General features: G+C 64.3%; 57 protein-coding genes (2 of these 57 cut by a window edge). 35 read left to right on the forward strand and 22 right to left on the reverse strand.

All coding sequences use genetic code 11. The features are described 5' to 3' along the window. From E7681_RS16080 to E7681_RS16140, 13 genes are all read left to right on the forward strand, one after another. On the forward strand, positions 1-126 hold the end of the coding sequence (locus tag E7681_RS16080; protein WP_136340285.1) for a DUF2062 domain-containing protein. The gene continues 537 nt to the left of window position 1, outside the view; 126 of the gene's 663 nt are visible here — the last part of the coding sequence; the start codon falls outside the window, past its left edge; the stop codon is at positions 124-126. A 50-nt stretch (positions 127-176) separates the two neighbouring features. After that, positions 177-926 carry a pyridoxine 5'-phosphate synthase gene (locus E7681_RS16085; protein WP_136340286.1) on the forward strand — a complete coding sequence of 250 codons (750 nt, stop codon included), beginning with the start codon at positions 177-179 and terminating at the stop codon, positions 924-926. Then, on the forward strand, positions 926-1,210 hold the full coding sequence (locus E7681_RS16090; protein WP_136340287.1) for an RNA 2'-phosphotransferase: 285 nt from the start codon (positions 926-928) through the stop codon (positions 1,208-1,210). The genes E7681_RS16085 and E7681_RS16090 overlap by 1 nt, the downstream gene beginning before the upstream one ends. After that, the gene (acpS, locus tag E7681_RS16095; RefSeq protein ID WP_136340288.1) at positions 1,207-1,608 is read left to right on the forward strand and encodes a holo-ACP synthase; all 402 of its coding nucleotides are present in this window, start codon (positions 1,207-1,209) and stop codon (positions 1,606-1,608) included. Before E7681_RS16090 ends, acpS begins: the two co-directional genes overlap by 4 nt. Positions 1,609-1,660: 52 nt before the next feature. Further along, entirely contained in the window at positions 1,661-2,491 is an 831-nt protein-coding gene (gene lepB, locus E7681_RS16100) for a signal peptidase I (protein ID WP_136340289.1), read from the forward strand. Then, positions 2,488-3,177 carry a ribonuclease III gene (gene rnc / locus E7681_RS16105; protein ID WP_136340290.1) on the forward strand — a complete coding sequence of 230 codons (690 nt, stop codon included), beginning with the start codon at positions 2,488-2,490 and terminating at the stop codon, positions 3,175-3,177. Before lepB ends, rnc begins: the two co-directional genes overlap by 4 nt. A gap of 4 nt (positions 3,178-3,181) precedes the next feature. Beyond that, positions 3,182-4,048 (forward strand): DMT family transporter, encoded by an 867-nt coding sequence (locus E7681_RS16110; RefSeq protein ID WP_246032513.1) that lies wholly within the window; start codon positions 3,182-3,184, stop codon positions 4,046-4,048. Between the two features lie 51 nt (positions 4,049-4,099). Next, positions 4,100-5,008, forward strand: coding sequence for a GTPase Era (gene era / locus E7681_RS16115; protein ID WP_136340291.1), 909 nt, complete (start codon positions 4,100-4,102; stop codon positions 5,006-5,008). A gap of 347 nt (positions 5,009-5,355) precedes the next feature. Beyond that, the gene (locus E7681_RS16120) at positions 5,356-6,327 is read left to right on the forward strand and encodes an ABC transporter permease (RefSeq protein ID WP_136340292.1); all 972 of its coding nucleotides are present in this window, start codon (positions 5,356-5,358) and stop codon (positions 6,325-6,327) included. 44 nt (positions 6,328-6,371) lie between these two features. Next, positions 6,372-7,361, forward strand: a complete 990-nt coding sequence (locus E7681_RS16125; protein ID WP_136340293.1) for a sugar ABC transporter substrate-binding protein — start codon at positions 6,372-6,374, stop codon at positions 7,359-7,361. A gap of 61 nt (positions 7,362-7,422) precedes the next feature. Next, on the forward strand, positions 7,423-9,555 hold the full coding sequence (locus E7681_RS16130) for an ABC transporter permease (RefSeq protein WP_136340294.1): 2,133 nt from the start codon (positions 7,423-7,425) through the stop codon (positions 9,553-9,555). Next, positions 9,552-10,643 (forward strand): SMP-30/gluconolactonase/LRE family protein, encoded by a 1,092-nt coding sequence (locus E7681_RS16135; RefSeq protein ID WP_136340295.1) that lies wholly within the window; start codon positions 9,552-9,554, stop codon positions 10,641-10,643. The genes E7681_RS16130 and E7681_RS16135 overlap by 4 nt, the downstream gene beginning before the upstream one ends. Beyond that, positions 10,640-12,148, forward strand: a complete 1,509-nt coding sequence (locus E7681_RS16140; protein ID WP_136340296.1) for a sugar ABC transporter ATP-binding protein — start codon at positions 10,640-10,642, stop codon at positions 12,146-12,148. The genes E7681_RS16135 and E7681_RS16140 overlap by 4 nt, the downstream gene beginning before the upstream one ends. Positions 12,149-12,151: 3 nt before the next feature. On the opposite strand, the gene E7681_RS16145 is transcribed toward E7681_RS16140, so the two are convergent. Further along, complete coding sequence (locus E7681_RS16145; RefSeq protein WP_136340297.1) at positions 12,152-13,051, reverse strand: endonuclease/exonuclease/phosphatase family protein; 900 nt, start codon at positions 13,049-13,051, stop codon at positions 12,152-12,154. 22 nt (positions 13,052-13,073) lie between these two features. Next, on the reverse strand, positions 13,074-14,429 hold the full coding sequence (gene hemN / locus E7681_RS16150) for an oxygen-independent coproporphyrinogen III oxidase (RefSeq protein ID WP_136340298.1): 1,356 nt from the start codon (positions 14,427-14,429) through the stop codon (positions 13,074-13,076). Positions 14,430-14,496: 67 nt separating this feature from the next. Between hemN and fnrL the strand changes: the two genes are divergently transcribed. Further along, positions 14,497-15,243, forward strand: a complete 747-nt coding sequence (fnrL, locus tag E7681_RS16155) for a transcriptional regulator FnrL (RefSeq protein WP_136340299.1) — start codon at positions 14,497-14,499, stop codon at positions 15,241-15,243. A 212-nt stretch (positions 15,244-15,455) separates the two neighbouring features. Here the strand turns inward: fnrL and E7681_RS16160 are convergent, their stop codons facing one another. Continuing rightward, entirely contained in the window at positions 15,456-16,295 is an 840-nt protein-coding gene (locus E7681_RS16160; protein ID WP_136340300.1) for a universal stress protein, read from the reverse strand. A gap of 203 nt (positions 16,296-16,498) precedes the next feature. On the opposite strand from E7681_RS16160, the gene ccoN reads away from it, so the two are divergent. From ccoN to ccoP, 4 genes are read left to right on the forward strand one after another with little or no spacing between them, the layout of a single operon-like run. Continuing rightward, positions 16,499-18,100, forward strand: coding sequence for a cytochrome-c oxidase, cbb3-type subunit I (gene ccoN / locus E7681_RS16165; protein ID WP_136340301.1), 1,602 nt, complete (start codon positions 16,499-16,501; stop codon positions 18,098-18,100). 13 nt (positions 18,101-18,113) lie between these two features. After that, complete coding sequence (gene ccoO, locus E7681_RS16170) at positions 18,114-18,842, forward strand: cytochrome-c oxidase, cbb3-type subunit II (RefSeq protein ID WP_136340302.1); 729 nt, start codon at positions 18,114-18,116, stop codon at positions 18,840-18,842. A gap of 15 nt (positions 18,843-18,857) precedes the next feature. Continuing rightward, positions 18,858-19,049, forward strand: a complete 192-nt coding sequence (locus E7681_RS16175) for a cbb3-type cytochrome c oxidase subunit 3 (protein WP_136340303.1) — start codon at positions 18,858-18,860, stop codon at positions 19,047-19,049. Between the two features lie 3 nt (positions 19,050-19,052). Next, positions 19,053-19,919, forward strand: a complete 867-nt coding sequence (gene ccoP / locus E7681_RS16180) for a cytochrome-c oxidase, cbb3-type subunit III (protein WP_136340304.1) — start codon at positions 19,053-19,055, stop codon at positions 19,917-19,919. A 132-nt stretch (positions 19,920-20,051) separates the two neighbouring features. Here the strand turns inward: ccoP and E7681_RS16185 are convergent, their stop codons facing one another. Further along, a complete protein-coding gene (locus E7681_RS16185) occupies positions 20,052-20,741 on the reverse strand; it encodes a DUF2270 domain-containing protein (protein WP_246032514.1) in 690 nt (229 codons plus the stop codon). Positions 20,742-20,963: 222 nt separating this feature from the next. Here E7681_RS16185 and ccoG point away from each other — a divergent pair, with 222 nt between their 5' ends. The 4 genes from ccoG to ccoS are packed head-to-tail and all read left to right on the forward strand — an operon-like array spanning position 20,964 to position 25,255. Further along, entirely contained in the window at positions 20,964-22,403 is a 1,440-nt protein-coding gene (gene ccoG, locus E7681_RS16190; protein ID WP_136340305.1) for a cytochrome c oxidase accessory protein CcoG, read from the forward strand. Beyond that, positions 22,403-22,861: a FixH family protein gene (locus E7681_RS16195; protein ID WP_211089811.1), complete on the forward strand. Its 459-nt coding sequence runs from the start codon at positions 22,403-22,405 to the stop codon at positions 22,859-22,861. Before ccoG ends, E7681_RS16195 begins: the two co-directional genes overlap by 1 nt. A 41-nt stretch (positions 22,862-22,902) precedes the next feature. Further along, positions 22,903-25,089 (forward strand): heavy metal translocating P-type ATPase, encoded by a 2,187-nt coding sequence (locus E7681_RS16200; RefSeq protein WP_136340307.1) that lies wholly within the window; start codon positions 22,903-22,905, stop codon positions 25,087-25,089. Between the two features lie 7 nt (positions 25,090-25,096). Then, positions 25,097-25,255, forward strand: coding sequence for a cbb3-type cytochrome oxidase assembly protein CcoS (ccoS, locus tag E7681_RS16205; protein ID WP_136340308.1), 159 nt, complete (start codon positions 25,097-25,099; stop codon positions 25,253-25,255). 94 nt (positions 25,256-25,349) lie between these two features. On the opposite strand, the gene E7681_RS16210 is transcribed toward ccoS, so the two are convergent. From E7681_RS16210 to E7681_RS16225, 4 genes are all read right to left on the reverse strand, one after another. Then, entirely contained in the window at positions 25,350-26,843 is a 1,494-nt protein-coding gene (locus E7681_RS16210; protein ID WP_246032515.1) for a D-alanyl-D-alanine carboxypeptidase family protein, read from the reverse strand. Positions 26,844-27,103: 260 nt separating this feature from the next. Continuing rightward, the gene (locus E7681_RS16215; RefSeq protein WP_136340309.1) at positions 27,104-27,622 is read right to left on the reverse strand and encodes a GNAT family N-acetyltransferase; all 519 of its coding nucleotides are present in this window, start codon (positions 27,620-27,622) and stop codon (positions 27,104-27,106) included. Positions 27,623-27,630: 8 nt separating this feature from the next. Next, entirely contained in the window at positions 27,631-28,173 is a 543-nt protein-coding gene (locus E7681_RS16220; protein ID WP_136340310.1) for a helix-turn-helix domain-containing protein, read from the reverse strand. Positions 28,174-28,227: 54 nt separating this feature from the next. Then, positions 28,228-28,938 carry an HAD family hydrolase gene (locus tag E7681_RS16225; protein WP_136340311.1) on the reverse strand — a complete coding sequence of 237 codons (711 nt, stop codon included), beginning with the start codon at positions 28,936-28,938 and terminating at the stop codon, positions 28,228-28,230. Between the two features lie 121 nt (positions 28,939-29,059). On the opposite strand from E7681_RS16225, the gene clpS reads away from it, so the two are divergent. The 4 genes from clpS to hemF all read left to right on the forward strand — a co-directional run bounded on the left by clpS (position 29,060) and on the right by hemF (position 32,178). Next, the gene (gene clpS, locus E7681_RS16230) at positions 29,060-29,377 is read left to right on the forward strand and encodes an ATP-dependent Clp protease adapter ClpS (RefSeq protein ID WP_246032517.1); all 318 of its coding nucleotides are present in this window, start codon (positions 29,060-29,062) and stop codon (positions 29,375-29,377) included. Between the two features lie 21 nt (positions 29,378-29,398). Continuing rightward, positions 29,399-30,373, forward strand: coding sequence for a class I SAM-dependent methyltransferase (locus E7681_RS16235; RefSeq protein ID WP_136340313.1), 975 nt, complete (start codon positions 29,399-29,401; stop codon positions 30,371-30,373). A gap of 39 nt (positions 30,374-30,412) precedes the next feature. Then, entirely contained in the window at positions 30,413-31,213 is an 801-nt protein-coding gene (locus E7681_RS16240) for an SDR family NAD(P)-dependent oxidoreductase (protein WP_136340314.1), read from the forward strand. Between the two features lie 71 nt (positions 31,214-31,284). Next, positions 31,285-32,178 (forward strand): oxygen-dependent coproporphyrinogen oxidase, encoded by an 894-nt coding sequence (gene hemF, locus E7681_RS16245; protein ID WP_136340315.1) that lies wholly within the window; start codon positions 31,285-31,287, stop codon positions 32,176-32,178. A gap of 122 nt (positions 32,179-32,300) precedes the next feature. On the opposite strand, the gene hemE is transcribed toward hemF, so the two are convergent. Then, entirely contained in the window at positions 32,301-33,338 is a 1,038-nt protein-coding gene (gene hemE / locus E7681_RS16250; protein WP_136340316.1) for a uroporphyrinogen decarboxylase, read from the reverse strand. 101 nt (positions 33,339-33,439) lie between these two features. Here hemE and hemC point away from each other — a divergent pair, with 101 nt between their 5' ends. After that, positions 33,440-34,396: a hydroxymethylbilane synthase gene (hemC, locus tag E7681_RS16255; protein ID WP_136340317.1), complete on the forward strand. Its 957-nt coding sequence runs from the start codon at positions 33,440-33,442 to the stop codon at positions 34,394-34,396. 56 nt (positions 34,397-34,452) lie between these two features. Here hemC and E7681_RS16260 read toward each other — a convergent pair whose 3' ends face one another. Further along, entirely contained in the window at positions 34,453-35,739 is a 1,287-nt protein-coding gene (locus E7681_RS16260) for a flavin-dependent oxidoreductase (RefSeq protein ID WP_136340318.1), read from the reverse strand. 59 nt (positions 35,740-35,798) lie between these two features. Beyond that, positions 35,799-37,199, reverse strand: a complete 1,401-nt coding sequence (locus E7681_RS16265; protein ID WP_136340319.1) for an FAD-binding oxidoreductase — start codon at positions 37,197-37,199, stop codon at positions 35,799-35,801. 124 nt (positions 37,200-37,323) lie between these two features. Between E7681_RS16265 and E7681_RS16270 the strand changes: the two genes are divergently transcribed. Next, on the forward strand, positions 37,324-38,289 hold the full coding sequence (locus tag E7681_RS16270) for an acyltransferase family protein (RefSeq protein ID WP_136340320.1): 966 nt from the start codon (positions 37,324-37,326) through the stop codon (positions 38,287-38,289). Positions 38,290-38,292: 3 nt separating this feature from the next. On the opposite strand, the gene hpaH is transcribed toward E7681_RS16270, so the two are convergent. The 6 genes from hpaH to E7681_RS16300 all read right to left on the reverse strand — a co-directional run bounded on the left by hpaH (position 38,293) and on the right by E7681_RS16300 (position 43,820). Then, positions 38,293-39,093, reverse strand: a complete 801-nt coding sequence (gene hpaH / locus E7681_RS16275; protein ID WP_136340321.1) for a 2-oxo-hept-4-ene-1,7-dioate hydratase — start codon at positions 39,091-39,093, stop codon at positions 38,293-38,295. Beyond that, positions 39,090-39,947 (reverse strand): fumarylacetoacetate hydrolase family protein, encoded by an 858-nt coding sequence (locus tag E7681_RS16280; RefSeq protein ID WP_136340322.1) that lies wholly within the window; start codon positions 39,945-39,947, stop codon positions 39,090-39,092. The genes hpaH and E7681_RS16280 overlap by 4 nt, the downstream gene beginning before the upstream one ends. 103 nt (positions 39,948-40,050) lie before the next feature. Then, a complete protein-coding gene (hpaD, locus tag E7681_RS16285) occupies positions 40,051-41,031 on the reverse strand; it encodes a 3,4-dihydroxyphenylacetate 2,3-dioxygenase (protein WP_136340323.1) in 981 nt (326 codons plus the stop codon). Between the two features lie 18 nt (positions 41,032-41,049). Then, a complete protein-coding gene (gene hpaD, locus E7681_RS16290) occupies positions 41,050-41,901 on the reverse strand; it encodes a 3,4-dihydroxyphenylacetate 2,3-dioxygenase (RefSeq protein WP_136340324.1) in 852 nt (283 codons plus the stop codon). Positions 41,902-41,922: 21 nt separating this feature from the next. Next, positions 41,923-43,434 (reverse strand): 5-carboxymethyl-2-hydroxymuconate semialdehyde dehydrogenase, encoded by a 1,512-nt coding sequence (gene hpaE / locus E7681_RS16295; protein WP_136340325.1) that lies wholly within the window; start codon positions 43,432-43,434, stop codon positions 41,923-41,925. Positions 43,435-43,436: 2 nt separating this feature from the next. After that, positions 43,437-43,820, reverse strand: a complete 384-nt coding sequence (locus E7681_RS16300; RefSeq protein WP_136340326.1) for a 5-carboxymethyl-2-hydroxymuconate Delta-isomerase — start codon at positions 43,818-43,820, stop codon at positions 43,437-43,439. 101 nt (positions 43,821-43,921) lie between these two features. Between E7681_RS16300 and hpaR the strand changes: the two genes are divergently transcribed. Next, entirely contained in the window at positions 43,922-44,368 is a 447-nt protein-coding gene (hpaR, locus tag E7681_RS16305; RefSeq protein ID WP_136340327.1) for a homoprotocatechuate degradation operon regulator HpaR, read from the forward strand. Positions 44,369-44,549: 181 nt separating this feature from the next. On the opposite strand, the gene cynS is transcribed toward hpaR, so the two are convergent. The 5 genes from cynS to nirB are packed head-to-tail and all read right to left on the reverse strand — an operon-like array spanning position 44,550 to position 50,424. Further along, a complete protein-coding gene (gene cynS, locus E7681_RS16310) occupies positions 44,550-44,993 on the reverse strand; it encodes a cyanase (protein ID WP_136340328.1) in 444 nt (147 codons plus the stop codon). A gap of 29 nt (positions 44,994-45,022) precedes the next feature. Next, positions 45,023-46,747 carry a bifunctional protein-serine/threonine kinase/phosphatase gene (locus E7681_RS16315; protein ID WP_136340329.1) on the reverse strand — a complete coding sequence of 575 codons (1,725 nt, stop codon included), beginning with the start codon at positions 46,745-46,747 and terminating at the stop codon, positions 45,023-45,025. A 56-nt stretch (positions 46,748-46,803) separates the two neighbouring features. Next, complete coding sequence (locus E7681_RS16320; protein ID WP_136340330.1) at positions 46,804-47,634, reverse strand: formate/nitrite transporter family protein; 831 nt, start codon at positions 47,632-47,634, stop codon at positions 46,804-46,806. A 25-nt stretch (positions 47,635-47,659) separates the two neighbouring features. Then, positions 47,660-47,980: a nitrite reductase small subunit NirD gene (nirD, locus tag E7681_RS16325; protein ID WP_136340331.1), complete on the reverse strand. Its 321-nt coding sequence runs from the start codon at positions 47,978-47,980 to the stop codon at positions 47,660-47,662. After that, positions 47,977-50,424, reverse strand: coding sequence for a nitrite reductase large subunit NirB (nirB, locus tag E7681_RS16330; protein WP_136340332.1), 2,448 nt, complete (start codon positions 50,422-50,424; stop codon positions 47,977-47,979). Before nirB ends, nirD begins: the two co-directional genes overlap by 4 nt. A 467-nt stretch (positions 50,425-50,891) precedes the next feature. Between nirB and E7681_RS16335 the strand changes: the two genes are divergently transcribed. From E7681_RS16335 to E7681_RS16360, 6 genes are all read left to right on the forward strand, one after another. Beyond that, positions 50,892-51,950, forward strand: a complete 1,059-nt coding sequence (locus E7681_RS16335; RefSeq protein ID WP_136340333.1) for a Hint domain-containing protein — start codon at positions 50,892-50,894, stop codon at positions 51,948-51,950. A gap of 151 nt (positions 51,951-52,101) precedes the next feature. Next, positions 52,102-52,722 carry a 30S ribosomal protein S4 gene (gene rpsD / locus E7681_RS16340; RefSeq protein ID WP_136340334.1) on the forward strand — a complete coding sequence of 207 codons (621 nt, stop codon included), beginning with the start codon at positions 52,102-52,104 and terminating at the stop codon, positions 52,720-52,722. Between the two features lie 117 nt (positions 52,723-52,839). Next, a complete protein-coding gene (locus tag E7681_RS16345; RefSeq protein ID WP_136340335.1) occupies positions 52,840-53,370 on the forward strand; it encodes a TIGR00645 family protein in 531 nt (176 codons plus the stop codon). Positions 53,371-53,466: 96 nt separating this feature from the next. After that, on the forward strand, positions 53,467-54,552 hold the full coding sequence (gene hisC / locus E7681_RS16350) for a histidinol-phosphate transaminase (protein ID WP_136340336.1): 1,086 nt from the start codon (positions 53,467-53,469) through the stop codon (positions 54,550-54,552). Beyond that, positions 54,549-55,472, forward strand: a complete 924-nt coding sequence (locus tag E7681_RS16355; RefSeq protein ID WP_136340337.1) for a prephenate/arogenate dehydrogenase family protein — start codon at positions 54,549-54,551, stop codon at positions 55,470-55,472. The genes hisC and E7681_RS16355 overlap by 4 nt, the downstream gene beginning before the upstream one ends. Continuing rightward, positions 55,469-55,945: the 5' portion of an extensin-like domain-containing protein gene (locus E7681_RS16360; protein WP_136340338.1), read on the forward strand. It continues 309 nt past the right edge of the window; only the first 477 of its 786 coding nucleotides appear in the window; the start codon lies at positions 55,469-55,471; its stop codon lies beyond the right edge, outside the window. Before E7681_RS16355 ends, E7681_RS16360 begins: the two co-directional genes overlap by 4 nt.

Here is a 55,945-nt window from a genome sequence, read left to right on the forward strand (position 1 = left end):
TATGTCAGCGTTCCGCTGATCCGCGCCTACCAGCACCGCCGCAAGGGCGTGCTGAAGGCCAAACTGGCGGCGTTGAAAAAGAAAAAAGCCCACAGACAGGCTGACGAAATCAGGAAAGCGGATTAGGGTCGGGCCAAATCGGGGTCACGACGCAAACGAATGCGAAGGAGAAGGCGATGAAGCCTTTGGGAAATCTGCGCCTTGGCGTGAATATCGACCACGTGGCGACGGTGCGCAACGCACGCGGCGGGGCCTATCCTGACCCGCTGCGCGCCGCGAAACTGGCCGAAGAGGCGGGCGCTGACGGCATCACCGCGCACCTGCGCGAAGATCGCCGGCATATCTCGGACGCGGATATCGAAGGGCTGATGGAGGTGCTGTCGGTGCCGCTGAACTTCGAGATGGCGGCCACCTCGGAAATGCAGCAGATCGCGCTGCGCCATCGCCCCCATGCGGTGTGCATCGTGCCGGAAAAGCGCGAGGAACGCACCACCGAAGGCGGGCTGGAAGTCGCGCGCGAGGAAAACCGGCTGGCGCATTTCATCGCGCCGCTGCGCGAGGCGGGCTGCCGGGTGTCGATCTTCATCGCGGCGGACAAAAAGCAGATCGAAGCGGCAGCGCGGATCGGGGCCCAGGTGATCGAGCTGCACACCGGCGCCTATTGCGACGCCCATGCCGAGGGCCATTTCGACGTCCGCGACCGCGAGCTGGAAAGCCTGCGCGAGATGTCGGCCTTTGCCCACTCGCTGGGGCTGGAGGTGCACGCGGGCCACGGGCTGACCTATGACACCGTGAAACCCGTCGCGGCCTTTCCCGAGGTGATGGAGCTGAACATCGGCCATTTCATCATCGGCGAGGCGATTTTCCGTGGCCTGACGCCGGCCATCCACGAGATGCGCCGCCTGATGGACGAGGCGCGCGCGTGATGCAGCCGGCGACTCCGCCCGAGACGCTGTACCACGCCACCACCCGCGAGGGCGCGACGGCGGTGCTGGCCTTGGGCCTGGTGCCCGAGGCCGGGGCGCATGTGCGGTTGGCGGTCAATCCGGGTGTTGCACGGCAGACCGGGGGCACGGCGGTATTCACCGTCTACGCCCGCACCGCCCATGACGAGGGGCAGGCGTTCTGGCAGGCCGAAGATGGCAGCTGGCTGACCGAGGCGGTCGATCCCGGTTTCCTGTACTTGCCACCGATCCGGGGCGCGGAATGATCCTGGGCATCGGCACCGATCTGGCGAATATCGAGCGTATCGCCGCCACGCTGGACCGTTTCGGCGACCGTTTCCGCAACCGCGTTTTCACCGAGACCGAGCAACGCAAGGCCGAACGCCGCAAGGACGTGGCGGGCACCTATGCCAAGCGGTGGGCGGCGAAAGAGGCGTGCTCGAAAGCATTGGGGACGGGGCTGCGCATGGGCATCAGCTGGAAGGACATGGCCGTGTCCAACCTGCGCACCGGCCAACCGGTGATGGAGGTGACGGGCTGGGCCAAGGAACGGCTGGACCAGATGACCCCGCCGGGGCACGAGGCGATCATTCACGTAACCTTGACCGACGATCACCCTTGGGCGCAGGCCTTTGTGGTGATCGAGGCCCGGCCGCTGGCTTGACACCTTGCCGCCCACCCCGCATGTAGCGGGCAACAGATTCAGGAGCATCCGAATGGCCAAGAAAGACAAGAAAGACGGCGGTGTGGTCGAAACCATCAAGACCGTCGTCTATGCCCTGCTGATCGCGGGCGTCTTCCGTACCCTGTTCTTTCAACCGTTCTGGATCCCGTCCGGCTCGATGAAGGACACGCTGCTGATCGGGGATTTCCTGTTCGTCAACAAGATGGCCTACGGCTATTCCTACGCGTCCTGCCCGACGATCCGGCTGGGCGGCTTCGTAATCGACGCCAAGGATATCTGCGGCGTGATCGACGGTGACAACACCCGTATCCTGGCCGATGAGCCCGAGCGCGGCGATGTCATCGTGTTCCGCCACCCGGTCACCGGCATGGACTATGTCAAACGCCTGATCGGCCTGCCCGGCGACACCATCCAGGTGATCAACGGCGTGGTGCAGATCAACGGCGCGGCCGTGCAACTGGCCGATGCCGGCGTGTTCGAGGAACTGGCCGAGCCGCAAGGCCCGCAGGGCCTGCGCCCGCGCTGTGAAAACGGCCCGGTGGGCACCGGCGGCACCTGCCAGAAATCGCGCAAGTTGGAGACGCTGCCGAACGGTGTCAGCCACCACATCCTGAACATCGGCGACCAGCAGTCGGACCACACGCAGGTCTACACGGTTCCGGCCGGTCACTACTTCTTCATGGGGGATAACCGCGACAACTCGACCGACAGCCGCGTGCCGCAGACCGTGGGCGGCGTTGGTTTCGTTCCCTTCGAAAACCTGATCGGCCGCGCGGACCGGATCATGTTCTCGTCCGCTGGCCGTTCGCTGTTCGCGTTCTGGACCTGGCGCGGCGACCGTTTCTTCAAGGGCATCGAGTGAAGCTGTCGGCGGACCTTCAGGCCTTCGAGGCGCGGATCGGGCACACCTTCCAACGGCCCGAGCTGTTGCTGCGCGCGGTGACGCACAGCTCGGTTTCGTCGCCGACGCGCAAGGATAACCAGCGGCTGGAATTCCTGGGCGACCGGGTGCTGGGGCTGGTGATGGCGCAGGCGTTGCTGAGCAAGGACAAAGGCGCGTCCGAGGGGCAGCTGGCGCCGCGCTTCAACGCGCTGGTGCGCAAGGAAACCTGCGCCGACGTGGCCCGCCAGATCGGGCTGGGCGAGGTGCTGAAGCTGGGCCGCTCGGAAATGGTGTCGGGCGGTCGGCGCAAACAGGCGCTGCTGGGCGACGCTATGGAGGCGGTGATCGCCGCCGTCTATCTGGACGGTGGGCTGGAGGCCGCGCGTGACCTGATCCTGACGCATTGGGGCAAGCGGGTCGACAAGGTGGAAACCGACGCCCGCGACGCCAAGACCAGTCTTCAGGAATGGGCGCAGGCACGCGGACAGCAGCCTCCGACCTATTCCGAGGTTGCGCGGTCCGGCCCCGACCATGCGCCGGTCTTTACCATCGCGGTGACGCTGGAATCCGGCGAAAGCGCGCAAGCCACCGCAGGTGCGAAACGCCAGGCCGAACAATCCGCCGCCAAGGCGTTGCTGGCGCGTCTGGCCCCCGAAAAAGACTGATCCCTTGGATAAGGCGAACCTGCGCGGCGCGGCGTTCATGGTCTTGGCCATGGCCGCCTTTGCCATCGAGGACATGCTGTACAAGGCCGCCAGCCAAAGCTTTCCGGCGGGGCTGGCGCTGATCCTGTTCGGCGCGCAGGGGACGGTGCTGTTCGCCGCGCTGTCGGTGCTGCGGCGCGAACGCATCCTGCACCCCGCGATCCTGACCCGACCCCTGCTGATCCGAACCGGGTTCGAGCTGGGCGGGCGGCTGTTCTACGCATTGGCGCTGGCGCTGACGCCGCTGGCCAGCACGTCCTCGATCCTGCAGGCGACGCCGCTGGTGGTGGCGCTGGGGGCGGTGGTCGTCTTTGGCGAAACGGTGGGCTGGCGGCGCTGGTTGGCGATGTCGGTCGGCTTTGCCGGGGTGCTGCTGATCCTGCGCCCGACGCCGGACAGTTTCGAGCCCTACTCTCTGTTCGCCGTGCTGGGCATGATCGGTTTTGCCGGGCGCGATCTGGCCACCCGTGCCAGCCCGGCAAGCATGTCGATGGCGCAACTGGGGACGCTGGGCTTTGGGGTGGTGACGCTGGCAGGGATCGTGCTGGCCGTCTATGCGCAAGAGGCGCCGGTGCTGCCGCCGCTGCCCGTGGCGCTGAAGCTGGCCGGTGCTGCTGGGGTTGGCGTTCTGGCCTACGGCGCGCTGACGCAAGCGATGCGGACCGGCCAGATCGGATTCGTCGCCCCGTTCCGCTACACCAGGCTGGTTTTTGCGCTGATCCTGGCCGTTCTTGTCTTCGGCGAGCGACCGGACCAGTTGACGCTGATCGGCGGGGCTGTGATCGTGGGAAGCGGGCTGTACTCGTTGCTGCGCCAGCGCAAAGCGGGCTAGCAGTCGGCCCGGATTTCCGATATGGCCCATGGCCTACAAAGGAGAATATCGATGACCACGCGCGCGGGCTTTGTTGCCTTGATCGGAGAGCCGAACGCCGGCAAATCCACGCTGACCAACCGCATGGTGGGGGCGAAGGTCTCGATCGTGACGCATAAGGTGCAGACCACGCGCGCCCGCATCCGTGGGGTGGCGCTGCAGGGCGAGGCGCAGATCGTCTTTGTCGACACGCCCGGCCTGTTCACCCCACGCCGCCGTCTGGACCGCGCCATGGTCGCCGCCGCATGGGGCGGGGCCGCGGATGCCGATGTCGTCGTGCTGCTGGTCGAGGCGCACCGGGGCATCACCGAAGGGGTCGAGCACATCCTTGAGGGGCTGGCCGATCTGGGCAAGGGACGCCGCATCGCGCTGGCCATCAACAAGATCGACCGCGTCAAGGCCGAGGTGCTGCTGGCGCTGTCGCAGAAGCTGAACGAGCGATTCCCGTTCGAGAAGACCTTCATGATCTCGGCCGAGCGTGGGCACGGCGTCGAGGATATGAAGGAGTGGCTGGGCCGCGAAATGCCCGAAGGGCCGTGGCTGTACCCCGAAGACCAGATCGCCGACTTGCCGATGCGCATGATCGCGGCCGAGATCACCCGCGAAAAACTGACCCTGCGCCTGCATCAGGAACTGCCCTATCAGCTGACCGTCGAGACCGAGCACTGGGAAGAGCGCAAGGACGGCTCGGCCCGGATCGACCAGGTGGTTTACGTCAGCCGCGACGGGCACAAGGGCATCGTGCTGGGCAACAAGGGCGCCACGATCAAAGCCGTCAGCCAGGCCGCGCGGCAAGAGCTTGAGGAGTTCCTGGGTCGCCGTATCCACTTGTTCCTGCAGGTAAAAGTCCGCGAAAACTGGCAGGAAGAGGCCGAGCGCTATTCCGAAATGGGGCTGGAGTTCCGCGACGGGAATTCCTGATCCGGCGCTCTCCGCCCGACGCAAATTTCTTTCAAAGAAATTTGTCCGGAAAACGGATCGTTTTCCGCGCCCCTTGGCATTTGTACCGCCAAAGGGTTGGGTATTATTGTTGCGTCGCATCGCATTCCTGATTGCGAATATTAGCGTCACGCATTGCCTGCATTGAAATTGTTCATGTGATTTTCCCTTCGCCATAGGCAATCTTTTGTCCACATGGAGGAAACCCAGCCGCGCAATTCGTGAGGTGAACCCGCTACCACCCCCGTCAGACGGGGCGTGACGCCGGAGCACCCCTGTCAGCTTTGTGGCTGAACCCCTGATCCTTTGGGTCAGGGAAAGGAGGACGTGTGCCTAAAATCGAGTTTTCGCAGCAGCTGATCGTCGCGGTCGTTTTCGTTCTGCTGTTTGGCGGGCTTTCGTTGTTCCTGCCGGGGTTCTTTCACCTGGAGAACATGATCGCCCTGCTGCAGAGCGTGGCGATTCTGGGGATTTTGGGGCTGGGCATGGCGGTGATCGTCATTGGCCGGGGTGTCGATCTGTCGATGATTGCGGCGCTGGCCATCCCTTCGGCGCTGACCTTGCAGCTGGCGACCAGCGGCGTGTCGCCTGTTCTGGCGGTTGCGGCGGGCTTTGCCTTGGCGGCGGCGTTCGGGGCGGTGAATGGCTGGCTGATCGCCTATGCCGAGGTGCCGCCGCTGTTCGCGACCTTGGCCTCGGGGCTGTTTCTGGCGGGGATGGGGCAGGCGTGGTTCTTCTCGATCGAGTCGGTGCCGCTGCCGGATGCCCTCGAGGGGCTGCGGGTGCTGGGGCGCGGGCAGACGGCGGGGCTGCCGAATTCGGTGCTGTTGCTGCTGATCATGAGCGTTCTGGTCTGGATCTACCTGCGCAAGCTCAAACTGGGCGCGTTCACCTATGCGATGGGCGACAACCCCCGTGGCGCACGTATGGCTGGGCTGCCGGTGCGGCCGATGGTGGTGCTGCAATACATGATGTCGGCGATGATCGCGGCCTTTGCGGGGCTGATCATGGCCAGCTCGGTCGGCTCGATGTCGACGCGGATTTTCAACTCGACCTGGATTTACGACGTGATCCTGGTGGTCGTGCTGGGCGGGATCGGCCTGTCGGGCGGGCGCGGCGGCGTCACCAACGTGCTGATCGGCACGGCGCTGATCGGGACGCTGCTGAACGGGCTGACGATCATGGATGTCAGTTTCCCGGTGCAAAACCTGGTCAAGGGCTTCGTGCTGCTGGCAGCCATCGTGATCGATTCCATCGCCAACCCGCGCAACGAGGAAACCGCGCAACAGGGCGATATCTGACGCTTTTCTGGGTGCCGCAGAGCACCGCCAATGGGAGGAAGACCATGAAAAACCTGATGAAATCCCTGCTTTTGGGCGCAACCTTGCTGGCCGCGCCCCATGCCATGGCCAAGGAAATCACCGAGCCGTTCCGCGAAGGCTATATCGCCTCGCTGAAGGGCAAGACGGTGGCGTTCCTGCCGGGCGCGATGGCGATGGACCTGGCGATTGGCTGGCTGGGCGCGCTGAAGTCCGAGCTGGAGCCGCAGGGCGTCAACATCATCGTGCGCGACCCGAACTTCTCGGTTCAGGCGGGCGCGCAGGCGTTCACCCAGCTGCTGGCCGAAAAGCCCGACGTGATCGTCGTGCATAACCCGGACGTGACCACCTATGCCAAGCTGATCAAGCAGGCCGAGGCGCAGGGCATCTTGATCGTGCAGGTCAACATGTCGTCGCTGACCCCCTCGACCGCCTATGTCGGCGTGGACTGGGTGGAAATGGGCGCGATCCAGGCGCAGCACGTGGTGGATGCGTGCGGCGGCAAGGGCAAGATCGCCATCGTGCAGGGCGACCTGACCGCGGCGGCTTCGGCCTATACCATGTCGGGGATCAACGCGGTTCTGGCCAACAATGCGGGCATCGAGGTGGTGTCGAACCAGTCGGCCGGCTGGCAGTCGGACAAGGCCAAGTCGATCACCCAGACCGTACTGAAACAGCACCCCGACCTGTGCGGCGTCATCGGTTTCTGGGACAACATGGACACCGGCACCGCGGCTGCGGTCGATGAGGCGGGCCTGCGCGATCAGGTCTACGTGGCGACCTCGGGCGGCGGTGAAACCCGTGCTGCCTGCGATATGGTCAGCTCGGGCGCTTATGATCTGAACGTGGTCTACAACGTGCCGAACCAGGGCGCGAACCTGGCCTCGACCATCAAGTACTTGCTGTCGGCGGGGATCAAGCCGGGCCAGATCAGCGGCCAGATGTACACCACGCTGACGCCTGTCACCTCGGCTAATGCCGGTGACGAAGGCGTTTGCTGGACGATGAAGCAATAACCACTCCCAGGGGGCGGGGCGGCCTGCGTGCCGCCCTGGCCACAATCAAGAAGAGACCCTGATGACCCTGCCAAACGAGTCCCTCGTTCGTTTGCGGTATCGCCTATGGCCCGATCACGTCATTGGCGAGCTGCTGTCCAAACCCTGGATGGAGACCGCGATCCCCGTTCTGGTGATGATCCTGGTGTTCTGGGGGATGGCCTGGATGGTGCCCAGCCTGACGGACACCGGGCAACTGGCCGTGATTGCCCGCGATCTGGGCGAGACGGGTTTCGTGGTGCTGGGTCTGGCCATCGTCATCATGGCGGGCGGGGTGGATTTGTCCGTCGGCTCGATCTTTGCGCTGACCAACCTTGTGGCGCTGCTGCTGATGCACAAGCTGGAATGGTCGGCCCCGCCGGCGATTGCGGTGACGATCCTGTCGGGCATGGCGCTGGGGGCGGTCAACGGGGTGCTGATCGGCTATGTGCGGCTGCGGGCGTTTCTGACGACGCTGATCACGCTGATCATTTTCCGCGCGGTCTATTCGCTGGCGATTGCCGAGTATTCGATGGATATCGCCATGTCGCTGCCCGACAGCACGACTTGGGATTTTCTGGGCATGGGGCTGGTCTGGGGCGTGCCGGTCAACGTGTGGCTGTTCGCGGTCGTGGCCCTGTTCCTGCACATCCTGCTGACGCGCCTGCGCCCCGGCTGGCACCTGATCGCCATCGGCGGGTCGCGCCGGGCGGCCTATAACGCGGGCATCGCGGTGCCGTTCACGATCATGCTGACCTATGTTGCCTCGGGCGGGTTCACGGCGATTGCGGCGGTGTTTTTCTCGTCCAAGCTGGCCTCGACCGGGTCCGATATCGGGCTGGGGCTGGAGGTGACGGCCCTGACCGCCGCCGTGCTGGGCGGTATCTCGCTGGGCGGGGGGCGCGGGTCGGTGACCAAGGCGGTCGTCGGTCTGGCCATCGTGCTGGTGGTGACGAACGGGATGACGGCCTCGGGCGCGTCGGGCGGGGCGATCCGTATGGCGCTGGCGGGCATTCTGGTGCTGGCCGCCGTGTTCGACATCCGCTGGGTCAAGAACCGCCACCGGATCATCGCGTCGGTCTATGTCTCGCCGGATTACCTGTACCTGCCCAAGCCGCCCTCGTGCGAGCCGGCGCCGGGCAATGTCTGGAGCGTCAACGACAAGCTGCGCGCGGTCGAGGTGATCGGCCTGGGCGAGGTCGAAGGCCCCGAGGACGTCATTCTGGATCGCAACGACAACCTGTATTCCGGATCGCGCCACGGTGATATCGTGCGGTTCCTGGCGCCCGACTACACCAAGTGGGAGATTTTCGCCCATATCGGCGGCCAGCCCTTGGGCATGGCTTTTGACAAGGACGACAACCTGTGCGTCTGCGTCGGCGGGATGGGCCTGTACATGGTGCGCCCCGATGGCGAGGTGGTGAAGCTGACGGACGAGACCAACCGCTCGCTCACCTCGGTGAACGATGACAGCCGGTTGCGGCTGGCGGACGATCTGGACATCGCGCATGACGGGCGGATCTATTTTTCCGAGGCGACGCGGCGCTACGAGATGAGCGAATACGCCGTGGACGCGCTGGAAAGCCGCCATTCGGGCCGGATCATCTGCTACGATCCGCGCGATGGGTCCACCAAGACCGAGATCGACAACCTGTTGTTCCCCAACGGGATTTCGATGTGCGACGACAACCAGAGCTTTTTGTTCGCGCAGACCTCGGCGGCGTCGATCAGCCGGTATTGGTTCGACGGGCCCAAGAAGGGCACGATCGAGGTGCTGCTGGATAACCTGCCGGGCTATCCGGACAACATCAACAAGGCGTCCGACGGGAATTACTGGGTGGCGCTGGTGGGGATGCGCGGCCCGGCGCTGGACCTGGCGATGCGGATGCCCGGTTTCCGCAAGCGGATGACGCGCCGCCTGCCGTTCGACGAATGGATGTTCCCCAACATCAACAACGGCTGCGTGTTCAAGATCGACCTGACCGGCAAGGTGCTGGAAACGCTGTGGGATCCACAGGGGGTGAACCACCCGATGATCACCTCGATGCGGGAACACAAGGGCTGGCTGTACCTGGGCGGGCTGTCGAACAACCGGATCGGGCGCTACCGGCTGCCCGAGGGCGAAGGCGCACCGGACTATGTGCATTACGAACGCCGCTGGGGGAAAAAGGCATGATCGCGTTCTTCAAGGGACTGAGCGACCGTTTCCTGGGGCGCGGAGATGCGGCCGTCACCGTGCCGGTGTTCGACGGGGTGCTGCGGCCGAACCGTCTGCTGGATGATGGTGTGCTGTGGGCGCGGCTGGAGGCGCCGGGTGATCTGGCCTGTGACGACACGGGCCTGTGGGCCAGCGACGGCAACCGCGTGCTGCGGATTGATCCGGCGCAACAGGGCACGACCGAAGAACTGGTGCTGGACGGCACCATCACTGCGCTGGCCCGGTTCAAGGGCGGCTTCGCGGTGGCGCTGGACGGCAACCGGGTCGAGGTGCATGGCGGCGCACTGGACGGGCACAGCTGGAAGGCGGCGGACAAACGCGCCTTTGTTGCGATCAACAGCCTGACGGCGGATGGCGACACGCTGTTGGCCACGGATGCCAGCGCCCATAACGCCCCCGCGAATTGGCAGCGTGATCTGCTGGAGCGGCGCAGCTCGGGCCGGGTGTTGCGGCTGGGCGTTGACGGCGTTCAGATGCTGGCAAGCGGACTGAGCCATGCCTTTGGCGCGGTGCCCGTCGGCGATGCCGTCTGGGTGTCCGAAAGCTGGCGGCACCGCGTTGTCTCGGTCCTTGGGGCGGGGCATGTGCAGCCGGTGTTGAACCGGTTGCCCGGCTATCCCTCGCGTCTGGCCCCGGCGGACGGGGGCGGGATCTGGCTGTCGGTCTTTGCCTGCCGCACGCAGTTGGTCGAGTTCGTGCTGCGCGAAAAGGGCTACCGCGAGGCGATGATGGCCTCGATGCCGCCGAACCTGTGGGTCGCGCCGCAACTGGTGCCGCCGCAATCGTTTCTGGAACCGTTGCAGGGCGGGGCGATCAAGCAGATGGGCGTTCTGAAACCCTGGGCACCGCCGCGCAGCTATGGGCTGGTGCTGCGGCTGAACGAGGCGGGCAAGGTGCTGTACTCGCTGCACAGCCGGGTGGACGGCACGCATCACGGCATCACCGCGATCCACGACCACGGCGGCGCGCTGTGGGTGGTGTCGCACGGGGCGGGCGGCGTGTTGCGCCTGGACCCCTCGGAAATCGCCAGGAGGGCGGGGGAATGAGCCAGCAGCCAATCATCGAGATGCGTGACATCACCGTCCGCTACGGCAGTGCGGTGGCCATCGACGGGGTCAGCTTTGACCTGCGCGCCGGCGAAATCCATGCCCTGCTGGGCGAGAACGGTGCTGGCAAATCGACCCTGACGAAATCCATGGCGGGCGTGGTGCATCCGGCCGAGGGGCAGATCCTGCTGGACGGCCAGCCGATCGCGCCCGGCTCTCCGAAAGAGGCGCTGCATCTGGGCATCGCGATGGTGTTCCAGGAAACCAGCCTGGTGCCGACGATGACCGTGGGCCAGAACCTGTTTCTGGGGCAGGAAAAGATGTTCAACCGCCTGCGCGGGGTCAATATCGCGGCGCAGCAGTTCCTGCAGTCGCTGAACTTCGACGTGAATCCGACGGCAACGGTGGACATGCTGGGCGCGGCCAAGCGGCAGATGGTGGAAATTGCCCGGGCCGTGCTGCACAAGGTGCGCGTCATCGTCTTTGACGAACCCACCGCGACGCTGACGCCCGAGGAAAAGCAGCACTTTTTCGCGCTGGTGAAGGATCTGAAAAAGCGCGGCGTCTCGGTCGTGTTCATCTCGCACGCGCTGGAGGAGGCGCTGGCCATCGCCGACCGCATCACCGTGCTGCGCGACGCCAAACACGTGCTGACCAAACCCGCGCAAGAGCTGGACCGCGAGGCGATCGTCAAGGCGATGATCGGGCGCGACCTGTCGAACACGTTCTACGGCCACAAGCGCGGCGACGAGGACTCCGTTCGCCACGAAGGCAAGCGCGTGCTGTCGGTGCAGAACCTGCGGATGGCGGGGATCGTGCAGAACACCTCGTTCTCGATCTTCGCGGGGCAGGTGACGGGCGTGTTCGGGCTGGTGGGCGCGGGGCGGACCGAGACGTTCAAGATCGTCTCGGGGGCGCTGAAACGCAATTGGCTGCACGGCGGCGAGATCGAGCTGAACGGCCACAAGGTGCGCTATCGCACGCCGGCCCCGGCGATCCGCGACGGCATCGCCTATGTCACCGAGGACCGCAAGGTCGAGGGGTTCTTTGAAACCATGAGCCCGGCGCGGAACATCCATGTCGGCCAACTGGCGAAAGAGCCGTTCTGGAAGATGTGGGTCAGCCGCAAGGCCGAGCGCATTCTGGGCCAGAAATGGAGCGAGGCGCTGAACATCAAGGCGGTGTCGCGCGACGTGAAGGTGATCGAGCTGTCAGGCGGCAACCAGCAGAAGGTGGTGATCGCCAAATCGCTGGTGCAGGAACCCGAGCTGATCATCTTCGACGAACCGACACGCGGCGTGGACGTGGGCGCGATTGCGGAAATCCACCAGCTTATCAATCGCTTGGCGGACGAGGGGAACGCGGTTGTCGTGATCTCCTCTTACCTGCCCGAAGTGCTGGCCCTGTCCGACCGCATTCTGGTCGCGCGTCAGGGCAAGGTGGTCGAGGAGTTCACCGCACGCGAGGCGGACGAGAAAAAGATCATGTACGCGGCGATCCACTAGCGGCTAGAGGCCCGGAAACTCGATCACCACGGCGGCGTGGTCGCTGGCGTGGGGGCGGTGATGTCCGACCTGCGGCAGATGCGGACCGGGGTTGCGGTGGGTCTCGAGGCTCATGCCTTCGCGGACGATTTCGGGGCGCGCGTCGGGAAAGCGGCGGGCCAGCGCGGGGCTGGCCAGCATCGCGTCGGGGCGGCCATACAGATGCGTGTGCGGGTTGTGCCAGGACCAACGTTCGGGCTGCGGAAGGCGCGCGATCAGGTCGACCGCGATTTCCTCGAGCAGGGCGACGACGCGGGGGCGGTCGGGGCTGCGGACGGGCTCGTTCAGGTCGCCGATGATCAGCCACAGATCGTTCGGGTCTTGCGAGCGGGTGACGAGGTGGCGCAGCGCCGTCGCCTCGGACCGGCGAATGTCCCAGGTGCGCTGGGTTTCGGGGTAGGGGGCCTTCAGGTGGCAGACGAACAGCGTCAGCGGCCCGATGCCCAGCCGCAACACGTCGCGGCGAAAGACCGGCTGGTCCGGCTCGGGCAGGGGCAGGCCCAGCGAGGCGGGGGTTTCCTGTGCGTGGCTTTGCGGGGCATGCAGGGGGACGCGCGACATCACGGCGACGTCCAGCCCGCGCCCGTCATTGCCCGGCAGGCACAGCCGATGGGGGTAGGACACGCCAAGCGGGGCCAGATAGGCGTCGTGGAAATGGTCCAGCGTGGCCTGATCGAACACTTCTTGCAGGGCGATCACATCGGCATTGGTGTCGCGGATCACCTGTGCGCTTAGGCGTCGGTCGTCGGGGTCCAGTGAGCGGGCGGCGTCGCCCAGATCCTCGGGCACGTCGCTGTCGCGGGCCCCGTCCAGATGGGACCCGCGCAAGCGCATGTTCTGCAGGTTGAAGGTGGCGATCCGCATTGTCCGCCCCCCTTTGTTCGCCTCAGATGGCCGAGGAATGCCCGGCCTTGCTGAGATCGTAGGCGTCGAACGCCCGTGCGATCATCCGCGTCAGTGGCCGCGCCTCGGGCGGGATGTAAAGCCCCTCTGCCGTCCGTTCCAGCACCCCCTCAAAGGTGGTTTCGGCCCCTTTGTACATGTCGTTCAGCTGGGGCTGGGACAGCTTGAAGGTCTCGCGCAGCTCGGCATCAGTGGTGGCGAAATCGCACATCAGCATCTCGATGATCCGCGAGCGCAGCTTGTCCTCGGCCGTGAAGGTGTGGCCCCGGTGTGTCGAGAACCGACCGTCGCGGATGGCGGCGGTGTGGGCGCCGGTGCTGGCGTGGTTCTGGGCATAGCCCTGCGGGAACCGCGAAATCGCCGAGGCACCGATGCCGACCAGCACCTCGGAGGTGTCGTCGGTATAGCCCTGGAAATTGCGGCGCAGACGGCCGGTTTTCTGGGCGATGGACAGCCCGTCGGACTGGGTGGCGAAGTGGTCGATGCCGATCTCGGCGTAACCGTCCCAGACGAACAGGCGGCGGGCGGTTTCGAACAGGTCCAGACGTTCCTGCGGGGTGGGCAGCGCGTCTGAGGGGATCATCTGCTGGCGCTTGGCCATCCACGGCACGTGCGCGTAACCATAAAGCGCAACGCGATCCGGGTTCAGCGACAACAGTTTCTGCACGCTTTCTGTTATGCGTTCGCGCGACTGGTGCGGCAGGCCGTACAGGATGTCGGCGTTCAGGCTGTAGACGCCATGCGCGCGGATCGCCTCGATCGCGTCGCGGGTCACGTCATAGCCTTGCAGACGGCCGATGGTTTTCTGGATTTCCTCGTCGAAATCCTGAACTCCGATCGAGGCGCGGTTCATGCCGCCCGCCGCCAGCGCCGAAAGGCGGGCGTCGTCGATCTCGTTCGGGTCGATTTCAACCGAAAATTCGTAATTCTGGGCGAAGGGCGCAACGTCCGAAATCGCCTCGATCAGGTCCGTCATCATGCCCGCGGACAGCAAAGTCGGCGTTCCACCGCCCCAATGCAGGCGGTTCAGCGTCACGCCTTCGGGCAAATCGCGCTTCAGCAGGGCCAGTTCGGCCTTCAGCGTCTCGACATAGGCGCGGACGGGAGATTCGCTTTGCGTGCCTTGGGTGCGGCAGGCACAGAACCAGCACAACCGGCGACAAAAGGGCACATGCAAATAAAGAGATATGTCCGAGCCGGGGGTTATACCCTTGATCCAGCTAGAGAAATCATCGCCAGTGACATTATTTGAGAAGTGCGGCGCCGTTGGGTAACTCGTGTAGCGAGGTACCTTGGCGTCGAACAGACCCAGTTTTGCGAGTTGCGTTTTCGTTTCCATGCGCTTAGCCTTTAGGGGAAACAGGATGGGTCCTCCTTGACCCAGATCAAGCGCGCGACGGACCACTATGCTTCAGGACGAGACTCTGGCTCACAACCACCATTGTGGGGACTGCCCTATTCGCCACAGGGCTGTATGTGCACGCTGTGAAAGCACGGAACTGGAGCGGCTGGAAGAGATCAAGTACTACCGCAGCTTCGAGGCCGGGCAGACCGTGATCTGGTCGGGTGACAAGATGGATTTCGTCGGCTCGGTCGTGTCCGGCATCGCCACGCTGACCCAGACGATGGAGGACGGGCGCACCCAGATGGTGGGGCTTTTGCTGCCGTCCGATTTCGTGGGCCGGCCGGGTCGCGAAGGGTCCGCCTATGATGTCGTGGCGACGACTGACCTGGTAATGTGTTGTTTTCGCAAGAAACCTTTCGAGCAGATGATGGAGCGCACCCCGCATATCGCGCAACGCCTGCTGGAAATGACGCTGGACGAACTGGACGCCGCGCGCGAATGGATGCTGGTGCTGGGCCGCAAGACCGCCCGCGAAAAGATCGCGTCGCTGCTGTCGATCATCGCGCGGCGCGATGCGACGCTGAACCTGCAACCGGCCCGCGGCGCGCTGGTGTTCGACCTGCCGCTGACCCGCGAGGCGATGGCGGATTACCTGGGCCTGACGCTGGAAACGGTCAGCCGCCAGATCTCGGCGCTGAAACGCGACGGGGTGATCCAGCTGGAAGGCAAGCGTCACGTGACCGTGCCCGACTTCAGCCGTCTGATGGAAGAGGCCGGGGACGACGCCGACGGCGGGATGTTCGCCTAAGTCCAATTCGTCGGCGGGCATGAGTCCAGCCGGCATTTGGGACGGTGGTGTAACGATCCGTTCACCTGGAGAATTGTAAGAAAACGGCCGGAAATCGTACAATGATTCCCGGCCGTTTTTCATGCCCAACCCAAAGGAAGGCCCGCCGCGGGGGGGGGCGGGCCTTGATCCGGACCGGGAAGCCTACACAGAACGCTCCGGTCTGGACGCGATCAGTGCGCCATCAGCACGGGGATCTGGGCTTGCTCCAGCATGTAGCGGGTGGCACCGCCCAGGATCGCCTCGCGGAACCGCGAGTGACCATAAGCGCCCATGACGATCAGCTCGGCCTCGGTGTCGGTGGCGTGGCGCAGCAGCACGTCCGAGACGCGCGGCAGGGTTTTCGACAGAACGTCGATCTCGGCGCGGACACCCTGACGGGCCAGGTATTGCGACAGCAGGCCGCCCGGATCCGAGCGGTTCGGCCCATGCGCCGGCGGGTCGATCACGACGACGCGGACATTGTCGGCGGATTGCAGCAGCGGCATGGCGGCGCGGACGGCGGCCAGCGCCTCGTTGCTTTCGTTCCAGGCGACGGTGATGTTCTTGGGTGCGGCAGGCATCTGGGTGCCGTCGGGCAGAATCAACGCGGGCACCTTGCCTTCGAACAGGGCCGATTCCATCACCGGCTCCATCTCGGCGCCGTGGCCCTTGCCGTAGGGCTGCGGCATCACGACCAGATCCGAGAACCGCGCGTGGGCGGCCACGTGGCGGCCGATGTCGGCCAGCTGCGACACACCCATGTCGGCGCCCCAGCGAATCTCGGACTTACCAAGGCTGTCCTTGACGGTTTTCTCGATCTCCTGCGCCTCTTCCTGGGCGCGGGTGATGGTTTCCTGCAGCACCATCGCGTTGGCGCCAGCGTAGTAATAGCCCGTCTGGGTCCGGTCGACGCCCATGCACAGAACGTCGAAATGGGCATCCCAGGCAGAAGCGAGGGCAACGCCCTGCTGCAGCACGGGCGAAACGAACTTGGTGTCAGTCAACACCGTGAAAATGCTCTTGTAAGCCATGGATATCTCCCATCCGCATATGACCGCTCTGAGATCACACTAAACTGCGGTTTTTCGCAGCACTTTGACCCGTGTCAAAAAATCGAAAAGGGGGGTTTGATACAGATCAATGCAGCGCCGGCTATCCGAAAGCATTAAACGGCCAGTCTGGAACCGCTCGCGCGGCATTCGAATCGTGCGGGAACAAGACGAAGGGACGCAAAATGGTAAATTACATCAAGCTGATCGCGCTTGGTCTGGTCACGCTTCTGGCGTTGATCGCGGCCAACTATGCGCGTGACGTGGCATATTTGGTGAACGCGGTAACGGTGGCCCTGGCCGCCGCGGTCGCGTTCCTGTTCGTGCTGCGCGGCACTGGCGAAGCCAGCAAGACCGCGCCGCAAAATGAATATCTCGACGGCGTCGTGCGCGCTGGCGTGATCGCAACCGCCCTGTGGGGCGTTGTCGGCTTCCTGGCCGGGACCTTTATCGCATTCCAGCTCGCCTTCCCCGAGCTGAACTTCGATTGGGCCTTTGGCTACATGAACTTCGGCAAGCTGCGGCCGCTGCACACCTCGGCCGTGATTTTCGCATTCGGCGGCAACGCGCTGATCGCCACCTCGTTCTACGTCGTGCAGCGGACCTCGGCTGCGCGCCTGTGGGGCGGCAACCTGGCGTGGTTCGTGTTCTGGGGCTACCAGCTGTTCATCGTGCTGGCGGCGACCGGGTACATCCTGGGCGCAACCCAGTCGAAAGAATACGCCGAGCCGGAATGGTACGTTGACCTGTGGCTGACCATCGTTTGGGTCGCTTACCTTGCTGTCTTCGTCGGAACCATCGTCAAGCGTAAAGAGCCGCACATCTACGTGGCAAACTGGTTCTACCTGTCGTTCATCATCACCGTGGCCATGCTGCACCTGATGAACAACCTGTCGATCCCGGTCTCGGTCTTTGGGTCGAAGTCGGTTCAGGTGTTCGCAGGCGTGCAGGACGCGATGACCCAGTGGTGGTACGGCCACAACGCCGTGGGCTTCTTCCTGACCGCGGGCTTCCTGGGCATGATGTACTACTTCGTGCCGAAACAGGCCGAGCGCCCCGTCTACTCGTACAAGCTGTCGATCATCCACTTCTGGGCGCTGATCTTCATCTACATCTGGGCCGGTCCGCACCACCTGCACTACACCGCGCTGCCTGACTGGGCCTCGACCCTGGGCATGGTGTTCTCGGTCGTGCTGTGGATGCCGTCGTGGGGTGGTATGATCAACGGTCTGATGACCCTGTCGGGTGCATGGGACAAGCTGCGCACCGACCCGATCATCCGTATGATGGTGATCTCGATCGGCTTCTACGGCATGTCGACCTTCGAAGGTCCGATGATGTCGATCCGCGCCGTGAACTCGCTGTCGCACTACACTGACTGGACCATCGGTCACGTGCACTCGGGTGCGCTGGGCTGGAACGGCATGATCACCTTCGGCGCGCTGTACTTCCTGGTGCCCAAACTGTGGAACCGTGAGCGTATCTACTCGCTGTCGCTGGTTTCCTGGCACTTCTGGTTGGCCACCATCGGCATCATCCTGTACGCGGCATCCATGTGGGTGACCGGCATCATGGAAGGCCTGATGTGGCGCGAAGTCGATGCAAACGGTTTCCTTGTGAACTCGTTCGCTGACACCGTGGCAGCCAAGTTCCCGATGTATGTGGTGCGCGGCACCGGCGGTATCATGTTCCTGCTGGGTGCAATCATCATGTGCTACAACCTGTTCATGACCGTGAAGAAGTCGCCGGCTGTGGAAGCCAAGAACCACCTGGTTCCGGCTGAGTAAGGAGACCACGACAATGGCAATTCTTGATAAACACGCGATCCTCGAGAAGAACGTTACCCTTCTCACGATCTTTGCCTTCCTTGTGGTCACCATCGGCGGCATCGTGCAGATCGCACCGCTGTTCTGGCTGGAAAACACCATCGAGGACGTAGAGGGCATGCGCCCCTACACCCCGCTGGAGCTGGCCGGGCGCGATGTCTACCTGCGCGAAGGCTGCTATGTCTGCCACAGCCAGATGATCCGCCCGATGCGCGACGAAGTCGAGCGTTACGGCCACTACTCGCTGGCAGCGGAGTCGCAATACGACCACCCGTTCCAGTGGGGTTCGAAGCGTACCGGGCCTGACCTGGCACGCGTCGGCGGCCGCTACTCGGACGCATGGCACGTTGACCACCTGCGTGACCCGCAGTCGGTTGTGCCCGAATCCGTGATGCCGAAATACGGCCATCTGGAGAAGCGTCTGATCGACGGCAAGTACATCCAGGACGAACTGAAGACGAACCGTCTGGTTGGTGTCCCGTACACCGACGAGATGATCGAGAACGCTCAGGCCGACTTTGCGGCCCAGATCGATCCCGATGGCGACTTCGACGGTCTGGTGGAACGCTATGGTGACAAGGTGCAGGTGCGCAACTTCGACGGCCAGCCGGGTATCTCGGAAGCCGACGCTCTGGTCGCATATCTGCAGATGCTGGGCACGCTGGTTGATTTCTCGACCTTCACCCCGGACGCGAGCCGGTAAGGGGAGGGGACCATTATGGAAACCTACTCGATCCTCAGAGAGTTCGCGGACAGCTGGATGCTGATTGCTCTGTTTGCCTTCTTTATCGGGGTGGTGGTCTTCGCCTTCCGTCCCGGTTCCTCGAAGGTCTACAGCGACGTCGCAAACATCCCGTTCCGGCATGAAGACAAACCCGCCGTTCGCGGTGGCGACGCCAAGGAGGCGTGAGAAATGGCTAAAAAACCAAACCAAACCAAAGACGTGGGCACGACCGGCCACGAGTGGGATGGCATCGAAGAGCTGAACACCCCTCTGCCGCGTTGGTGGCTGTGGACCTTCTATGCCTGTATCGTGTGGGGCGTGATCTACACGATCGCCTATCCCGCATGGCCGCTGGTCAATGGCGCAACCGCCGGCTTCCTGGGCTGGTCCACCCGTGGTGACGTGGCAGCGGAAATCTCTGCCAACGAAGCCAAGCTGGGCCCGATCAACGCGAAGCTGGCCGCGGCCGAGCTGACCGAGATCTCGGCTGACGCAGAGCTGCAAGGCTATGCCGTGTCGGCAGGTGCCGCCGTGTTCAAAACCTGGTGCGCACAGTGCCACGGTTCGGGCGCTGCCGGTGCAGCCGGCTATCCGAACCTGCTGGACGATGACTGGCTGTGGGGTGGCGATATCGAAACCATCCACACCACCATCACCCACGGTATCCGCAGCGCGGATGACGAGGACACCCGGATTTCGGACATGCCCGCCTTCGGCAAGGACGAACTGCTGGAAAAAGAGCAGATCGAACAGGTCGTGAACTACGTCATGTCGCTGTCGGGCACCGCTCAGGACGCAGCCCTGGTTGAAGAAGGCGCTGTCGTCTTCGCCGACAACTGCGCCTCCTGCCACGGTGACGATGCGACCGGCGGTCGTGATCTGGGCGCGCCCAACCTGAGCGATGCGATCTGGCTGTTCGGCGGCTCGTACGACGCGATCAAGGAGACGGTCGTCAATTCCCGTAAAGGCGTGATGCCGAACTGGAACACCCGTCTGTCCGAAGCGCAGATCCGCGCTGTGTCGGCTTACGTCCACCAGCTGGGTGGCGGCGAGTAATTCGCCAAAAGAATACCCTGGGGCGTTTCCCGCGCCCCAGGGTGGCACCGGCCCTTCCGTCCTGTTCGCGCGTTTCCTGGAAGGCCGGTGCCAATTATTTTACAAGTTCACGAATAATCAACCCCTCAACGGTTATCCCATCGAGCTGTCCGTGCGCCGTCCAAGCGCGCGGTTTTTGTCATTCTGGCCGCTCCAGATCGCGATCCCGGCCCAGGTGATCATGTAAACCACCCCGACGGTAACGATTGCCTCGCCGGGCAGGGGGCCGACATCGGCGCGGCGGAACGCTTGTTCCAGATTTTCGACCGGGGTGGGGTGGACGGCCAGTTTTCCGGCAAAGGCCAGCGACTGAATCATCAATATCCACAGATAGTTACGCCGGATGCGTCGCCCGATCGCCGTCATCATCGAGACGTGGTAGCGCGGGCGCATGTAGTCGTCGGCCAAGGTTTTTTGCCAGTTGTCCTCCATGTGGAGGTTCCCGTCGTGCAGCATGGGCGCGTAGAAATGCGTCTCCATCCAGCGGGCGCGGGCGCGCCAGACGTTGAAATAGCGATAGCGGCGCGCCTCTTGCATCAGGAAAAAGATGATCAGCACCCCGACCAGTACCAATGGCAGCGGCGAGGCATCGGGCGAGGCAAAGGAAATCGACAGCGCCACGCCCAGCGTGACCACGGCCCAGTTGGTGGTGGTGTCCAACCGCGTGCGCCAGATGGTCGAGCGGTAGACCTCGCCGCGGTAGAGGTGCGCGATGGCGGTGATTTCGGATGAATTGAGTGTTGTACGCTCTTCGGTGGCGGTTTGTGCCGCGTTTTGGGCCACGATGTTCCCCCGTGCCTTATGTTTCTCCTGCTCCGCTGAAAACTATGGCACGGTCCGGGGCCAGCGGTCAAAACTTACGCAATCGCGGGATGTTGCGTCTGCTGCGGGCGCTGCGGTGCCGAATAGATGCGTTAAAAATACAGATTTGATGCAGGTCAAAGCCCACCCCCCCAATCCCTGAAAAAAGGGCGGCAACCCGTATCAATTTTCCGGAGTGATTCCGTGTCGCAAACCGAACCCGAAGCCCCCCAGAGCCTGTACGCCGCCCGCGAGCCGATTTTTCCGCGCCGCGTGAAGGGCAAGTTCCGCAATCTGAAGTGGCTGATCATGATCGTGACGCTGGGCATCTATTACCTGACGCCCTGGATCCGCTGGGACCGTGGCCCGGCGCTGCCCGATCAGGCCGTTCTGGTGGACCTGGGCAACCGGCGCTTTTTCTTCTTCATGATCGAAATCTGGCCGCACGAGTTCTATTTCGTCGCCGGCCTGCTGGTGATGGCGGGCCTGGGGCTGTTCCTGTTCACCTCGGCCCTGGGGCGCGTGTGGTGCGGTTATGCCTGCCCGCAAACGGTGTGGACGGACCTGTTCATCCTGGTTGAACGCTGGATCGAGGGCGACCGCAACGCGCGCCTGCGTCTGCACCGCCAAAAGAAGATGGATTTCCGCAAGGCCCGGCTGCGGCTGGAGAAATGGTCGGCCTGGTTGCTGATCTCGGTCGCGACGGGCGGGGCCTGGGTATTCTATTTCACCGACGCGCCGACGCTGCTGGTGGACCTGTTCACGCTGAACGCCCACCCGATCGCCTATTCGACGATCGTGGTGATGACGCTGACCACCTTTATCTTTGGCGGTTTCGCCCGCGAACAGATCTGCATCTACGCCTGCCCGTGGCCGCGGATTCAGGCCGCCATGCTGGACGAAGACTCTCTGGTGGTGGGCTATCGCAGCTGGCGCGGTGAACCGCGTGGCAAGGCCCGCAAGCAAGAGGAAAACGCCGAGCAGGGCGATTGCATCGACTGCATGGCCTGCGTGAACGTCTGCCCGGTGGGGATCGACATCCGCAACGGCCAGCAGCTGGAATGCATCACCTGCGCGCTGTGCATCGACGCCTGTGACGAGATCATGGACAAGATCGGCAAGCCGCGCGGCCTGATCGACTATATGGCGCTGACCGACGAAGCGGCCGAGCGTGCGGGCAACCCGCCCAAGTCGATCTGGAAGCACATCTTCCGCCCGCGCACGATCCTGTATACCAGCCTGTGGACGCTGGTCGGCGTCGGCCTGGTCGTGGCGCTGTTCATGCGAACGGAAATCGACCTGACGGTCGCCCCCGTGCGCAACCCGGTGTTCGTGACGCTGTCGGATGGCTCGATCCGCAACACCTATGACGTGCGCCTGCGCAACAAGCATGGCGAGGACCGCCCGTTCCGGATCTCGGTCAAGGGTGATCCGGCGCTGCGCGTCCAGCTGGAAGGCACGCCTTATGCCACCACCGACGTGCCCGCCGACACAATGAAGCTGCAACGCGTCTACGTGATCGCGCCCAAGGGATCGAACCCGGCGACGCATGAGCGTACCGATATCCGCATCTGGGTCGAGGACAACTCGACCGGGGATCGCGCCTACAAGGACACCGTGTTCCACGGAAAGGAAAACAACTGATGGCACAGCGCCAGATCACCGGGCGGCAGGTCTTTATCGGATTTGCCGCCGCCTTTGGACTGATCATCGCGGTAAACGTCTTCATGGCCGTCAAGGCCGTGAAGACTTTCCCCGGTCTGGAGGTCGCGAATTCCTACGTCGCCAGCCAGGAGTTCGACAAACGCAAGGCCGCGCAAGAGGCCCTGGGCTGGAGCATCAACGCCGAGCATAAGGACGGCCTGCTGCGTCTGGCCATCACCGACCCCGCCGGCCAGCCCGTCCGCCCCAAGGAGCTGCGCGCCATCGTCGGCCGCACCACCGAGGCCAGCGATGACGTGGAACCCGCTTTTGCCTATAATGGCACCGCCTTCGAAGCCCCGATGGAGCTGGGCGGCGGCCGCTGGATCATCCGACTGGAGGCGATTGCCGAGGACGGAACCGAGTTCATCCAGCGCCTGAACCTGCACGTCGTCAAGTAACCCACCCCCTCAACCCGGCATCAACTGGAAAGACCCCATCCATGACCGCCACCATGCGTCCCACCCCCTCGGCCTGTCCTGCCTGTTCCGCGGCCCCCGCCGCCGAGGCAATGGCCCAGATGGACGCCCCCAAGGAGGCGCGGATCGCGCTGTCCGTGCCTGCCGTGCACTGCGCGGCCTGTATCTCGACCGTCGAAAGTGAACTGGCCAAGGTGCCCGGCGTGCAATCCGCCCGGGTGAACCTGACGCTGAAGCGCGCCCAGATCGAGGCCGATCCCAGCGTGATGCCGGACGACCTGATCGGCGCGCTGGAGCGCGTCGGCTATGAAGCGTTCGAGCTGGACGCGGGCGCGCTGGCGGCGACGCAGACCGACAAGGCGGGCCGCGACCTGCTGATGCGGCTGGCGGTGGCGGGGTTCGCCTCGATGAACGTGATGCTGCTGTCGGTGTCGGTCTGGGCCGGCGCCGAGGACGCAACGCGCGACATGTTCCACTGGATCTCGGCGGCGATCACGCTGCCGACCATCGCGTTTTCCGGCGTGCCCTTCTTCAAAAGCGCCTGGGGCGCACTGAAGCACAAGCGCCTGAACATGGATGTGCCGATCGTGCTGGCGATCTCGCTGGCGCTGGTCACCTCGCTTTGGGAAACCAGCCTGTCGGGGCACCACGCCTATTTCGACGCCGCGCTGACGCTGACGTTCTTTCTGCTGGCGGGGCGTTATCTGGACTACCGGACCCGCGCGATTGCGCGATCCGCAGCCGAGGAACTGGCCGCGCTGGAAGTGCCGCGCGCCATCCTGATCCGCAACGGCGAGGAAAAACAGGTGCCAGTGGCCGAGGTTTCGGTCGGCGACATGATCCTTGTGCGCCCCGGCGGACGGATGCCGGTGGACGGTGAAATCGTCGAAGGCATGAGCGAGATCGACCGCTCGCTGCTGACCGGGGAAACCGTGCCGGTGGTGGCGCAGCCGGGGCAGGGTGTGTCCGCCGGGGAGGTCAACCTGACCGGCCCGCTGGTGATCCGGGCAACGGCGGTGGGCAAGGATACCTCGCTTCATCGCATGGCCGATCTGGTGGCCATCGCGGAATCCGGGCGCTCGCGCTATACCTCGCTGGCGGATAGCGCGGCGAAACTCTATGCGCCGGGGGTACATATCCTGTCGGCGCTCAGCTTTGTCGGCTGGTGGCTCTATACCTACGACACCCGCACCGCGCTGAACATCGCGGCGGCGGTGCTGATCATCACCTGCCCCTGCGCGCTGGGTCTGGCGGTTCCGGCGGTGACGACGGCGGCCTCGGGGCGGCTGTTCCGCAAGGGGATGCTGATCAAACACGCCACGGCGCTGGAACGTCTGGCACAGGTCGACACGGTGGTCTTTGACAAGACCGGCACGCTGACGGCGGGCACGCCCGAGCTGACCAACCTGGGCGATCACACCACCCGCGACATGGAGATCGCGCTGGCGCTGGCCGAGGGCTCCTCTCACCCGCTGTCGATGTCCCTGAGCAAGGCCGCGCGCGAGGCCGGCGTGAAACCGGCGCGCGTCGATGACATCCGCGAAGTGCCCGGCTATGGCACCGAGGGCAGCTGGAAAGGCACCCGCGTGCGCCTGGGCCGTGCGGCCTGGGTCGGCGCCGAATCCCGTGCCGAAACCGCGGCATGGCTGGCCGTGGGCGGTGATGCCCCGGTCGCCTTCACCTTCACCGACCGGCTGCGCGCTGGCGCCGAAGAGGCGGTGAAATCGCTGCTCGACGCGGGCAAGGACGTGATCCTGATCTCGGGCGACGCCACCCGCGCGGTCGAAGCATTGGCCAACCGCCTGGGCATCCGCCAATGGATGGCCGAGGCACTGCCCACCGACAAGGCCGCCCGCATCAAGGCGCTGTCGGATCAGGGCAAACATGTGCTGATGGTGGGGGACGGGCTGAACGACACCGCCGCGCTGGCCGCAGCGCATGTCTCGATCTCTCCGGCCTCGGCGCTGGACGCCGCGCGCGTGGCCTCGGACATCGTGCTGCTGGGTAGCGACCTGAGCCCGATCAACGAGGCACTGGACACCGCGAAATCTGCCACCCGCCGCATCCGCGAAAACTTCCAGATCGCCACGGCCTATAACGTGATCGCCGTGCCGATCGCGGTGATCGGTCTGGCAACCCCGCTGGTGGCGGCCTTGGCTATGTCCACGAGTTCCATTATCGTGTCCCTGAACGCATTGCGCCTGAGGTAAGCCCGAAATGGAAGTCCTGTCCTACTTGATCCCGATTTCGCTGGTCCTGGGCGGCGTTGGCCTGCTGGCCTTCATCTACACGGTGCGCAGCAACCAGTACGACGACCCGGACGGCAACAGCCAACGCATACTGTCGGGGGAATGGGACGATCATCCCAAACCCTGACCCTTGGCTTCTTTCTGACTGAAAATACTCCCGCCGGAGGCCCGGAAAATCAGCGATTTTCCGGTCAAAATTCTTTGAAAGAATTTTGCAGCCCTCAGCTCGGGCCGATCATGAAACAGCTGACCTGGCGCGCCTGAAGACGGCGGCAGGCGAGGTCGGCCTTCTCGCGCGTCAGCCCCACGAAATTCGCGTCGAACCCGCCCTTGCGGTTGACCACCTTGCGCAGGCTGCCGTCCAGGGTGGCCATCTCGGCCAGCGCGGTTTTCACCAGCACCTTTTCGGCGGCATAGCGGCTGGGATAGCGGCCGACGTTGATGCCCCAGTGGCGTCCGCCCGAGGTGGACAGACGGGTGACGACCTCGCGCGGCTGATCGGCCTGCGCGTCGGCTGCGACGGCTTCGGCCAGAACCTGCTCGACGGCCTGTTTCTGTGCGCCGGCCGAGGCCAGCACCAGATCGCCCGGGCGCATCCGGGGCGAGGGCAGTTCCTCTTGCGCCAGACGGGTGGGCAGGTTTTCCTTGGGTAGGGCGGCGGGCGCTGCGGGTTTGGTTTCTTCGGCCATGACCTGTTTCAGCGCGTCGTGGATGTCATCCTTGACCGCGACCAGAACGGGGGCCTGCGTGCTGCCCGGGCGGGCCTGCGGGCGCAGGCTTTTGGGGACGGCGGTCAGCAGGCGGATCGTTTTACCCGCGGCACCGCTGGCTGCGGCCACTTCGGTGTCGCCGCCGGTGCTGGGACGGGCCGAGCCCGAACCGACATAGGCCGGGCGCGAGGGTTTGCGCAGTGCGACCTGGCTGGGCGCACGGCGGAAGCCGAGGTCCAGCAGCTCGGCCACCTTGGCATTGCGCGCGGCGGTCGAGCGGCCGCCGAACACGGTGGCGATGATGCGTTCCTGTCCACGCTCTGCCGAGGCGACCAGATTGAACCCGGCGGCGCGAGTGTAGCCGGTCTTGATACCGTCTGCGCCGCGATATGCCGCAAGGAAGCGGCGGTTGGTGTTGTTCACCGTTCGCATCCCCGCATCGGTCGAGATGCGGCTGAACAGGTTGTAATAGTCGGAATAATCATAGAGCAGGTGCCGCCCCAGGATCGACATGTCGCGCGCCGTGGACAGGTGTCCGTCGCGGGTCAGGCCGTTGGCGTTCTTGAAGGTCGTCCGGGTCATGCCCATCGCCTTGGCGGTGCGGTTCATGCGGCGGGCAAAGGCGGCCTCGGACCCTTCGATCGCTTCACCGATGGCGGTGGCGGCGTCATTGGCCGATTTCACGGCGGCGGCACGGATCAGGTAGCGCAGCTTGATCCGCTGACCGGCCTGCAAGCCCAGTTTCGAGGGCGGTTCAGCCGCGGCATTGCGCGAGATGCGGACCATCGTGTCGAGGGAAATCTCGCCGCGCTCGATCGCCTCGAACGCGATGTAAAGCGTCATCATCTTGGTCAGAGAGGCCGGGTGCAGTCGGGTATCGGCGTTGGTGGAGTGCAGAACTTCGCCGGTGCGGGCATCCATCACGAACGCAGCATAAGGTGCCGCCAGCACGGACACTGGCAACACAACCATCAGCCACAGAAATGCGATTGTCAGCAGGCCCATATGGGCCGGCTTTTTGTGCCGATCTTTCACGACCTCTGCCTTCTCTGCCTCATGCCGCTGATTTTTCAGTCGGCTTATTTATTTGATTGAGAAAAGGCTAACACACGAAAGGCGCTGAATAAAGCATTGAATATTAACCAATTGGGTGGGGTCTACGTTCGAATGACAATATTTTGTGGGCGATTTGCAACCTTACACCAGAACGTGGAAGGGGTGCTGTGCGGGCTACGCGGGTTTGTGCCGGGCGCATTGCTGAAAGATCAGGCAAGCGATTTGTACATGTAGGTGGTGGCGTCCAGCGTGCGGTGATCGGGCGACAGGCAGTAGCCCGGAATCACCCCGGCGGTCTGGAATCCGAGCGCGGTGTAGAGCGGCTCGGCCACGTCACCGGTGCGGGTGTCTAGGGTCAGCAGCGTCTTGCCGTGGGCGCGGGCATGGGTTTCCAGCGTCTGCATCAGTGCGCGGGCGATGCCCTGGCGTCGGGCGTCGGGGTGGACTAGCACCTTTGAGACCTCGGCCCGGTGGGGCTGGTTGGCGGGTGTGGCCATCACCAGCTGCGCGGTGCCGACGGGGCGGTTGTCTTGCGTGGCGACGAAAAGCGCGCGTTCACCCGCCTTGATGGGCTGTTTCAAGTTGTCCCAGAAGGCGCGGGCCTCGGTCATGGGGTGGGGCAGGACGAAGCCGACGCTGGCCCCGGCATGGACGCAGGCATGCAGGATCTCGGCCAGTGCGTCGCGGTGGGCGGTCAGGTCGTCGGCGGTCCATCGGGTGATCTGCATGGCGGGCCTCAGGTCAGGAACAGAAGGTAGGTGGCGCCCCCGGCGCTGTGGAATTCCGTGGCGCCCCAAAGCTGGTAGCGCAGGCAATCGCCGGGGTGGAGGGCGTGGGCGTTGCCCTCGACCGTGACGGTCAGATCGCCAGAGCCGAGCAGCAAGTGGTGTTCGAGGCCGGGCCGCGGGGGGCGGTCGTAACTGCGGGTGGTGTCGGCGGGCAGGGTGCAAAGCAGCCATTCACCGCGCAAAGGCGGGGCGGCGGGGGAAATGACGGTGCGGGTAAAGCCTGTGTCGGGGTCGGTCCAGCTGGCACGCTGATCAAGGGGGATCACGGGGCGGAAATCGGATTCCACCATCGCCAGCAGTTGCGACATCGACAGGCCGAAGGCGGCGCAAAGCTGGCCAAGGGCGGCGGCGGTGGGGCTGACCTCGGCGTTCTCAATGCGTGAGAGGGTGGCGCGGCTGAGGCCGGAGCGGTCGGCCAGATCGGCCAGCGTCCAGCCCTGCGCGGCACGGAGCGCGGCCAGATGGGCCGCAAGGCGGGTGTCGTCCAGCATGGTGATTCCCGTATGTGAAACTTGGTTCCAGATTTGGGAATTGCTGTTAGCCCGTCAAGTGGGATCGTCTTCGATGCGCGCAATCAGATCGGGCAGCGCGCCCAGATCGGGCAGGGTGATGAAACGCGGGGCATCGGCGGGGGGATCGGCGCGCTCGATCGCCCACTCCAGCCCGTGGGGGACGTGGACGCCCCAGCCGCCGGCCTGCACCATCGGCACCACGTCGGACTTCATCGAATTGCCGATCATCATGCCGCGCGGGGCCCCGTCGCCGTGGCGGGCAAAGATGTCCTCGTACGTGGTGCGGGTCTTGTGCGAGACGATTTCGACGCCGTGGAACAGCTCGCCCAGCCCGGATTGGGCCAGTTTGCGTTCCTGGTCGATCAGGTCGCCCTTGGTGATCAGCAAGACGCGGTGGGTGGAGGCGGCGGCCGAAACGGCCTCGGCGGCGTGGGGCAGCAGTTCGATTGGGTGGCGCAACATGTCTTGCCCAGCGTCGATCAGCGCGCGGATCACCGAGGGGGGCACGCGGTCCTCGGTCACGTCCAGCGCGGTTTCGATCATCGACAGCACGAAACCTTTGATGCCAAAGCCATAGTGCCGGATGTTTCGGGTCTCGGCGGCCAGCAGACGCTCCATCAGGTGGTCGGGCTCGGTGTAGTCGCGCAACAGGTCGGCGAATCGGTCCTGGGTGAGGCGAAAGAACCGCTCGTTGTGCCAGAGCGTGTCGTCGGCATCGAAACCGATGGTGCTGAGTTTAGGCATTCTTGGCCCTTTCCGCCGGGTTCGCCCTCTTTCCTAATCGGGCACAGAGGTTATATAGACCGTTCAAGCGGCTTTGGGTCAAACCATGCAAGGCGAGGGAATGACGGAATTCGTGTGGCGAATGTCGAACGAGGATGACGAGGGCGGGTCTCCGTCGCTTGCCCTGAAGACGCGCCCGAAAACCAAGCGCCCGCCGATGTACAAGGTGCTGCTGTTGAATGACGATTACACGCCGATGGAATTCGTCGTGCATGTGCTGGAACGGTTTTTCCACATGTCGCACGCGCAGGCGTTTGAAATCATGCTGACCGTGCACAAGAAGGGGCTGGCGGTCGTCGGCGTGTTCAGCCACGAGATCGCCGAGACGAAGGTGACTCAGGTGATGGATTTCGCCCGCCGCCATCAGCACCCCCTGCAATGCACCATGGAGAAGGAGTGACCCTGAGGGTCGCCGCAGCCGATGAGTGATAGCCGAATCGCACAGGCCCTTGAGGCCGGGTTGAGCCTGCCTGCCGAAGGGCGCATTGCCGTGTTCGGGCCGCGCGCCGGGATGGATCTGTCGGCGCTGCCGCAGGACCGGGCGGTGATGATCACCGGGAACAAGCCGGATAGCGACGCGTTTGCCGCACGGGGATACGCGGTGGCGGTGCAGGCCGAGGGCGCGTTTGCCGCAGCACTGGTGGTGCTGCCGCGCGCCAAGGCGCAGGCCCGCGCGATGCTGGCCGAGGCCGCGCGCACCGGGCTGGTCATCGTGGACGGGCAAAAGACCGACGGGGTGGAGTCGATCCTGAAGGACCTGCGCAAGCGCGAGGATGTGCTGGGCGTCATCTCGAAATCGCATGGAAAGCTGTTCTGGTTCGTGCCGGTCGGTGATTACGCCGAGTGGGTCGGCCGACCCGCAACGGTGGACGGTTTCGTGACGCGGCCCGGCGTGTTCTCGGCGGACGGGGTGGATGCGGCCTCGCGCCTTTTGGCGGATGCGCTGCCAAAGCTGACCGGCAAGATCGCCGATCTGGGCGCGGGCTGGGGCTATCTGTCGGCGCGGATGCTGGCGGATCATCCGGGTATCAAGGCGCTGCACCTGGTCGAGGCCGATCACGACGCGCTGACCTGCGCACGGGAAAACGTCTCGGATGCGCGGGCGCAATTCCATTGGTCGGATGCCACGACCTGGCGGCCCGCAACGAAACTGGACGTGGTGGTGATGAACCCGCCCTTCCACACCGGCCGCGCGGCAGAGCCTGACCTGGGTCGCGCCTTTATCGCGACGGCTGCGGCCAGCCTGGCCCCCAGTGGGCAGCTGTACATGGTGGCCAACCGCCATCTGCCCTATGAGGCGGCGCTGGCCGCCTGTTTCGCCCAGATCGAGGAGATCGGCGGCGACAATCGGTTCAAAATCCTGCACGCGGCCCGGCCCTCTCGCCAGATGCGCTGAGCGCGGCTAGGCTTTCGCAACAGAATCACGGAGACCCGCATGAGTTTCGCAATCGCCGGCAAGACTGCCATCGTCACGGGTGGGGCCAACGGGATCGGCCTGGCCATCGGTCGCCATTTCGTCGACAAGGGCGCGAATGTCGTGTTCGTGGACCGCGACGAGGACGGGCTGGTCAAGGAATTCGGCGAGAATGACGAGGCCAACCCCTATCGCTATTTCGCGGGCGACCTGCGGGAAAAGCTGACGCAAGCCAACCTGCTGTCGGCCACGATCGACGCGTTCGACAAGGTGGATATCCTGGTCAACGCCTCGCGCCAGATGATCGCGGTGGACCCGCTGAACGCCGATGACGACGCGGTGGAAACGCTGCTGCAACAGAACCTGCTGAACGCCCTGCGGCTAAGCCAGATGGTGGCCAAACGCATGATCAAGCAGGCCAACGGCCAGACCGAGGGCAGCGCGGGCACCATCGTCAACCTGTCCTGCATCGCCGCACGGCGGACCAATCCCGACCTGCTGGCCTACTCGGTCAGCACGGCGGCGCTGGACCAGATGACGCGCTCTCTGGCCGTGGCGCTGGCACCGCATCGCATCCGGGTGAACGGGTTGGCCTTTGGTTCGGTCATGTCGAACCGGCTGAAGGATGTGCTGAAGGACCACGCCGAATACCGCTCGGATATCGAGGCGCACACGCCGATGCACCGCATCGCCAGCCCGACCGAACTGGCCCATACCGCGCAATACCTGGCCTCGGACGCGTCGTGCTTCATGACGGGGCAGGTGCTGACGCTGGACGGTGGCCGCACGCTGATCGACCCGGTGGCCGCCCCCGCCCACTAAGCCTGCGCATTGATGTCGCAGGTGCGCTCGCACCCCGGGCTGCTAGGGCTGGGCCGCAAGAGGAGGACCCCATGACCGACCAGATGACCGACGAAAAAGCCCGCGCCAGCGCGTGGTTCCGAGAGTTGCGCGACCAGATCGTCGCCGCCTTCGAGGCGCTAGAGGACAGCCAGACGACGGGCCCGACCGCCCACCTGCCCGCGGGCCGGTTCGAGGTGAGCGAGACCAAGCGCGCCTCGGCCGATGGCTCGGACGCGGGTGGCGGGCTGATGAGCGTGATGCGCGGCGGGCGCGTGTTCGAAAAGGTCGGCGTGAATATTTCCACCGTCTACGGAGAGCTGGGCGAACGCGCCCAGGCCGCGATGGCCGCGCGCAAGGGCATCCCGGGCATGAAAAGCGACCCGCGCTTCTGGGCGTCGGGGATTTCGCTGGTTGCCCACATGCAGAACCCGCACAGCCCGGCAGTGCACATGAACACGCGGATGTTCTGGACGCCCCACGCCTGGTGGTTCGGCGGCGGATCGGACCTGAACCCCTGCATCGAATACGACGAGGACACCGCGCATTTCCACGCCGTGCAGAAAACGCATTGCGACCGCCACGACGCGGGCTTCTACCCGCGCTTCAAGGCCTGGGCGGACGAGTATTTCTACGTCCCCCACCGCGGCCGCGCGCGCGGTGTGGGCGGGATCTTCCTGGACGATCACAACTCGGGCAACTGGGAGGCAGACTTCGCCTTCATCCAGGACGTCGGCCGCGCCTTCCTGCCCGCTTTCGTCCCGGTCACCGAAAAACGCCGCAACACGCCCTGGGATGAAGCCGACAAGGATACCCAACTGGTGCATCGCGGCCTCTATGCCGAATACAACCTGGTCTATGACCGCGGCACCAAGTTCGGTCTGGAAACCGGCCACGACGCCAATGCCGTGCTGATGAGTCTGCCGCCTCTGGCCAAGTGGATCTGACCCTCGGGCCGCGCGCCTGGATATGTTGTTGCAATTGAGTATTTGGATCAGAAAGAAGCCGATATTGTTTCTTTCTGATCCGAAATACTCCGGGGGTTTGGGGGCTGGCCCCCAATCCGTCCTCAGGCGCTCGCGCGCACCGTGTCGATCATCAGCTTCACGTTTTCAGGGTCTGCATCCGGGGTGATGCCGTGGCCCAGGTTGAAGATGTGCGGGCCGTTCGACAGTGCTTTGACGATGCGGCGGGTCTCATCCACCAAGGCCTGGCCGCCGGTCACCATGTGGTGCGAGGCGAGGTTGCCCTGCACGCAGCCGTCGATTTGCACGTTTTCCGCGACCCATTCGGCCGTCACCGAGTTGTCCACGGCCACGCAATCGGCGCCGGTGGCTTTGGCGAATCCAACGTAGCGCTCGCCTGCTTCGCGCGGGAAGGCGATGACGGGGATGCCAGGGTGGCGCTCTTTCAGGGCGGCGATGATCTTTTTTGCCGGTTCCAGTGCGAAATCGTCGAAGTCCTGACCCTTGAGCGATCCGGCCCAGCTGTCGAAGAGTTTGACCACTTCGGCGCCGGCCTCGATCTGTTTGGAGAGGTATTCGACGGTGGCGTCGGTCAGCAGGTCAATGATGCCCTGGAAGGTGGCGCGGTCGGCGGCCTTCAGCGCGTGGGCGGGGCCCTGGTCCTTGGTGCCGCGGCCGGCGATCATGTAGGTGGCCACGGTCCACGGAGCACCGGCAAAGCCGATCAGCGTGGTTTCCAGCGGCAGTTCGCGCGACAGGATTCGAACGGTTTCGTAGACCGGGTTCAACACCTCGTGGATGGCGTCCTTGTCTTTCAGCGCGGCCAGTTCGGCGGGCGTGGTCGTCGTGGACATCCGCGGGCCTTCGCCGGTTTCGAACCACAGGTCCACCCCCAGCGCCTGCGGCAGCAGCAGGATGTCGGCGAACAGAATCGCCGCGTCAAAGCCGTAGCGGCGGATCGGTTGCAGGGTCACCTCGGCGGCCAGTTCGCTGTTGTAGCACAGCGACAGGAAATCACCGGCCTGCGCGCGGGTGGCGCGGTATTCGGGCAGGTAGCGGCCCGCCTGACGCATCATCCAGATCGGAGGAGTGGGCAGGGTTTCGCCAGCCAGGGCACGCAGGATCTTTTTCTGTTCGGTCATCGCGGATTTCCTTTCATTCCCGTGGTTCGTCCCCCTATGGCGACAAGATGTCAAGCATCGGGTGCTTGTCAGGACAACACGCCGCGACTACAGCTTGGCGCATGACACTGACCCTTCCCACCCCCGCTTCGCCGCTGAAGATCGGCACCCGTGGTTCTCCGCTTGCTTTGGCGCAGGCGCATGAGACCCGCGACCGGCTGGCTTCGGCATTCGATCTGCCGCCTGAGGCGTTCGAGATCGTGGTCATCCACACCACCGGTGACAACCAGCGCCTGATCGACGCCGACCAGCCGTTGAAGACGCTGGGCGGCAAGGGCCTGTTCACGCGTGAGATCGAGGCTGCCATGCTGGCGGGTGAGATCCATATCGCCGTGCACTCGATGAAGGACATGCCGGTGCTGCAGCCCGAGGGGCTGGTGCTGGATTGCTTCCTGCCGCGCGAGGACGTGCGCGATGCGTTCGTGTCGCTGAAGGTCGACAGCTTGGGCGATCTGGCCGAGGGCGCGCTGATTGGCAGCTCGTCGCTGCGGCGGCGCTCGCAGTTGCTGAACCGATTCCCGCATCTGAAGGTGGTGGAGTTCCGCGGCAACGTGCAGACGCGGATGCGCAAGCTGCACGAGGGGATTGCGGATGCGACCTTCCTCGCGATGGCGGGGCTGAACCGGTTGGGGCTGGCGGACGTGGTGCGCTCGGCGATTTCGCCGGACGAGATGCTGCCGGCGGTGGCGCAGGGCGCCATCGGGATCGAGCGGCGGATGGACGACACCAACACGGCGGGCCTGCTGGAGGCCATCCATGACGGTGTGACCGGGCAGCGTCTGGCGGCGGAACGGTCGTTCCTGGCGGCGCTGGACGGGTCGTGCGAGACCCCGATCGCGGGTCTGGCCGAGCTGGACGGCGGCACGCTGCGCCTGCGCGGCGAGGTGCTGCGCCCGGACGGGTCCGAGGTGATCGCCGACGACCGGACCTGCGCCATCGAGGACGGTGCCAAGCTGGGCCACGACATGGCCAAGGATATGCTGGCAAAGGCCGGGCCGAACTTCTTCAGCTGGCGCTGAGGCACAGAGACATACGAAAAAGCGCCCGGGGCAGATGCCGCCGGGCGTTTTGCGTTTCAGAGGGTGACCTTGGCGCCCTCGGGGATGGTGCGGGGGCTGGTGTTCAGCTTCTCGATGGCAAAGCCGGCGGCGGCTTTGTACTTGGCCATGAACTCGGCCCGTTCGGCGGCGGGGATCACGTCGTCGATATTGTCGAACTCACCGCCGCAGCGTTCGTCCACCATGTTCAGCAGGCCGAAGGGGCCAGCGCCTCGGTTGCGCAGGATCAGCTCGGACACGGGGCCGCAAAGGGCCTGATCATAGGCGGCCAGCGCCTGCGGGGTCACGCCGTGATCCAGCATGGCCTTGCCCAATGTGCGCGCGTCGATCACCGCCTGGCTGGCCCCGTTGGAGCCGGTGGGATACATCGCGTGGGCCGCGTCGCCCATCAGCACGACGTTGCCATCGCGCCACGTGGGGATCGGGTCGCGGTCGATCATCGGGTTCTCATAGGCCACGTCCGCGCCGCGGATCAGCGCGGGGACGTCCAGCCAGTCATAGGTCCAGCCGTCGAAATGGTGGGCGAAATCGTCGATCTGGACCTGACGGAACCAGCCGGTGTTTTCGCGGGCCGAGGGGTCGTCATAGGTGACCTCGGCGATCCAGTTGATCAGGGCCATGCCGGTGTCGGGATCGGGGTGCGAGATCGGGTAGATCACCATGCGGTGCTTGTGCGTGCCCAGCCCAAGGAAGGACGAGCCGGTGCGCGTCGGTTTGGCCAGCGTGGTGCCGCGCCACATCACGGCGCCGCCCCAGTGAATCGGGGGCTGATCGGGATGCATCTGCGCGCGGATCGCGGAATGGATGCCGTCGGCGCCGATCAGGACCGTGCCGGTTTCGCTGCTGGTGCTGCCGTCGCTGTGCCGGATCAGCGCGGTGACGGTGCCGTCGGCGTTCTGTTCGTAGCCCGTGACCTGACAGCCCAGACGAACAGCATCCACACCCGCACGACCCACGAAGGTGCTGTAGAGCAGCATGTGGAACATGCCCCGGTGCACCGCGTATTGCGGCCAGTTGTAGCCGGCCAGCGTGCCGCGCGGCTCGGCGTAGATGTCGTTGCCGTTCAGGCCGACCAGCGCCCATTCCTGAGCGGGGACGCCGACCGTGTCGAGCAATCCAGCGTCAAAGCCCATGTCGAAAAGTTCGCGCACGGCGTTGGGTTGCAGGTTGATGCCGACGCCCAGCGGCTTCAGCTCGGCCACTGATTCGAACACAACACAAGGCACGCCGATTTCGTGCAGGGTCAGCGCCATCGACAGGCCGCCGATGCCGCCACCGGCAATCATTACTAGGGGTCGCGACATCTGTTCCTCCCATCAGTCGTGCGAGATGGTTATCAGAGGTAACGATTTTCGCCAAGCCCTCAGGGCAGCAGTTTGCCCGGGTTCAGGATGCCGTTCGGGTCCAGCGCCGCCTTGATCGCACGCATCGCGGCCAGCGCGACCGGGTTCTTGCGCCGCCGCATCGAGGGCAGCTTGGACACGCCGATCCCGTGTTCCGCCGAGAAACTGCCGCCGAGTTTGCGGACCTCCTCCTCGACGGCTTCGATGATGGCGTCGTGCACCTGTTCGTCCTGCGAGGCGGGCCAGACCGAGTAGTGGATGTTGCCGTCGCCCAGATGCGAAACGATGACCGGGCGCGCGCCGGGATCGACCTGCGGCAGGCGGGTTTCCATGATGGTCAGGAAGGTGTCGACCTTGTCCAGCGGCACGGCGATGTCACTGACGATGGCCGGCTTGCGGGACAGAGAGATTTCGGCGGCGGCTTCGCGGCGTTCCCACATCTCGCGGCGCTGGGCCTCGTTCTGGGCGACGACGGCATCCAGAACCGCGCCTTCCTCGAACATGTCGGCCAGCACCTGTTCCAGATAGGCCGCCACGGGGGCCTGGCCGTCGGGGCCGGGGATGGCGTCGCGGGGGGCGGTGACGCCGACCTCGACCAGGATGTTGATCTCGTGGGGTTCGTCAAAGGGCTCGCGCGCGCCGGGTTTGATTTCCTTATGCACCTCGATGTGCAGACGGGGCATGTATTCGAACGCCTCGACGCAGCCGCCCGTCACCTCTTGCAGGCGGTTGAGCAGGTCCAGCGCGGCGGGCAGCGACGGTGCTGCGACCATCGCGGTGGCATAGGCGCGGGGCTTGGGGTGCAGTTTCAGGACGGCGGCGGTGATGATGCCCAGCGTCCCCTCGGCGCCGATCAGCAGGTGGCGCAGGTTGTAGCCCGAGTTGTCTTTGTGCAGCTCGGACATGATGTCCATGACCTCGCCTGTGGGCAGGACGGCCTCGATCCCCAGCACCAGATCGCGGGTGTTGCCGTAGCGCAGAACGTTCGAGCCGCCCGCGTTGGTGGACAGAACCCCGCCGATCATGGCCGAGCCCTTGGCCCCGAAGGTCAGCGGAAAGATCAGGCCCTGCGCCTCGACGGCATTGTGGACGTCGGACAGGATCACGCCGGCCTCGACGATGGCCATGCGGGCCTGCGGGCGGATGTCGCGGATCGCTTTCAGCCGTTCGAGCGAGATCATCAGCGCGCCGTCAGCCTTGGTGCCGCCCGCCAGACCCGAGTTGCCCGAGACCGGAACAACCGGCGTGCCGGTGCGGTTGGCCCATTTCACCAGCGCGGACACCTCGGCGGTATTCGCCGGACGGGCCACGGCCAGCGGCTGGCTGACATATTTGCCGGTCCAGTCGCTGGCATAGCGGGCCATGTCGGCGCCGGTCAGGACGTTGGCCGCACCCACAATCTGTTTAAGCTCGTCGATCATCTGTTCGGTCTCCCCCCGTTTGCAATCTTTGTGACGGCGGGGGCGGCGTTTGTCCAGACAAAGGGTTGACCGAGTCAATTACATGACAGACTCTGCCGCTTAGCGAACAGTGTGGTGGGCAGAAATGCGCGAGTTGCAGTACGACGCCGTCAAGGGCGGCGCGATTTTGTTGGTTGTTTTCGGGCATGTATGGCTTGGGCTGGCGGATGCGGGGCTGATCGGCAGCGCGCGGCTTGCGCAGACGGTCGAGCACGCGATCTACCTGTTCCACATGCCGGTGTTTTTCTTTGTCTCGGGGCTGTTCTTTGCTCCAAAGCAGGGGCCGCTGGCCTTTTTGCGGGGCAAGGCGCTGACGCTGCTGTGGCCGCTGCTGCTGTGGAGCTGGGTCGAGGGCGCGCTGCTGGCGGTCTCTGGCCAAGGCGCGGATCGTGGCATCGTTGGGCTGATGGACGTGCTGAGCTATCCCGTCCCGGTCAAAAGCGTGTTCTGGTTCCTGTGGGTGCTGTTCGTGCTGCAAGTCGCCAGCTACGCGGTGATGCGGCTGGCTGGGCGGTGGCATCCCGCGGTGCTGCTGGTCGCGGGGCTGGCGGCGATCGCAGTGTTCGTGCTGGGCGTAGATGCCGGGGCTGCGGTGATCATCGTTGAAAACGCGCCCTATTTTCTGGCCGGCGTCCTGCTGGCGCTGCTGCGCAACGAGCTGGTCCGGCCCGACCCGCTGCCCTTTGTCGTCGGGCTGGCGATTTTCCTGCTGGCCGAGGTCGTGCACCTGCGCGATGGCGCGGGCGCGGGGTGGTTCCAGCTGTCGGCGCTGCTGGCGACGCTGGGCTTTGTCAGCACGATGGGGCGGACGGCAAACACAGTCGTCGGGCGCGCGCTGGCATGGCTGGGCAAACGCACCATGGCGATCTACCTGATGCACATCATCCTGACCGCGGGCACGCGCGTGATGCTGCTGAAGCTGGGTTACACGGGATTGGGCCTGCATGCCGTGGCAGGCACGATCATGGGCGTCGCCGTGCCGCTGGCCGTGGACGCGGTGGTGCAACGGCTGCGGCTGGGGCGGCTGGCCGGGTTCGGCCAGCGCGCCTGAGCATTACGCAAAGCTGACCGATACCCCGCCGAACGCGCCGAAATCCGCCTCGATGACTGATCCCGCCGGTGCCTCGACCGGGCGGATGAAGCTGCCCGACAGGATCACCTGACCGGCCTCGATCCGCTGGCCGTACTGGTCCATCCGCCGCGCCAGCCAGACGATGCCCTGCACCGGATCGTTCAGCACGCCAGCACCCAGGCCGGTCTCCTCGACCTCGCCGTTCTTGGCGACGATGGCGCCGACCCAGCGCAGATCTTGCGCGTCGATGGCGTGGCGCTCGTCACCCAGAACGATCCCGGCATTGGCAGCATTGTCGCTGATCGTGTCGGTGATGATTCGGGTCTTTCCGGTGGCCGGGTCGGCCCGCAAAATCCGCGTATCCAGAATTTCGAGCGAGGGAACCACGTAATCCGTCGCCGCGATCACGTCTTCGGCCGTAACATGCCGCCCAGCCAGCGGGGCCTTCATGACAAAGGCGATCTCGGCCTCGATCCGCGGCTGGATGAAGCGCCCCTTGGGCACCACGCCGCCGTTTTCAAACAGCATGTCGTCCATCAGAACGCCCGAGTCGGGGATGTCGATGTTCAGCGCCTGTTGCATCGCCTTCGAGGTCAGGCCGATCTTCCAGCCGATCACCTTGCGCCCCACGGCCTTGCGCCGCGCGATCAGGGCGGCCTGCACGGCATAGGCGTCGTCCATCGTCATGCCGGGGTACTGCAGCGACAAGAGGCCGATCTGCTTGCCGGTCTGTTCGGCCTGCCACAGCGCCTCGGCGGCTTCCATATGCTGATCGGGGGTCATGCTTCGTCCTCGATGGTGTTGCGCAGCGTGCCGATGCCAGCGACCTCGATTTCCACGATGTCACCGGGAACCAGGTATTTAGGCGGATCGAACCGCGCGCCTGCCCCGGTGGGGGTGCCGGTGATGATGATGTCGCCCGGCACCAAGGTGGTGAAGGTGCTGATATAGGCGATCTCTTCGCGGATCGGGAACATCATGCGCGACAGAACGTCATTCTGGCGAACCTCTCCGTTCACGCGGGTGATGATGCGCGCGTCATCCAACTGCGCGGCATCGGTGAACGGCACCAGCCACGGCCCGATCGAGCCGGAATTGTCCCAGTTCTTGCCCTGCGTGACGTTGAACTTGGCATGACGCACCCAGTCGCGAATGGTCCCCTCGTTGCACAGGGTCAGGGCGGCGATGTGGTCATAGGCATCCTCGGCCTTGATCCGTCGCCCGCCCTTGCCGATGACGATGGCGACCTCTCCCTCATAATCCAACGTGTGGTTTTCGGGCGGACGCACCAACGGCTGGCCATGCCCGGTGAAACTGCGCGCAAAACGCGGAAACAGGGACATGTACTTGGGCTGCGAGGAGCCATCCTTGTACTCGGCATTCCGGTCCGGGAAATTCACCCCGACGCACAGGATCTTCTCGGGCGCAGGCACCGGAATCTCATAGGTGAACGCGCCCTCGGGATGCGTCACGTCCCGCCCCTGCGCGGCCTGTTCCAATTCCGGCAACCCGCCCGCCGCGATCACCTCGCGCAGGCTGGGCCACTGCGGAAACTCCGCCGACAAGGCAATGACCCCCGCATCGACGATCGCGCCATAAATCATCTGCCCCCCGGCAGAAACGGTTGCAAATTTCATGACTACCTCTGTTTCTTTCTGATCCCAAATACTCCCGCCGGAGGCCCGGAAAATTTCAAATTTTCCGGTCAAAATTCTTTGCAAGAATTTTGCACCCCACCGCTCAGGGCGCGATGATCGGCTGGGCTGTCATCTTGCTGTCCCGTTGCGCGGCCTCGGCAAAGACGCTGCCGTGTTCGAACCAGCTGCGCGGTGCCGGGGCACCCCACAGGGTCTGGCGCTGCGGGTCTTTCAAATCCCACTTGATCGGCTCCAGGTCCGGGTCGACGGTCTGGTAATCCGAGCAATAGATCTCGATCCGGTGCCCGTCGGGGTCCAGGATGTACAGGAAAAACGCGTTGGAAATCCCATGCCGGCCCGGTCCGCGTTCGATGTTGGACAGGTAGCCGGTGGTGCTCATCAGGTCGAGCAGGTCGATGATGTTCAGCGGTGTCGGCACCCAGAACGCGGTGTGGTGCAGGCGCGGCCCGCGGCCGTTGGTGAAGGCGATGTCGTGCACGCCACCCTTGCGGTGCATCCAGGCCGCCCACAGGTTCCCGCTTTCGTTGTCCTCGGTGTATTCGGTGACGCGAAAACCCATCTCGTTGTAGAAGGCCACGCTGGCGTCCACGTCCGGGCTGAAGCAGTTGAAGTGGTCGATCCGCAGCGGTTTCACGCCTTTATACAGCTTGTACTGCTGGTGGATCGGCGCAAGGCGGTCCATCTGGAAATAGAACTCCATCGGCGCGTCGAACAGGTCGTGCGCGCGCAGGGTGCGGCCCTGATAGGGGCGCTCGACCCATTCAGCCTTGAGCCCCTTGGCAGTGAACCAGGCGTGGGCGCGGTCCAGGTCCTCTTCGGCGTAGACCTTGTAGGACAGGTAGTTCACCTGCGGCTCGGTCCCTTTTTTCAGCACCATGCAGTGGTGACCGCGTTCTTCCAAGGCGCGCAGGTACAGCGTGTCGGCGTCCTGATCGGTGACCTGCAGGCCCAGCGTGTCGACGTAAAAGGCGCGGCTGGCCTCCAGGTCGCGCACGACCAGTTCCACGTGGCTGAGGCGCACGATGTTGAACGCCGGATAGAGGTTCGGTGCGGGAATGGGCATTGGGCTCTCCTGCGTGGCTCAGACCGGGAAAAGGACGTTGACCTGCCCGGTGCCAGAGCTGGGGAAGTATTCGGTCACGACCTCGCACTGACCAGTATATTTGTCCCAGCCAAGCGCGCCATAGAGCATCGCGGTGTCGTGCATGGACCCCTCGCCGCAGCACAGTTGCGCGTAGTCGCCCAGCATCTTGAGGAAGGTGGCGTGATCACCGCGTTTCCACATTTCCAGCACCATCAGGTCGACCTGGCGGTTGAACTCGGAGCTGATGGTGAAGGTGCCGTTGTTCGGGGCGTATTCCTTGTTCGACCAGATCTTGTGGCTAAGGCTGCCCGAGGCGACCAGCAGCACCTTGCTGTCGCTTTCCTCGACGGCGGCGCGGATGGCCTCTCCGACGATGCGGCTTTCGTCATGGTCGTGCACGGTGCAGAAGGCCGCGACCGAGATCACCTTCATCGGGTGGACCCGGCTCATGAAGCTCATGGGGACGAGGGTGCCGTATTCCAGATCCAGGCTGTCCAGCTGGTGCGACAGGGTATAGGCGCCCATCTCGGTGGCCTTGGCCGCGATGGCGTCGCCCAGGGCGGGGTTGCCTTCGTGGCTATAAGGCAGATCCCGGATGAATTGCGGGAACTCGGACGAGGTCAGCAGCCCCTCGAACTTGGCGTTCGAGTTGACGTGGAACCCCGCGTTGACCAGCCAATGCGTGTCACAGATGATCACCGTGTCCACGCCCAATTCCTTGGCGCGGCGGGCGATTTCCAGATGGCCGTCGATGGCCGCTTGGCGTTTGCCCTTGATGGGGCCCTCTTGCTCGGACATCTGCAATGTCGGCACGTGGGTCATCTTGGCGGCAAGAACGATCTCTCCCATGGTATCCTCCCTCGGGTCCGGTTACGCGCCCAGGCGCGGGATGGCGTGCTGGCCGATGGCCAGACCGATGTGTTTCTGTTCCATGTAGAAGTCGAACGACCAGTCACCGCCGTCACGGCCGATGCCGCTGGCCTTGACCCCGCCAAAGGGCGTCGGCAGGTGACGCACGTTTTCCGAGTTCACCCAGATCATCCCGGCCTCAAGCTTGTTGGTAAAGCGCAGGGCGCGGGTGATGTCTTGGGTCCAGACATAGCCGGTCAGGCCGTATTGCACGCCATTGGCGATCTCCAGCGCGTCCTCTTCGGTGTCGAAGGGGATGGCGGTCAGCACGGGGCCGAAGATCTCTTCCTGGGCGATCCGCATGTCATTGCGCGCGCCGGTGAACAGGGTCGGACGGACGTAATAGCCGGGCTGATCCAGCGCCACGCCGCCGGCGGCAACGGTCGCGCCGTCCTGCTTGGCGATGTCGAAATAGCTGCAGACCTTGCTGAAGTGGGTCTTGTGGATCAGCGGGCCGACCTCGGTCTGCGGGTCCAGCGGGTGGCCGACGCGGATGTTGTTCACGCGGGCGGTCAGTTTCTCGATGAATTCACCGGCGATGGTGGATTGCACCAGCAGACGGCTGGACGAGGTGCAGCGCTCGCCGTTCAGCGAGTAGATCATGAAGATCGCGGCATCCAGCGCGCGGTCCAGATCGGCGTCATCAAAGACGATGACGGGGTTCTTGCCGCCCAGTTCGAAATGGACGCGCTTCAGGGTGTCGGCACCCTGTTTCATGATCATCGAGCCGGTTTTCGATTCCCCCACAAAGGCGATGGCCTTGATGTCGGGGTGCTCGGTCAGGGCCTTGCCTGCATCCTCGCCAAAGCCGTTGACCAGGTTCCACACGCCTGCGGGCAGACCGGCCTCTTCGGCGATCTCCATCAGGATGCGCGCGGTGATCGGGCTGAATTCGGCCGGTTTGTGGACCACGGTGCAGCCAGCGGCCAGCGCGGGCGCGATCTTCCAGGTGGACAGCATGAAGGGCGTGTTCCACGGGGTGATGACACCGATCGGGCCAATGGGCGTGCGGGTGGTGATGTTCATCAGCGTGGGCGAGGGCAGGTGCTGCCCGTCACGTGCCGCCGGGGCCTTGTCCGCGAAAAAGCGGAAGTTTTCCGCCCCGCGCAGCGCGGCCTTGGACATGAAGCGCAGCGCCTGGCCGGTGTCCCAGCATTCACACAGGGCGATTTCCTCGGCGCGGGCGACGATGCCGTCGGCGATCTTGTGCAGGATCTTCTTGCGCTCGGTCGCGGGCATGTCGCGCCAGGCCGGGAAAGCGGCCTTGGCCGCCTGCGCGGCTGCGTCGATATCGGTGCCGTCGGATTTGGCCACATCGCAGATATAGGTCTCGTCCACCGGCGAATGGTTGGCAAAGGTTTTGCCGCTGGCCGCAGGCACGTCCTGCCCGCCGATCCGGTTCAGCACTCCGGTTTCCTTGAAGCGGGCCAGGTAGCCGCCCAGTTTGTCGAGGTTGTTTTGCAGGTCGGACATGTTCAGCCTTTCAGGTGGTCGCGGGTCGAGCCGGTTTTCGGCGACAATTCGGGGTCGATGTCCCGCATCTCCATCGACAGGGCGAGGGAGCGCGAGGCCATCACGGGTTTCAGAAACTCTTCGGCAGCAGCGAAAATCGCCGCGGTGGCGCGCTTGCGCGTGTCCAGGTCACGGCCCGCGCGCAGACGGACCGACAGGTCGATATAGCCATGCTGCGCATCCCCATCGGCGATCGAGACGTGATCCGCCCGAAGCGCCCGCACCCGGATACCCGCCATCGGAAAGACGCCGGTGTCGATCGCGGTGCGGCGCAGCAGGTCACAAAAGGCGGGCCAGTCCAGCGCGTCCTCAAGGTTGGCCGAGTAGTCGATGATGAAATGTGGCATGGCTCCTCCTCGCCATTTGTACTTAACATGTTAAGCAAATGCGACGCCCTGCGTCAAGCCCCCATATTGTCAGGCGCGAAAAACACGGGCAAAAACAGGGCATGGAAGCCAGATTGACCAACCCGCCCGAGACGAATCGCTCTCTCCCGATCGCTCTGCTCAGAGCGCGCGAGAAGGTCATGGGGCCGATCCGAACCATGCTCTCGGACGTCGGCGTGACCGAACAGCAATGGCGCGTCCTGCGTGTGCTGAACGAACGCGGCACGCTTGACCCGACCGAAATCGCGGAACGGTCCTGCCTGCTGCTGCCCTCGCTGACCCGCATCCTGCAAACGCTGGAAGGCAAAGAGCTGATCACCCGCGCGCCGCACCCGACCGACCGGCGCAAGCAACTGGTGACGATCACCCAGGCCGGGCGTCAGCTGATCGTGGACAACATGGAAGAAAGCCGCCGCCTGAACGCGTGGCTGAAAGAAAGCTTCGGAAACGAAAAGCTGGAGCAGCTTCTGGACCTGCTCAACGAGTTGGACACACTGGAGCGGACCTGAGCCGCCGCGCCTGTGGTGCGCACGGGAGCCTCCGGCGGGAGTATTTCAGATCAGAAAGAAGCCATGCGCGCTTTGCCTGTCTAGCCAAGGCGGGGACAAGCGCGCGAATTGCTGCTTCTTTCTGATGAAAATACTCAAATCCGACCGGCGCACGGGACGCCGGCCGGGACGCTGCGGGCGATTACCAAGCTTTGTATTGCAGGTATTTGCCGGACATCTCGACCTTGACGCGGTCGCCCTTGGGGTTGGGTTCGCGGGTGACGGACATTTCGAAATCGATGGCGGACATGATGCCGTCGCCGAATTTTTCGTGGATCAGCGCCTTCAGCGTTGGGCCGTAGACGCCGACGATCTCGTAGAAGCGGTAGATGCAGGGATCCGTTGGCACGGTCTGGGCGAAGACCTTGTTGGGGCTTTCGGCCAGCACTTGGGCGGCCTCTTGCGGCAGGGCCAGCAGTTTCACCAGTTCCTCGGCCTTGGCGGGCGGGAAGGCGTTCATGCCGACGCAAGCGGAGTGGGTGAAGACGGGGCTCATGTCGATCTTCTCGGCGATGCCTTCCCAGGTCAGGCCCGCGGTTTTCTTGGCCTTGAGGATCATCATCGTCACGTCGTCTTTGGTCATCATGTCAGGTCCCTTTCCTGTTGGTGTGGCCGCTATTTGAAGGCCATCGTTGCAAGCCAGATGCAGAGGATCGCCAGCAGGCCCGAGACGGTTTTCCAGAACCTCTCGGGGTCGCGTTCGGCGAGTGGTTTCTTGTGGCGCGTTTGGTAGCTGAGGCTGGGCGTGCGCAGGTAGGCGGCGAATTCCGACAGATGGGCGTGGCGGCGCGCAGGGTCGGGGTGGACTGCCTTGTGCAGCGCCTCGTCCAGCCAGTCGGGCATGGGATGGGCGTCGTCGCGGGCGTTGCGGTAGCGCAGGCGCATCCGGTCGCGGGCAGTGCGGACGCGCGACACCTGTGTGCCGTAGGGCAGGGTGCCGGTCAGCATTTCGTAGGCGATGACGCCGAGCGAGAAGAGCTCGGCCTTCCAGCTGACGGGTTCGTTGGCGAAATATTCCGGGGCGGTGTATTGCAACGTGCCCAGAATGCCTTCTTCCAGCGCGGGGGCGGTTTCTTGCACGCCGGCGACGTAGGTGGCGCCGTAGTCGATCAGTTTTACCACGCCGTCGCGGGTGATCATGATGTTTTCCGGTCGGATGTCCTGGTGCAGCATCTCGCGGCGGTGCAGGGCGCGCAGGCCCTGAATCACCTGTTCGATGATGTCGCGGACCTGTTCGAAATCGGGTTTGGGGTTGTCCTGCATCCATTGGCGCAGGGATTGCCCCTCGATGTAGTCGGTCACGACGTAGAGGCCGGTGCGCGTGCCGCTTGGCGGGGCGCTCATCAGGTGGGGCGAGGACAGGCGGCGCGCGATCCATTCTTCCATGACAAAGCGGCGCAGGGCGTCCTTGTCCTCGCGCAGGTCGGAGGAGGGGATTTTCAGCGCGACCTTGGTGCCGTCCGGGGCCTTGGCCAGGTAGATGTACGAGCGGTGATTGCCGTGCAGTTGCCGCAGGATCGTGTGGCCGTCGATCTGCGCGCCGTCCGAGGGCAGGGACGGGATTGGCAGGCCGAACATGCCCGCGTCGAATTGCTGATCCGCCTGGGGCAGGGCGTCGATGCGCAGGATCTGGACGGTCAGGTTGTCGTTTGATCCGGCCTCTAGCGCGGCGTTCAGGATTTGGTGGGCGGTGGCGTCCAGATCATCGGATGCGGCAATCCATTGGGTCACCTGTTTGGGCTGCCAGAAGCCGTGCACCCCATCGGTGGTCAGCAGGAAGGTGTCGCCTAACTCGAGCGGGACCGCCTTATAGTCAATGTCCACCGCGTGTCCCACGCCAATGGCGCGGGACAACACGGTTTCGCCGCCTCCCAATGCGACCTGATGATCCTGGGTCAGGGGTTCCAGACTGGCGCCCGAGACGCGCCAGATGCGGCTGTCACCCACATGGAAAAGATGCGCCGTGCGCGCCTTTACGATGAGGGCGGCGAGGGTGCAGACATGGCCGCGATCCGCGTCCGAAATGCCCGCATAGCCCGATTGCGCGTGCAGCCAGCTGTTGGTGGCGGCGATGACGCGGCTGGCCGAGGTTTTCACCGTCCAGGCGTCGGGCGTGGCGTAGTAGTCGGTCATCAGCGATTTCACGGCCGTTTCGGCGGCGATATGGCTGTAATCCGAGGTGGAAATCCCGTCCGCAATCGCCAGAACCGCGCCCTTCAGCGCCAATTGCTGACCCGAGGGAACAGAGGCGCCGTGGAAATCCTGATTGACCGGCTTCACCCCGGCCAGGCTGGCCTGTCCGATGCTGATCTGCAGCGTGGTCACGGTGTCTTTGGGCATTGGCGTTCCGTCAAAGAGAAAGACCCCGCCTTGGCAAAGGCGGGGTCCGGGGCCGATTATTCGGCGGGGGTTGCGATGCCGGCGTTGCGCTTCGGCGAGGTCTTGTAGTGGGTCGAGTAGATCATGCCGCCCACGAAGGTCAGGCCGCCAACCAGGTTGCCCAGAACCACGGGGATTTCGTTGTAGGCGAAGTAGTCGATCCAGGTGAACTGACCGCCCAGCATGATGCCCGAGGGGAACAGGAACATGTTCACGATCGAGTGCTCGAAGCCCAGGTAGAAGAACACAAGGATCGGCATCCACATCGCCATGATCTTGCCCGAGACAGAGTTTGACATCATCGCGGCGACAACACCGGTGGACACCATCCAGTTGCACATCACGGCGCGGATGAACACGGTCAGCATCCCCGAAGCGCCAGCGGCGGCGTAGCCAAGGGTCCGGGCCTCGCCGATCTTGCCGATCTTCTGGCCGATCTCGTTGGGTTCGGTCGAAAAGCCCATCGTAAAGATGATGGCCATGAACACGGCGGTGGTCAGCGCGCCTGCGAAGTTGCCGAAGAAAACCAGCGTCCAGTTGCGGAACACGCCGTTCCAGGTGCAGCCGGGGCGTTTGGCGATCACGGCCAGCGGGGCCAGGGTGAACACGCCGGTCAGCAGGTCAAAGCCCATCAGGTACAGCATGCAGAACCCGACCGGGAACAGCAGCGAGGCAACCAGGAAGTTGCCAGTATTGACGGCGATGGTGACGGCGAAGGCCGCGGCCAGTGCCAGGATGGCGCCAGCCATGTAGGCGCGGATGAGGGTGTCCTTGGTGGACATCATGATCTTGGATTCACCGGCCTCGATCATCTTGGCGGCAAATTCTGCGGGCTGTACGTAAGCCATGAGTGTCTGTCCCTTGTTGTTGGATTTAGAGGCCAAGCAGAACGGTTTGCCCGTCCAGCTTCACCGGGAAGGTCAGCGTTTCGCCTTTGTCAGCGCCTTGTGCGGTGCCGGTTTCCAGCGAGATGACCCAGTTGTGGAGCGGGCAGGTGACACATCCGTCGTGCACGATGCCGTTGCTCAGGGGCCCGTTCTTGTGCGGGCATTTATCCTCCAGCGCGAACACGCGGTCGTCGCTGGTGCGGAAGATGGCGATGGTCATGTCGCCGTTCTTGACGCAGCGCGCACCCTGGCGCGGGATGTCGGACAGTTGCCCCACGGCAACCCAGTTCGTTGCGACCATGTTCATTCGGCGGCCTCCAGTTTGACGGTTGCGAGGGGGGCAAATTCATGCGCGTCCTTGCCCGAGACGAACTCGGCCCAGGGATCGACTTGCGCGAATTTCTGGGAGTAGACGAAACGCTCGTAATAGGCGGCGCGCTGTTCCAGGTCGTCGTAGATGACTTCCTTGATGTGGTCGTAACCCACGCGGTCGGCCCATTTGTAGATCCGCTCCAGGTAGAAGCCCTGTTCGCGGTACATCTGGGTCAGGGCGCAGATGGTCTCGATGGTTTCCTGTTCGGTGGCGACCTTGCCCAGCAGGGTGGTGCCCTGGATGTGCAGGCCCGCCGCGCCGCCGTAGACGATCTCGTAGCCGCTATCGACGCAGATCACGCCGATGTCCTTGCAGGTGGATTCCGCGCAGTTGCGGGGGCAGCCGGTGACGGCGAGTTTGAGTTTCGCGGGCGACCACGAGCCCCACAGCGCCTTTTCCAGCTTGATGCCCAGACCGGTCGAGTCCTGCGTGCCAAAGCGGCACCAGTCGGTTCCGACGCAGGTTTTCACTGTGCGCAGACCTTTGGAGTAGGCCGCGCCTGAGATCATGCCCGCCTTGTTCAGGTCGGCCCAGACCGGCAGCAGGTCTTCTTTCTTGACGCCCAGCAGGTCGATACGCTGGCCGCCGGTGACCTTGACGGTGGGGATGTCGTACTTGTCGGCCACATCGGCGATGGCGCGCAGCTCGTCCGGGGTGGTGATGCCGCCGAACATGCGCGGGACCACGGAGTAAGTGCCGTCCTTCTGGATGTTGGCGTGGACGCGTTCGTTGATGAAGCGCGACTGCTGGTCATCCACGTATTCACCCGGCCAATCGCAGACCAGGTAGTAGTTCAGCGCTGGGCGGCACTTGGCGCAACCTTCGGGGGTGGACCATTCCAGTTCCTGCATCACGGCGGGGATGGATTTCAGGCCCTTCGCCTTGATCAGGCGGCGCACGTCGCCGTGGCTGTGGGTGGTGCAGGGGCACATGCCGGCTGCGGCGGGGATGACAAAGCTGTCGCCCAGCGTCAGGCTCATCACGCCCTCGACCAGCCCGGTGCAGGTCCCGCATGAGGCGGATGCCTTGGTATGGGCGCGGACCTCGGCCAGGGTGGTCAGGCCCTTGTCCTTGATCGCGGCCATGATCTGGCCCTTCGAGATGCCGTTGCAGCCGCAGATTTCCGCGTCATCCGACAGGCCAGCGATGGCGGCCAGCGGATCGGCGGCACCGCCGCCCTGATAGGCCTGACCGAAGATCAGCGTGGCGCGCATCTCTTCGATGTCCTCGCCGGATTTCAGCATCTCGTTGTACCAGGCGCCATCTGCCACATCGCCGTACAGCACCGCGCCGATCACCTTGTTGTCTTTCAGGATCACGCGCTTGTAGGTGCCGCGCATGGCGTCGCGCAGGACGATATCCTCGCGGTCCGGGCCTTCGGCGAAATCACCGACCGAGTACAGATCGCAGCCGGTCACCTTCAGCTTGGTCGGGGTCTCGGCGTGTTTGAACTCGGCGTCGGATGCACCGGCCAGATGCGCAGCCGCGACGCGGGCCATCTGGTAGAGCGGCGCGACCAGACCGTAGACCATGCCGCCCACCTCGACGCATTCGCCGACCGAGTAGATCGCCGGGTCCGAGGTTTTCATCGTCGAGTCGGTGACGATGCCGCGGTTGACCGCGAGCCCGCATTCTGCGGCGACCTGGGTGTTGGGCTTGATGCCCACGGCCATCACCACCAGCGAGGCGTCGATGATCGTGCCATCGGCCAGTTCCACGCCCTCGACCTTGTCGGAGCCCAGGATCTGCTTGGTGTTGGCTTCGGTCAGCACTTCGATACCGCGGCCTTCCAGCTCGCGCTTCAGCAGGTAGCCGGCGGCGGGGTCCAGCTGGCGCTCCATCAGCGAGGGCATCAGGTGGATGACGGTCACGTCCATGCCGCGCATCTTCAGGCCAGCGGCCGCTTCCAGACCCAGCAGGCCGCCGCCGATGACAACGGCACGGCCGCCTTTCTTGACCGCTTCCAGCATGCCGTCCACGTCGTTCAGATCGCGGTAGGCCAGCACGCCCGGCAGCTTGTGACCCGGCACCGGAATGATGAACGGGTTCGAGCCGGTGGCGATGACCAGCTTGTCATACTGGGCGGTGATGCCACCCTCGCTGGTCACGGTGCGCATGTCGCGGTCGATCTTGGTGACCTTCTGGCCCTTGTGCAGGGTGATGCCGTGATCGGCGTACCAGGCGTCGCCGTGGATGATGATATCCTCGAACGTCTTTTCGCCCGACAGAACCGGCGACAGCATGATGCGGTCATAGTTCACGCGGGGTTCGGCGTTGAAGATGGTGACTTCGTACTGGTCGGTCAGGTCGAACAGATGCTCCAGCATCCGGCCGGGGGCCATACCATTACCAACAATGACGAGACGTTTCTTGGGCATTTTCGGCGCTCCATCGTCGCAAGAGTCGTGTGACTCGTGGTTGCAGTGAGTGAAGTGCAGCGCCGTTGCCGCGGTGATCCGGTGGTTGGGATCAAGAGCCTTGGACACATCTTTGCGTCCGGGGCAGGGATTGAAGACATCCTATGTTCAAGGGGGTGGCCGCTTTCAAGTCCGCGCGCGCTGCGGCGCGGCATTTTCCGGGGTTGGACCCGGAATTGCCCCTGCATTGCCAGTTTTTTCAGCACAGATTGCCTGCGTCTGGCTGGGGCGGCCCCCGTGCGCGGTGCTTTTGTTGTGCTCGCCGGGCAATCGCCGCGCCGTGACGGTCCAGCGGGGCACCGAAAGCCTTGATTGCGTGCAATTATCGGTCGAATCGGGCCGAAATTGGCGGCCAAACGGGCTAGGCAGCGATTCGCCGATCTGTTATCCTGACCGCAATAAAAAGATAAACGGCAGGCATACGGGCAATGGGAACGGGCTATTCAGGCACGTTCGTCATTTCTTGGTCGCAAACAGAACTGGACGGCTTGCGGGCCGCCTCTGTCAGTCAACTGGCCGTCGGGGCCATGTGGACCTGGCACGGAGAGGCGCTGCGCGTGGACGGCCGCAACGACCTGTTGCGCCTGGAGAATGCGGACGGAGAGGAGACCCTGCGCAAAAGCGCGGCGCGCATGGTGGCGCGTCTCGTCGGCATGGCGATGTCCGACAAGCGCGACCAGCCTGCCGATGCCCGCCCGCTGCGTGACCGCTATTTTATCGTCACGGACGGCAAACGCTCTTACACGGTTACCCTGATCGACCCGGATACCGGCGGCGCGCCCTTGGCGATGTTCGTCGGCGAGGCCCCGCCGCAACGGCGCGAGCTGTGGATCGTGCACACCGCCCTGCGCCCCGATGACGGGGCCGAGGTGTTCGACACCCGGCGTGGCGTGATCTGTTTCACCCCCGGCACCCGGATCGACACGCCCGACGGCCCCCGACTGGTCGAGGATCTGCGCGAAGGTGACAAGGTGCAGACCGAGGACAGCGGTGCTCAGGAAGTCCAGTGGGTCGGCCAGCGCCGCATGACCGGCGCACGTCTCTATACCATGCCCTACCTGCGCCCGATCCGCATCCGCGCCGGGGCCTTTGGCTTCGACCGCCCGGATCAGGAACTCTTGGTCTCGCCCGATCACCGGATGCTGCTGAAAGGGGCTGCCGCGCGCGCACTGTTCAACACGCCCGAGGTTCTGGTCGCCGCGCGCGATCTGGTGAACGGCCATACGGTGAACGTGGATCTGGGCCTGCGCGAAGTGACCTATATCCACCTGCTGCTGCCCGACCACCACGTCATCCGCGCCAACGGGCTGGAGACCGAAAGCTTCCACCCCGCCAGCGCCCACTTTGACGCGCTGGAGGATAGCGACCGGATGCGCCTGCAATCGGTTCGCCCCGACGTGGCCGGCGACCCTGCGACATATGGCGATTACGCCCGTCGCACCCTGTCGCGCTCTGAGGCGGCCATCCTCATGCACGAGCTGGCCTGAGCCCTGTTGACTCCCCCTATAATCCGTCTATAAGCGCGGCTTCATTGGTGTTGGTGGCCCCCGCAAGGGACAGCCTGTCATGTCGCAAGGCAAGAGGACAACGCCCTTCATAGTGGCCCGCAGGGCCTCGACCCAAAGAAGGAGATCAGCCGTGACCAAACGCACGTCTGCCAAGTACAAAATCGACCGCCGCATGGGCGAAAACATCTGGGGCCGCCCCAAGTCGCCCGTCAACCGCCGCGAATACGGCCCCGGCCAGCACGGCCAGCGCCGTAAGGGCAAACTGTCGGATTTCGGCACCCAGCTGCGCGCCAAGCAGAAGCTGAAAGGCTACTACGGCGACCTGACCGAGAAGCAGTTCCGCCGCATCTACGGCGAAGCCGAGCGCGTCAAGGGCGACACCGGTGAAAACCTGATCGGCCTGCTGGAGCGCCGCCTGGACGCCGTCGTCTACCGCGCCAAGTTCGTTGCAACCGTGTTCGCTGCGCGTCAGTTCGTGAACCACGGCCACGTGCTGGTCAACGGCAACCCGGTGAACATCCCCTCGTACCGCGTGAAAGAGGGTGACGTGATCGAAGTCCGCGCCAAGTCCAAGCAGATGACCGTTCTGCTGGAAGCCGTCGCTCTGCCCGAGCGCGATGTGCCGGATTACATCGAAGCCGACCATTCGAAAATGACCGCCAAATTCGTGCGCACCCCGGGCCTGTCGGACGTTCCGTACCCGGTGATGATGGAGCCGAACCTGGTCGTGGAATTCTACGCGAAGAACTAAGGGTTCTTCGCCGAAATCCGCAAGTTTCGGAAGACCCGTCGCACGATGCCTCGTGCGGCGGGTTTTTTCATGCACAAAGGACACCCCGCGGCGCTGCCCGCCAATCTGGACACTGACATGAGCACCAAACCCGCGATTGAACGGAAATTCGAACAGGGGCTGTTTGCCTCGCGCTGGCTGATGGCCCCGATGTATCTGGGGCTGGTGGTCAGCCTTGGCATGCTGACGATCGTTTTCTGCCGCGAGCTGATCTACTACGCCCCGCAGGTTCTTAGCATGACCGCCGACAAGGCGATCCTTGTGATCCTGACCCTGATCGACCTGTCTCTTGCGGCCAACCTGCTGCTGATCGTGCTGTTTTCGGGCTACGAAAACTTCGTCTCGAAACTGGACATCGATGATGGCGGCGACCGGCCCAGCTGGATGGGCACCGTCGATTTCGGTGGGCTGAAGATGAAGCTGATCGCCTCGATCGTGGCAATCTCTGCGATCCACCTGCTGAAGCAGTTCATGGAGATCGGCAAATCCTCCAAGCCGCTGGATCAGGACTCGTTGTTTTGGCTGGTGGTGATCCACATGGTTTTCGTGGCCTCGGGCGTGCTGATGGCGGCGATGGACTGGATCGTGTCCCGCTCAAAGAAGTACTGAGGGCACACTGCCCGCACATTGCGTTTCAATCACGGGTTTGACGCTTTCCATGCCCTTTCTGGGTTTGTAAGGAAAGATACCCAAGGAGACACCAAAATGACCAAGATCACGCCTCAGCCCGGTATCATGGAAATCGCCCTATATGTCGGCGGTGCCAGCCATGTCGAGGGTGTGACCGACGTGGTGAAGCTCAGCTCGAACGAGAACCCCTACGGGCCCAGCCCGGCGGCGGTCGAGGCGCTGCGTCGCTCGGCGTTCGAGCTGCATCGCTATCCGTCGACCGACCATGTCGGCCTGCGCGCGGCGATTGCGGAAATCCACGGGCTGGACGCGGATAACATCATCTGCGGCGTCGGCTCGGACGAGGTGCTGCAATTCATCGCGCAATCCTATGCGGGCCCGGGCGACGAGGTGATCTATACCGAGCACGGGTTCTCCATGTACCCGATCCTGGCCCATGCGGTCGGCGCGACCCCCGTCATGGTGGCCGAGAAAGAGCGCGTCGTCGACGTGGACGCGATCCTGGCGGCTTGCAACGACAAGACCCGGATCGTGTTCATCGCCAACCCGGCCAACCCGACCGCAACGATGATCGACCTGGACGAATGCGCCCGGCTGGCCGATGGCCTGCCCGACGGTGCGCTGCTGGTGCTGGACGGCGCCTATGCCGAGTTCGTCGAGGGCTATGACGGGGGTGCCTCGCTGGTCGCCAGCCGTGATAACGTGATCATGACCCGGACGTTCTCCAAGATCTACGGTCTGGGCGGGCTGCGGATCGGCTGGGGCTATGCCCCGCGTGCCATCATCGACGTGCTGAACCGGGTGCGCCAGCCGTTCAACCTGTCCAACACCCAGCTGGCCGCCGCCGAAGCCGCCGTGCGCGACGTCGCCTATACCGAGAAATGCCGCACCGACAACGCCCGCCTGCGGACCTGGCTGGCCGAGGCGCTGGCCGGTCATGGCGTGCCGTCGGACGAAAGCTTTACCAACTTCATCTTGGCGCGTTTCGACAGCGCAGAGGAGGCGGACGCCTGTGACACCTACCTGAAATCGCAGGGCCTGATCGTGCGCAAGGTGGGCGGCTACGGCCTGCCCAACTGCCTGCGCATCACCATCGGTGACGAACCCGCCTGCCGCCGCGTGGCCCATGCCATTGGCCAATTCAAAGGCGGTGCAAGATGAGCGTGATCTACAACCGCGTCGCGCTGATCGGGCTTGGCCTGATCGCCTCGTCGATGTTCTGGGCGATGAAACGGGGCGGTCTGGCGGCCGAGGTGACGGGCTATGCGCGCTCGCAAGCCACGCGCGACACCGCGCGGCGGATCGGCCTGTGCGACCGCGTTTGCGACACGGCGATCGAGGCGGTGCAGGACGCCGACCTGATCGTTCTGTGCGTGCCGGTCGGTGCGATGGGGCCGGTGATGGCCGAAATCGCGCCGCATCTGAAACCGGGGGCGACGGTCAGCGATGTCGGCTCGGTCAAGAAATCGGTGATCGAGGCGGTCGCCCCGCACATCCCCGCCGGCGTGCATTTCGTGCCCACTCACCCGATGGCCGGGACGGAACATTCCGGCCCCGAATCCGGCTTTGCCACCCTGTTCGACAACCGCTGGTGCCTGATCGTTCCCGATGGCGCAGACGAGGACGCGACCGCCCGGCTAGAGGATTTCTGGCACGCCCTGGGCGCCAAAACCGAACGCATGGACGTGCAGCACCACGATCTGGTCTGCGCCGTGGTCAGCCACATCCCGCACCTGATCGCCTATACGATGGTGGGCGTGGCCGACGACCTGAACCGCGTTTCGGATCAGGAGGTCATCAAGTTCTCGGCCGCCGGTTTCCGCGATTTTACCCGGATCGCGGCGTCTGACCCGACCATGTGGCGCGACGTGTTCCTGACCAACAAAGAGGCGACGCTAGAGATTCTGGGCCGCTTCACCGAGGAACTGTTCGCCCTTCAGCGCGCGATCCGCACCGGGGACGGCGACCAGCTGTTCGACTATTTCACCCGCACCCGCGCCATTCGTCGTGGCATTATCGACGCGGGTCAGGACACTGCCGCGCCCGACTTTGGCCGTGGCGGCGGCAAGGCCGCCGAATGAAGGGCTGGGCGCTTGGCCTGATCGGGGCGGTCTGCATGGCCGCCTCGGCCAGTGCCAACGCGCCCACCACCTCTCTGCGTCCCGTCGCGCGTGGCGAGGTGCATCCCGGCGTCATCATCCGTGTCTCGCCCCGGGTGATCGGGGTGGCGCCCAGCGTGAAAAACCCCGACAAATCCATTGTTTACCGTTCCCTGCGCCCCCGGATGCGTCCGTCAGGGCTAGAAGATCGCGCGGTGGAACGCATCCTTGACGATGTGCGCGGCTCCGTCTGCGGTGATCCGTCCATTCTGGGCACCCATGTCGGCGAGGTCGCGGACAAGGTTGATGGCTGCGGGATTTCGGATGCCGTTCGTGTCACCTCGGTCGCGGGGATCGGGCTGACCAGTGCCGCGCTAATCGACTGCCCGACGGCCAAGTCGTTGCGGCTGTGGGTGGAGCGCGGGCTGAAGCCGACCATCGGACGGCGCGGCGGC

The organism is Thalassobius vesicularis, assembly GCF_004799325.1.
GTDB classification, from domain to species: Bacteria; Pseudomonadota; Alphaproteobacteria; order Rhodobacterales; family Rhodobacteraceae; genus Thalassobius; species Thalassobius vesicularis.

Bases quoted from the DNA above. Each gene is read 5' to 3' on its own strand.
- hemF (WP_136340315.1), top strand. From the start codon at position 31,285: ATGACCGACCAGATGACCGACGAAAAAGCCCGCGCCAGCGCGTGGTTC.
- ccoN (WP_136340301.1), top strand. From the start codon at position 16,499: ATGGTAAATTACATCAAGCTGATCGCGCTTGGTCTGGTCACGCTTCTG.
- ccoS (WP_136340308.1), top strand. From the start codon at position 25,097: ATGGAAGTCCTGTCCTACTTGATCCCGATTTCGCTGGTCCTGGGCGGC.
- lepB (WP_136340289.1), top strand. From the start codon at position 1,661: ATGGCCAAGAAAGACAAGAAAGACGGCGGTGTGGTCGAAACCATCAAG.
- acpS (WP_136340288.1), top strand. From the start codon at position 1,207: ATGATCCTGGGCATCGGCACCGATCTGGCGAATATCGAGCGTATCGCC.
- E7681_RS16160 (WP_136340300.1), bottom strand. From the start codon at position 16,295: ATGGCTTACAAGAGCATTTTCACGGTGTTGACTGACACCAAGTTCGTT.
- E7681_RS16265 (WP_136340319.1), bottom strand. From the start codon at position 37,199: ATGATCGACGAGCTTAAACAGATTGTGGGTGCGGCCAACGTCCTGACC.
- E7681_RS16260 (WP_136340318.1), bottom strand. From the start codon at position 35,739: ATGTCGCGACCCCTAGTAATGATTGCCGGTGGCGGCATCGGCGGCCTG.
- hpaD (WP_136340324.1), bottom strand. From the start codon at position 41,901: ATGGGAGAGATCGTTCTTGCCGCCAAGATGACCCACGTGCCGACATTG.
- E7681_RS16125 (WP_136340293.1), top strand. From the start codon at position 6,372: ATGAAAAACCTGATGAAATCCCTGCTTTTGGGCGCAACCTTGCTGGCC.
- E7681_RS16090 (WP_136340287.1), top strand. From the start codon at position 926: ATGCAGCCGGCGACTCCGCCCGAGACGCTGTACCACGCCACCACCCGC.
- E7681_RS16085 (WP_136340286.1), top strand. From the start codon at position 177: ATGAAGCCTTTGGGAAATCTGCGCCTTGGCGTGAATATCGACCACGTG.
- E7681_RS16240 (WP_136340314.1), top strand. From the start codon at position 30,413: ATGAGTTTCGCAATCGCCGGCAAGACTGCCATCGTCACGGGTGGGGCC.
- E7681_RS16140 (WP_136340296.1), top strand. From the start codon at position 10,640: ATGAGCCAGCAGCCAATCATCGAGATGCGTGACATCACCGTCCGCTAC.
- hpaE (WP_136340325.1), bottom strand. From the start codon at position 43,434: ATGTCCGACCTGCAAAACAACCTCGACAAACTGGGCGGCTACCTGGCC.
- hisC (WP_136340336.1), top strand. From the start codon at position 53,467: ATGACCAAGATCACGCCTCAGCCCGGTATCATGGAAATCGCCCTATAT.
- era (WP_136340291.1), top strand. From the start codon at position 4,100: ATGACCACGCGCGCGGGCTTTGTTGCCTTGATCGGAGAGCCGAACGCC.
- E7681_RS16345 (WP_136340335.1), top strand. From the start codon at position 52,840: ATGAGCACCAAACCCGCGATTGAACGGAAATTCGAACAGGGGCTGTTT.
- E7681_RS16130 (WP_136340294.1), top strand. From the start codon at position 7,423: ATGACCCTGCCAAACGAGTCCCTCGTTCGTTTGCGGTATCGCCTATGG.
- E7681_RS16135 (WP_136340295.1), top strand. From the start codon at position 9,552: ATGATCGCGTTCTTCAAGGGACTGAGCGACCGTTTCCTGGGGCGCGGA.
- hemC (WP_136340317.1), top strand. From the start codon at position 33,440: ATGACACTGACCCTTCCCACCCCCGCTTCGCCGCTGAAGATCGGCACC.
- E7681_RS16225 (WP_136340311.1), bottom strand. From the start codon at position 28,938: ATGCCTAAACTCAGCACCATCGGTTTCGATGCCGACGACACGCTCTGG.
- hpaR (WP_136340327.1), top strand. From the start codon at position 43,922: ATGGAAGCCAGATTGACCAACCCGCCCGAGACGAATCGCTCTCTCCCG.
- E7681_RS16215 (WP_136340309.1), bottom strand. From the start codon at position 27,622: ATGCAGATCACCCGATGGACCGCCGACGACCTGACCGCCCACCGCGAC.
- hemE (WP_136340316.1), bottom strand. From the start codon at position 33,338: ATGACCGAACAGAAAAAGATCCTGCGTGCCCTGGCTGGCGAAACCCTG.
- E7681_RS16320 (WP_136340330.1), bottom strand. From the start codon at position 47,634: ATGGCTTACGTACAGCCCGCAGAATTTGCCGCCAAGATGATCGAGGCC.
- fnrL (WP_136340299.1), top strand. From the start codon at position 14,497: ATGCTTCAGGACGAGACTCTGGCTCACAACCACCATTGTGGGGACTGC.
- hpaD (WP_136340323.1), bottom strand. From the start codon at position 41,031: ATGCCCATTCCCGCACCGAACCTCTATCCGGCGTTCAACATCGTGCGC.
- cynS (WP_136340328.1), bottom strand. From the start codon at position 44,993: ATGATGACCAAAGACGACGTGACGATGATGATCCTCAAGGCCAAGAAA.
- E7681_RS16355 (WP_136340337.1), top strand. From the start codon at position 54,549: ATGAGCGTGATCTACAACCGCGTCGCGCTGATCGGGCTTGGCCTGATC.
- hpaH (WP_136340321.1), bottom strand. From the start codon at position 39,093: ATGACCCCCGATCAGCATATGGAAGCCGCCGAGGCGCTGTGGCAGGCC.
- nirD (WP_136340331.1), bottom strand. From the start codon at position 47,980: ATGAACATGGTCGCAACGAACTGGGTTGCCGTGGGGCAACTGTCCGAC.
- E7681_RS16235 (WP_136340313.1), top strand. From the start codon at position 29,399: ATGAGTGATAGCCGAATCGCACAGGCCCTTGAGGCCGGGTTGAGCCTG.
- E7681_RS16220 (WP_136340310.1), bottom strand. From the start codon at position 28,173: ATGCTGGACGACACCCGCCTTGCGGCCCATCTGGCCGCGCTCCGTGCC.
- ccoO (WP_136340302.1), top strand. From the start codon at position 18,114: ATGGCAATTCTTGATAAACACGCGATCCTCGAGAAGAACGTTACCCTT.
- E7681_RS16210 (WP_246032515.1), bottom strand. From the start codon at position 26,843: ATGGGCCTGCTGACAATCGCATTTCTGTGGCTGATGGTTGTGTTGCCA.
- E7681_RS16280 (WP_136340322.1), bottom strand. From the start codon at position 39,947: ATGAAATTTGCAACCGTTTCTGCCGGGGGGCAGATGATTTATGGCGCG.
- clpS (WP_246032517.1), top strand. From the start codon at position 29,060: ATGTCGAACGAGGATGACGAGGGCGGGTCTCCGTCGCTTGCCCTGAAG.
- ccoP (WP_136340304.1), top strand. From the start codon at position 19,053: ATGGCTAAAAAACCAAACCAAACCAAAGACGTGGGCACGACCGGCCAC.
- nirB (WP_136340332.1), bottom strand. From the start codon at position 50,424: ATGCCCAAGAAACGTCTCGTCATTGTTGGTAATGGTATGGCCCCCGGC.
- E7681_RS16335 (WP_136340333.1), top strand. From the start codon at position 50,892: ATGGGAACGGGCTATTCAGGCACGTTCGTCATTTCTTGGTCGCAAACA.
- E7681_RS16315 (WP_136340329.1), bottom strand. From the start codon at position 46,747: ATGCCCAAAGACACCGTGACCACGCTGCAGATCAGCATCGGACAGGCC.
- E7681_RS16175 (WP_136340303.1), top strand. From the start codon at position 18,858: ATGGAAACCTACTCGATCCTCAGAGAGTTCGCGGACAGCTGGATGCTG.
- E7681_RS16200 (WP_136340307.1), top strand. From the start codon at position 22,903: ATGACCGCCACCATGCGTCCCACCCCCTCGGCCTGTCCTGCCTGTTCC.
- hemN (WP_136340298.1), bottom strand. From the start codon at position 14,429: ATGGAAACGAAAACGCAACTCGCAAAACTGGGTCTGTTCGACGCCAAG.
- E7681_RS16300 (WP_136340326.1), bottom strand. From the start codon at position 43,820: ATGCCACATTTCATCATCGACTACTCGGCCAACCTTGAGGACGCGCTG.
- E7681_RS16145 (WP_136340297.1), bottom strand. From the start codon at position 13,051: ATGCGGATCGCCACCTTCAACCTGCAGAACATGCGCTTGCGCGGGTCC.
- E7681_RS16270 (WP_136340320.1), top strand. From the start codon at position 37,324: ATGCGCGAGTTGCAGTACGACGCCGTCAAGGGCGGCGCGATTTTGTTG.
- E7681_RS16195 (WP_211089811.1), top strand. From the start codon at position 22,403: ATGGCACAGCGCCAGATCACCGGGCGGCAGGTCTTTATCGGATTTGCC.